Below are 57671 nucleotides of genomic sequence, written 5' to 3'. Positions count from 1 at the left end.
CATGGCGCTGAACAACGCTTTAATTGATATTGTAAGCACGGACGGCTACGTGCACGGTAGTAAGCATCTTCACATTGACGAACAGGAAAAATCTTTTGCATTAAGCGCAAGCTTTCTGACACTGCACCTGCACTAGGAAAAGGGCCAAAGTATTCACCTTTTACCTTTCGGCTACCACGGTGAAACGCAAGTCGGGGATGCTTATGAGACGTTAATAAAATATAGGGATAAGATTTATCATCGCGCAGTAATATATTGTAGCGCGGTTGATATTTTTTTATTAAGTTGTTTTCAAGTAATAACGCTTCGGTTTCAGTATTCGTCAAGGTAATGTCGATACCACAAATATTACTAACTAATACACGTGTTTTACTGTCTGTTACATTACTACGAAAATAGCTACTAACACGCTTTTTAAGGTTTTTAGCCTTACCAACGTAGATAACCTTCTCTTCACTATCAAGCATCCTGTATACACCAGGTTCACTTGATAATGTTTTTAGAAAGTGGGCATGATCAAATTCGGCCATAAAACAGATTTAGTGCGAACTGTCTATGTCGATCATTTTATGGCGAATAGCCAAGTGTGTGAGCTCAACATCACCGCTTACATTAAGCTTTTCAAACATTCTATAGCGATAACTATTCACTGTTTTAGAACTTAAATTAAGGCGCTCAGCAATATCCTGCACTTTTTCACCTTTGGTGATCATTAACATGATTTGTAGTTCACGCTCAGATAAACTTTGGAATGGGTTTTCGTCAGTGCGCCCTGTAACTTGCGCCAACGCAATTTGTTGCGCTATTTCAGGAGCAATATAACGCTGGCCTGCATTTACGGCACGAATGGCATTTACCATTTCATCAGAGCCAGCCCCTTTAGTCAGGTAACCATGTGCACCAATTTGCATTACTTTACTTGGGAATGGATCTTCGCAATGTACCGTTAGCACAATAATTTTAACATCAGGGCAATAGCGGCAAATTTTCTTCGTCGCCTCTAGACCACCAATACCTGGCATGTTCATGTCCATTAAAACAATATCAGGTGAATGCTGGCGGCAAAATTGCACGGCCTCTTCACCTGTTTTTGCTTCACCAACCACTTTGAATCCACGAATATCATCTAATATACGTCTGATCCCTGTGCGTACAAGCTCATGGTCATCAACTAAAAGTACATTAATCAATGGAACACCCTCATATAACCTAACAGCATGTCATAACGACAATTTAATGCGTCACATTAACACATAAAAGATGAAACGATAACTGTATTATCGTTTCACAATACGAATTTAAGATGACGCTTTTTCACTAAAACGGTCAACCCACAAAGCAATTACACCATCACCGGTTACATTACAGGCAGTGCCAAAACTATCTTGTGCTAAGTAAAGTGCAATCATCAGCGCAACAGCACCTTCATTAAAACCAAGCATACTCGTTAATAAACCCAGCGCTGACATTACCGCGCCACCTGGTGCACCAGGCGCTGCAATCATCACGACACCTAACATCATAATAAATGGCAACATACCAAATAAAGACGGCACATCCATACTAGGTGATAAAAACATCACCGCCATCGCACACGTTACAATCGTGATGGTTGAACCCGATAGATGAATGGTGGCGCACAGTGGAACTGTAAAGTTAGCAACATCGTCTTTTACATCATTTGCTTTACTTGCACGCAATGATACAGGAATGGTCGCTGCACTAGACATAGTACCTAGCGCTGTAAAATAAGCAGGAAGCATATTTTTGATTAATTCAACAGGGTTTCTTTTTAATAAAATACCACTACCAATATAAAGAATGCTTAACCACAGCCAATGCATGACTAGCGCTGCAACAAGTACCACACCAAAAGTTTGTAATGTGTCTACAACAGTACCTGCCACTGTCATTTCTGCGAATACACCGGCAATATAAAATGGCAACGCCGGGATGATTACTTTTGCTAGTAAACCATCAATAACATCACGCCCCTGATCAGACACCTTTTTGAGCGTTTCTAGTTCAAGTTGGCTCATACCAATACCAAAAACAAACGCTGTCGCAAGGGCCGTCATTACACCCATTAGAGGAGGGATTTCTAAATCAATAAAACTGGCGACTTCTGTTGCAACTTCAGCTTCAAAACTCAGGCCACCATCAAACAGAGGTATAATAGCACTGACAACTAATACAGCTAACGTGCCCGCTATGACTGTCGAGCCATAAGCAAATCCAACCGTTTTGCCAAGTAAATGCCCTGATCCTTTTGGCAACCCAGCAATACCAGAGGCGATGAAGAATAGAATAATTAATGGGATAGTAAATGAAATCAATTGTCCTATGATTTCTTTAACAGTATAAAGAAGCTCAACACCTGTTAGCGGAACATATAAACCCACTAAAATACCGCCGAGTATACCAGCTATTAATTTTATTATTAACGTCATTATAGTCACTTCATAAATTCTAATATTGAAGTTTTAACATGTTTTTAAATACATGTGTCATAAAACAGCTTAAAAACTGTTTGTTTGCACAAAATATCTTCAGTCCACAACTTCAGTAGGTAAAAGTTACCTAAAATAATCATAAATAAATCTATGTACCTAATAATGGCAGGTGCTTTATTTTTTTGTAACGTAAGGCCAGAGACAAACAATGCGCAAGCTCTTTATTTGGCAATGTTTGGCTGATTTCAAATACCAACGCACGGTTGCCTTGATAGACAAAGGTATCACCATACAACTCTTTAAATGTGTCGATCAGTTTGGTTTTACAGTTAAAGTAAATACAAAATTGCTGCGGTGATTTTTCCTTATAATCAAATCGAATTGCTGAACCACTTTTAGAGATATAACTCGGCTCACCCCATTTGAGTGTTTCTTCAAGCTCACTGCTCCCTTCTTCAGTTGCAACCTTGAGGATTAAGCTCCTCACCTCATTTAATACAACAGCAACGTTTGCTGGGTAAGTGGCGAACTTTTTTCTTACCTGTTCATTCATATAGCATTCCTAAACTATAATAGATTTTTTCTTCAGCTCAAGTATGAGTCCTTTTTCGAGATTATTGCTTTGCTTGTGCTTGAGTAATTTAGCGTTAGTTAAAATAGTTCAACATCTATGTAATAACACTCAGTCCCACAGCAGAATTAAGAATAGCTCACTCTAAATTCTGACCTACTTAAAGCTTAGCAATATATAATCATGGATGCTTATTCTCATCCAGTATCTTTATTAAACGTCTTAACTCTCGTAGCACCAGCATAGGCTCATCATTTTGAATAAAGTGACCGCTTTTTTCGGTTAATACACTGTGCCCTTGAGGGAACTCAGCTGCCCAGCTCTGCCACATCTCCCCCCACATAATTCGGCCCTTGTCTGTATAAAATAAATTACTCGGTTCAGCCACTTTACGCACTGACGCAATAACTGTGACTGGTATATCTTTAATCTGTGGATAGTCTGGTAAAGGCCGTTTACTCCAAAAATCTAAATATTGATTCGACATCCCATTAGCCATATCAGTTAGTTTTATTTGCGCGATTTCTTTATTCCCTTGCTCTAAGTTTATGGCTCGCAGTATATCTATATCGTGTTCAGAAGAGGGGTCTAGCATGAGTAAAGCATTCAGCTGCTGTGGGTATTTTGCGGCAAAATCTCGCGCAATACTGCCGCCATAAGAATGTGCAACAAGTATCACTGGTTTTGAAATCTCCAGCGCCAACAAAAATTCACTAAGATGATCAGCATATTCCATTGACGTAAAATGTCGTTTAATTGCGGTTGAATTACCATTACCAACACGCGAGTATCGAATAACCTTAGTTTGCTCAGCTATGGAACTAAAAACCGAGTTCCAATCATCCAGACCAGCACTACCGCCCGCCTCTAGAACCACAATTTGTTTACCGGCACCTGCAATTTCATATTCCAAGTCAAAGCCATCTGCCTTTACAAATGCGGCTTTAACATTTGCAGCAAACAATAAAGAGAGAGCGAGTAACAAGAAGCTATTAGTATTAACGCCTAGAGATCTTAACTGCATTGTATTTTCCTTTTACATTTACATCTACATTTTAATTTAAGTTTGACTGTTGGAGCTTAAATGCTCACTGAGCATTAGCCTGATTTCAAGCTCGCTTCGCTTGATTTCTTTAGTTATCGATTGTCGGTTCATTTCCATAAACAGCCACAACTTTATTGCAATTTGCATCATTAAACTACTCACAAAACACACTGCCCAAAACAATTGCTGCTCGGAATTAAAAAATTGATACGCTGATAGTATAAAAATAGCTGTAAGTATAAAAGCGAAAAACGTACCTAAAATAGTCCAAATTCGCATTTTTCCCTTATATAAACCAGTTAGCTGTTTAAATAAACTAGGATCACTCTCTAAAAGAGACTCTAAATTGTGTTGCTCTGCTTGCAAACTCTGTTTAATTTTTTCATCAAAACTCATCATCATTCTCTCCAATTACTCATTTAACCCTATTGCCAGTTGCGCTCTTGCTCGGTGTAAGCGTGACTTTACCGTTCCAACCGCTACACCTGTTATTAAAGCAATGTCGCTAATTGACATTTGCTCAAGATAAAACAAATAAACACTGTGTCGTTCACTATCTGGTAGGTTATTTATTAGTTTCAGTAAATCAATCGATTGCTCATTACTGCTCGTCATATCTGTTGCTTGTTCATGCTTATCTGACTGAAAGCTTTCCATGATTTTACTTTTACGCGCTGCATCAATAAATTTGTGATACACCACTCTAAATAACCACGCTTTGAATACGCTTGGCTCTTTTAGTTTACGAATATCTTTTGCCACAACAGTCCACGCTTCTTGCGTAATATCCTTTGCTAAGTCCGTCTGCTTGCACAACTTCATCGCGAAGAGAAAACTGGGTCTATATAAAAAGTTGCATAACAAATTAAATGCAGACTCATCCCCTTGCTGTGCATTAATTACAGTCAGTGTCATTTGCGTCGAGTTCATGCATTTCCCTAATTTCTTTTCTACAAGACGGTTAAGCTAAACAAAAGGTTCGCAATATTTTTATATTTTACAAAAAAGCCCAAGCAGTTGCTTGGGCTCATTGTGAAATTTTCACTTAAAAAAATTAATTACTTTTGCAACTTAATACCATCAAAGTGCATTTGTAAGTCTGTGATTTTTATTTGCTTCGGTAAATCTGCAAATGGCTTATCGGCAAATTTACTGCCCCGTAACTGCACATTTAGGCGTGCTGCTTGTGGGTTTAGCATGGTTTGTTTGTAGTAGTCTTTAATATCCGCAAGGGTTACTTTTTCGACTTCTGCGATTAACTTTTCTTTTGAGTCAAAATCAAAGTTCTCGCGGTACCAATCACCAATTAATGGGCCCATTTCATCACTTAAGTTTTTAGGTTGCTCCTTAAGTGAAACAAGTGTAGCGTTTTTAAGTTGAGCAAATGTTTCTTCACTCATGTTATCAAGCTCTACTGCGTATTGCTTTTTAAACTCATCAAAACGTGCTTGCATATCTTTCGGCCCTTTCACAGGCGTTTGAATAAACAGGCCTATGGCTGAATAGTCTTCAATTGGGCGGGCCAGTGCACCTACCGCATAAGCAAGCTGCTCTTCTGTTCGCATTTTATCAAACGCGATAGTTCTAAAGTGATCTTGCAGTACTTGAGCTTGTGCTTTTTGTTTATAACCAGCCACAGGGTGCACGGTCATATCGATAATCGCCACATCTGCCACATCAATGTCTTTTTGCAAGACAATAGTTTCACCATCTTGTGGTAACCAAGCCTTACTACGCGCAAAGTCAGTAGATTGATGGTTTTGCGGTAATACATCTGTTAGCTCTTTCGCAATAGCTTCAACGTCTTGTTGATTGTAATTACCAAAGGTAAATACACGAAGCTCATTATTGCTAAAAGTGTGTTGCTTTAGTTGCTCAAACTCAGCAAGCGTAATTGATTGGGCGGTTTTAATTAATTCGTCCGTATCAAAGCTACCCGTTCTGATCAGCTTTGAATATTCGTCAAACGCTTGATAGAAAGGAAATTGCTTTTGTTTATTGAGTAAGCCACGTTGGAAGCGGTCTAGCGCTTGCGCTAAACCTTGCTCTGTTGTTTGTACATTAATTGACTCAAGTGCTTGCGCAAGTAATTCGTCTTGTTTATCTGTAAAACCACTTAATGACAAAGTTAAACCATTACTCGCTTCTAAGCCAACACTCATGCCCGCTACAGCGGCTTCAGTACTCAGTTTACTTTGCTGTAAGTTGTATAAATCAGCCCATACTGAATAAAGCACTTTTGCTTTGATGTCGGTTAATGCATCAGGCGTATTTAAATAAACCTCAACTAAGCCTTTTGGTTGCTCTGCAAAATTTTGACTTGCTTGACGCCATACTTTTACGCCATTTTTATCATAAACAAGTTGAGGGTGTTTTTGCTGAGCAAACTCAGTAGTTTTAATAGCAAAGCTTTCTGGTAACAAACGGTTTACCGTAGGAAGTGCAAGCTCAAACTCACTTGGCTTACTCCAGCTTGCAACTTCGGTTTCACTAATATCTTCAATACGGTATTTACCGTCATAAAAATGCAGTTGTGAATCTGTTTCTTCTTGTTTAGAGGTATACCAAATGCGCAATGTGTCAGCATTTAGTTGCTCAAGCACTCGGTTAATTGCATCGGCGTCAAATTTTGCATAATGATACGGTGCATTAATAGCATGATTTACTGGGTATTCTTGCATGCTGCCAGCAAGGTTACTGACATAGCCAAACTCATCACCTTTCTCTAAGAATTGGAATTGATTATTTAACGATGTACGAATTTCATTAAAGTACTTACTATCAACCCCTTCTTTTTTAATAAGATCAATATACTGCATTATTGTTGCAACTATTGTCTCGCGATTCTTCATGCCTTCGTCAGTTAGCTGAATATCAACCGTTAAAGCGCCATAATTACCGTAGTGAGTAGGAGAGCTACTTGCTGAAAGTTGAGAAACCCAGCCCTTATCACGTAGTATTTGTGCTGGGCTGCCCTGCATTTCATTGCTTAATAAGTAAGCCACAAAACGGTTAGGTTTAACAGCAAACTCATCGCTGTTATCGGTGATCGTGAAATCAAGTTGAAGCTGCTTTACATCTTCGTTTGGTGAGTAATGGACACGTTTACCACCAATGTTTTCAAAGTCTAACTTTTTAGTGACCGTTGGTTTTTCGATTTTTTTATCTTCAATATCTGCAAAATACTTCTGTGCTTTTGCTTGCATTTCACTTAATGGCAAGTTCGAAATCATCGCCACTTTCATAATATTAGATGAATAGTATTTATTATAAAAATCAACTGTTTCTTTATGTAATGAACTGCCTTCTTTATCACCTAACGTTTCAAGGTTACCTATTAAAAAGCGATTTGCGGGGTGATCGCCCATCATTTTACGGGCAAGTTTAAATTGACCAAAAAAGTCCATTTCACGGCGCATTGACCACTCAGCATTCACCGCGTTCTTTTCTTTATCCGTGTATTCAGGGTAAAGTTTGGGTGATTTGAAAAAATCAGCAAAGCGGTCAAGTGCTTCATCGTAGGCGTCATTATTCACTTTAAACATATAATTGGTGATATCTAACCATGTATATGCGTTATGTGCGCCGCCATTTTTGGTCATAAAATCAGAGTAGCCCTTTGTATCAGGGTAGCGTTCTGTACCTAAAAACAACATATGCTCTAAATAATGCGCCATCCCCTGTTGACTCATTGGATCATGTAACAAGCCTACGCCTACGCTCAGCGCCGCGGCAGATTTTTCAGCACTCGGGTCTGAGACTAAGATAACTTCAATTTCGTTTGCTAATTTTAACGTTTTATATTCGCGGTTATCATTTGGACTTATTACTAAAGTATCTGATAATAATGAGGTTTGCTGTTGAATTGGTGTAGTGGTTGTGCCACAACCCGTTAATACGGCAAGTGCAATTGCACTTAGGGTTATAATTTTTTTCATGCTCAAGGTTAATCCATCACTTTATGTTATGGTTGAATCATCGGTAAATATCAAAATGCTTGCAATGATTTTCCTATATACTTTGTAACACATTGTAAATTACAAAAACAAACCGATAGTTTATACGCATCTTAGAGACAACCCCTTACAAACCAATAAAGGATACTAAAATGGAAAAATATTTACTGTTAGCTATGTTTGTTCAAGTCTTACTTACTTTTACCGTCATGGTTATAATGGGCCGTCGTCGCTTTGCCGCTGCAAAAAATAAAGCAATAACTATGGGTGACTTTGCAACGATGAAATTAGATAACGCGGGCGATACCGTGCGCGTAGCAGATAGAAATTTTGTTAATCAATTTGAAATTCCAGTGTTATTTTTTGTTGTCAGCCTTGTTGCGATACAAATTAATACTGTAGGTTACTTATTTACTTTAATTGCGTGGGGTTTTGTCGCTTCGCGCATTATTCATACTGTTATCCACATTGGTGCTAATAGTTTAAAACCTCGCTATTACTGCTTTTTAGTCGGCTGTTTATTGGTTTTAGCCATGTGGGTATTAGTTATACTTCGCGTATTTGGGGTTTAAAAACGAATTAGGATCGCTAGTCAGCGTGATAGCGATCCTAAATACTTTATAATTTACCGCGGCGCTTCAGACCTAGTAATATTAAAGGTAACGCAAACCAGCCCACACTACCACTTGAATCAATATCAATAGGTTCTGATGTAGTATCTTCATCAATAAGCGTATTTTCGGTTGGTGATAAATTCACTGACGAATTAGGGTCATCATCTACCACAACCGCACTATTAATAGGGACTAAGTTAGCAACAGTAATCACTGTTTCTGCATCGGCACATTGTTCTGTGGTAATGTTAACAACAGGTGTAGTGCCAAACTTAGTCTCACAATGAACTAGCCCAGCAATCGCATTTAATACCTCATAACTATCTTCTGTTATTTGTCCAAATACAGTAAAGCCCCCATTTTGAACGTCCAAGTTGGCGCTATTGTCTTTTAAGTTAAAAAACCATTGGCTAGTTGCACTGTTTTCATTACTGCCTAGCTTAGCCATCGCAATCGTGCCTTTTACATTAGATAACACGGGCTCATTGGTTACAGCGGACTGTGTCTCTATGGCTTCAAAATCATCGGTGAAAGTAAAGCCACCCCCTTGGATAACAAAATCATCCACGGAGCGATGAATAACGGTCTCATTATATGCATCGTTCACGACGTAGCTTAAAAAGTTCTCAACTGTTTTAGGTGTGTGTTGGTCAAATAAATTGATGGTAATTGTGCCCTGCGAAGTATGCATTTCTACAACGCTAGCATGAGTAGAAAAAGATAGGGCAGCGAGCACACTGCTCAATAATAGTTTTTTCATTAACTTTCTTTCCACGGTTATGTTGTTGTTATGTGAATTTAATGAAAAGAATAAATGACTTGGTTGATAATTACGATAGCTGCAACGTGCTTTACACAAAACATACCGCAATGATTACAATTTGGTTACAACCACTTACATTTAGCGCTTATTCGCTGACGTTATAGAAGTACATTATTTAAAACTAAACGATCTCAATTAGGGATTTGTATTTTGTTACCATGACCACGACAATAAAAACACACAATAGGATTAACCGTCATGGCACATAGCAATGAACATATTTGCGACTTTGGCTTACATCAAGGCCAATCTTATACCCAACTTTCAGCGAGCTTTTTAAATTGGATGGTGGGCAGCAATCATGAAAAATCGGCATTGGCAGAACAAGAATTACAACGCAGACAACTTGCTGCAACGGGTCAATTACCTCAGCAAAATGACATAAAAATAGAATAATTACGTTATTTTGCAATGAAACTAGTTTAAACTATGCGCTTAATAAATAGCACAGTACTGACAACACGGGTCACATTATGCGCATACTATTTTTAATTTTTATTTTACTAAGCATCAGTGCATGTAGTAATAACCAACCTCCTGCTGATACCCTTTCTAACAATCGGGTTCAGTATCTAACCGTTTTACACACCAATGATAATCATGGTCGCTTTTGGCATAATGAAAAAGGCGAGTACGGTATGGCCGCCCGTAAAACCTTAATAGATCAATTTCGCACTGAGGCGACTGAGCAGGGTCATGCGGTACTACTGCTTTCTGGTGGCGATATTAACACAGGGATCCCAGAGTCCGACTTACAATTTGCTGAACCTGATTTCAAAGGGATGTCGTTAATTGGCTATGATGCAATGGCATTAGGTAACCATGAATTCGATAATCCATTAACAGTATTAAGTAAGCAGCAACAATGGGCTAATTTCCCGCTTTTATCCGCTAATATTTTTGATAAAAAAACCGGAAAGAATGCGTTTCAAGAATATAAGATTTTTAACAAACAAGGCCTTAAAATAGCCGTTATCGGTTTAACAACCACAGATACAGCGAAGATTGGTAACCCCCAGTATATTGGTGGTTTAGAGTTTAAAGAGCCCATTGCAGTCACCAATGCATTAGTTACAAAAATAAAAAAACAATACCAACCAGATATTGTCATTGCAGTAACCCACATGGGTCACTATGTTGATGCATCATACGGTATTAATGCCCCAGGCGATGTTACACTTGCTCGCTCACTACCTAAAAATACCTTGGATATGATCATTGGTGGTCATTCTCAAGAGCCAATCTGTATGGCTGGCAACAATAAAAATGATGATGACTTCAAGCCGGGTAAAGCATGTAAACCTGACCAACAAAATGGTACTTGGATCATGCAGGCCCATGAATGGGGAAAATACGTAGGTAAGGCAGAGTTTAAACTCGAAAACGGCGAACTAACTTTACTTAACTACACATTGCTACCTGTCAATCTATACATTGACGCACAGCAAGCTGACGGTACACTCAAGCCCGTCTTAGCAAATGAATATATTAAACCAAACCCTGAACTAAAAGCCTTTTTATCTGAGTATCAAGCAAAAGGAGCTAAACAAATTGAGGGTAAAATCGGGTTTGTGGATGCCAAGCTCGAAGGTGACCGTAATAAAGTTCGCTATCAACAAACAAACTTAGCTCGTGTGATTATTCAGGCGCAGATGGACAGCGTAGGGGCTGATTTTGGCATTATCAGTGGCGGCGGAGTACGTGATAGCATCGCTGCAGGCGAAGTTAGCTACAAAGATATTTTAAAAGTACACCCTTTTAAGAACCGTATTACGTATATGGATTGGCAAGGACAAGAGCTTTGGGATTACCTAGAGGTTGTAACAAGTTTTCCGCCTGATGCAGGAGCCTATTTACAATACCATAAACTGAGCTTTGAACGTGACGATAATAAGCTGATCAGTGTATCAATTAACAATGAGCCATTTGATATAAACCGTACCTACCGAATGAGTATTAATAGTTATAATGCGTCTGGTGGTGATGGCTACCCAGCCCTGATTAATCGTCAAGGCTATGTCAGTACTGAGGATACGGATGCACAAGCGCTTAAGCGATTCTTTGAAGCAAACAGCCCTGTAAAAGCCGTTGAATTTTCACCCAAATAGGTTACACATGTATTGAGGTGATAAATCACCTCAATACTCAACTTTATTTACCAACCACCTCAATATCATCGCTACTTATTTGGCTTAAGCCATAACTATGTAAACGAGACCGAGACCCCTCACCATGTGCTTTTGGTGGGTAGTACACGCCTTTTGATTCAGGGTGCTCTATCAAGACTTCGTCAAGTGCTGCTCTGATCTCACTCAGCGTTTTCTCAAGGCTGTTAGTAAAATTAGGCCGCTTGCGTATAGTGTGCCCGAGCTCTGTAAGTCGGTAGAAATATTTATTCGCTATCTCTAATAGTTCTTCTGGTACGTCTTTATTCTGGTTCAAAAGCACATCAGGGTTATCGATACAAAAATCTATTAAAGCTAAGTAAAAGCAAAGTGGTTTATTAGCTAATACAACACTTTCTCCCGGATTTCTGCTATTAACAACCGTTTTTGTATTTAGATCTATTATTAGTTTTAATGGATCAGGGTCTTTTAATATGGCAGCATCTTTACGCTTTGAATTTTCACCAGATTTCGAGTTGTTTATTTGTTTAGCCCAACATCCAAACCCAATAGCTACCCCTGCTAAAATTATTAGTATAAACACATCATTGCGCTGCCAAAAACGTTGTTCTAGGTGGAATTTTACAACAATATTTTCGTCGCTGGTGAGCAAGTACCTTTCTATATGCTCATACTGAGCCACATCGTCATGTAAAAAAAACACATCACCAATTGCTACAAGCCGCATATTACTTCTAGGTGCGATCGCGTTATTTATACTTTCGATATAATCTTTTACTGCCTCATCATTACCTGAATGCTTTAAAAAAGTATTAGATAAATCAAGCCTTGGTAGATCCAAAGCTATTCGGGTTTTGATTTGTGAAACTAAATGGTTACTTACGTTTTTTTGCTTTACATAAGTAGCAGTTTTAAAAATAACTAAGGAAGCTATAAAGATCAATAAAACAGTTACCTGTATCATTCGCTTACTCATCTTCAGCTCCTAAAAATACAATTTTAGAGTCACTGCACCGCCAATAAGCTTGAACATCATTAAAGTAAATTGATGTTTGCGATTTTGATAAATCGAGTAAACGCGTTTGAATTGCACAGAGTAAATCAGTATTGTCATGATCCATTTTTAAATACCAACGTGTTCCAACAATGTTATTACTAATTGGCGTTATATAGTTTTTCGAGAAGTGATGTTGATCATCGTTTTTCCAGAACGATGCAATAATATCAACCTGCCCATTAGCGAGTAACTCTCTTAATTCGCTATGGGAGCTTGCATATGTGATCTTCAAATTTGCTAAGTTTATATCTAAGTCTTTAAATTTTTGTTTAGGTAATATATGCCCTGACCGGCTCGTAGGATAATCTAACAAGCCAATTCTTTTATCTAAAAAGTATTCTTTAGTTATTTTTGGCTTCTCTTTAGCTGATATAAAAAATGCGGTGTAGCTGGGAAACCCAACAATGGGTTGGTAATTATAAGTTGATTCAGCTTTAAAAGCCGACATGATGTTATCTTTTGCTAAGATCAGATCAGCAATACCTTTTCCAATAAACTCTATGCTATCAGCGGTTCTGTATCCCCAAAACCCCACGACTTCGCCATACTGCTTTGCTACCACAATATCTTTACATAGGCTGTCTATTAAAGCATTTGCAACCTTCTTAGAGCTAGCATAAATAATCAACTGCTCGGCATTTTTATTCGCATTGGTGCTACATCGACTCGATGTGTCAATTATAGGCTTCAGTTCAACCAACTCTTCAGTAAAATGAGCTCTACTCAATGACCACAACAACACAAAAAACAGTAGTAAAACTGTAACAAATGTTGATTCTGATAAGGCTAGCTGTTTAATTTTCAAATCTTCAACAATTAAAAATAGAACACACCTCTATTTGAACAAGATTAATTACTTATTACAATAGGTAATTTTACCTGACAAAATTAAGCATTTGATATTTATGTATTTTAAACAAGTAAACATGAATATTATTGAGTCCTTTCTATTTCTTTACAAAATCAGCACAATTAGCAGCTAAGAATATTGCGCTAAGCAGTGAATTTATTTTTAGGAAAATATTAATGTTCAGTAAACTAATTATCGGACTAAGTTATCTCTTTGCCATTTCCACTCTTTTTACAGCACAAAGTGCTCTAGCTTGGGGCCAAAATGGCCATAGAATCGTAGGTCAAATTGCCGATAATCATATAACTATGCAAACCAGAGAATCACTTGCTGAGCTCCTAGAAGATGAAAGCCTTGCGCAAATATCTACATGGGCTGATGAAATGCGCTCAAATCCAGAACCTTTTTGGCAAAAAAAATCTTCACGCTGGCATTATATTAATGCACCTACCGGTTCTTCATCTTTTACTCATGATCATTCCCACAAGTTAAATAAAGATAATGTTAAAAATATTTTAGATGGTATGTACTTCGCTATAGAAACTTTAAAAGATGAAAAAAGTTCGCTTGATGCTAAACGTTTTAGTCTACGTTTTTTGGTACACCTAGTAGGAGACAGCCATCAACCTTTTCATGCTGGTCGTGCAGCTGACAGAGGTGGAAACCGAATTAAAGTAACTTTCTTTGGTGATGAAACTAATTTGCACTCTTTATGGGATACAAAATTAGTCGAAAATGAAAATTTGTCATTTACAGAATTTGCTCAGTTTATTGATACAAACAATGCAGAAATAATTGCAGATTACCTTGCCAGCAACCCAGAACAATGGCTAACAGAGTCCCATAATTTAGCGACTAAATTATACAACATGGATTCTGATGAAATCAGCTATAGCTATATTTATAACAACACACCAATAATAAAAACTCGCTTACAGCAAGCAGGTATAAGACTCGCAGGATTATTGAATAGTTTATTTGATAATTCAGCAAAACCGTTAGAAAAGGCACTTAAGATGCCAACTAACATTAAGTAACGATAATCCTTAAATAACCTATACACGGGAATCAACAAAATGAACAAGCTTCGTCTTTCGAAATTAACTGGAGCAGTAATATTAGCTTTAGGTGTTTCAACGAGTGCTATGGCAGCAGATACTTCATCAGCAATGCGTGGTAAAATTACCACTCCTTCTGGTAGTGCTGCAGCCAACGTTAAAATTAAAGTTATCCACCAACCTACAGGTACTGTAAGCGAGTTAACAACTAATGAAAGTGGTACTTTCATTGCCAACGGTCTTCGTGTAGGTGGTCCTTACACTGTAGTAGTTGACTCTGAAACTTACAACGATACAACTTTGGATAACATTTATCTTGAGCTAGGCGACACTTACCGCTTATCTTCTCAGCTTGCACCTTTGAACATGGAAAAGATCGAAGTATCTGGCTTTAAAATAGTACAACAGTCAGGTGGCTCAAGTAGTGTTTTTGGTGAAGACACCATTAGCAATATGCCAAGTTTTAACCGCGATATTAAGGATATTGCACGTTTAAACCCATTAGCGAGCATTAATGGTAGCGGCGAATTAACATTTGCTGGTAGCAACCCGCGTTCGAACAGTTTAACGGTTGATGGCATTGGTCAAAATGATGATTTTGGTCTTAACTATGGTGGCTACCCTACAGCCCAACCACCTGTAGCTCTTGACGCGATTGAGCAAATTTCAGTTGATGTTTCACCGTTTTCAGCATCTAAAGGTAACTTTGGTGGTGGTACAATTAATGCCGTGACAAAGTCTGGTACTAATGAGTTTAAGTTCTCAGGCTTTTATGAAATTTCAACGCCCGATATCGCTGGTGACGTAGATAAAATCACAGAGATCTACGCTGATGGTCGTCCTGCTCTTGATGAAGATGGCCATAAAACTTACAGTGTATCGCAAGTTGAACCTATTCAATCTGAAGAACGTTTTGGCTTTAATGTTGGCGGCCCGTTAATTGAAGACAAACTTTTTTACTTTGTTAACTACAATAGCTGGAAGAGTGAACTTGATTTAGATTATGGCTTTCAAGGCTCAGGTGCTACTAACGAGTACAATGTTTCGCAAGAGCAATACAATGCCTTTTTAGCAACGCTAGACTCAGTTTATGGCATGCAAGACTCGCTTGGTGGTGACTCTGAAGACACCAATGAAACGTTACTTGTAAAGCTTAGCTGGAATATGAATGACGATCATCGTTTAGACTTCACTTACCAGTGGCAAGACGACCAAGATGAGCGTAACTTTGGTACTGGTGGCGATACAGTTTCAATGGCCTCGAACCGTTACACCTACGCAACTAAATTCAATAACTTTTCTACTAAGTTATATTCAGACTGGAATGAGAACTTTTCAAGTGAAATTGGTATTGCCTATAAAGACGTTACATCAAATAGCCTAACTAACTCTTCTATTGGTAGTGTAAAAGTTGAAGAATACTTCAAGGGTCCAGCTTATCAGTTTGGTACTGACCGATATCGCCATGCAAACAAATCATCAACTGAAAACTTAACATTGACCTTTGACGGTACTTACTTATTAGATGAGCACGAGCTTGAGTTTGGTGTTAAGTATGAGTCATTAAATCTCTATAACTTATTTGCAGCTAACTCACTCGGTTCATGGGAATTTGATAGCTTAGAAGGGTTTGCAAATCGTGAAGTGGGTAATTACGATGGTGACTACGACTTTACTTACAGTAATGCCTATACAAATAACTCTGCTGACACTGCATATGATGCAACACGTAGCCAGTTAGCAGTTTATATTGAAGATACTTTCTACATTGGTGATGATTTAGAAGTTAATGCAGGTCTTCGTTATGAGCGTTTAGCGTCTGATGACAAACCTACTTACAACGAAAATTTCTATAATACATATCGTTTCAGTAATCAAGAGAACTTAGATGGGTTAGATATAATCCTTCCACGTGTTGGCTTTAAGTACTACGCAACTGAAGCACTGACTATCAGTGGTGGTATTGGTCGCTTCCAAGGTGGCATTCCAAATGTTTGGTATAATAACTCATATCAAAATGACGGTATTACCTATGTTGCAGCGCCTGAAAGCACAATAAACAGCTATTATGCAAATAATCCAGCTGACATCACTCAAATCCCAAGCGAGATACAAAATTCACTAGTTCAAGGTGCCGGTAGCACAAACTACATCGACCCTAACTTTGAGTTACCATCAAGCATTCGTACTCAAGTTGGCTTTGAATATGATTTTGATTCAGAGCTATTAGGTAACGGTTTTAAATGGCAAGCTGAAATCGCTTACCATAAAAAAGAAAACGAGGCAGTCTGGCATAATACCGCTATTAAGCCGCTTGAAACAACTGCTGGCGGTGAGCGTGTGGTCAACCAATCGATATACTCGGGCGACCAAGCAAACAATTACGATATAATGATGACCAATTCATCAGAAGATGGACGCTCTGTTATCCTCTCAACCGCTCTTGCTAAAGAATGGGATAATGGTCTTTATGTTTCTGCAAGTTACGCGCACCAAGATGTTACCGAGGCCTCAACAGGTTCTTCGTCACAAGCTGTGAGTAACTATCGATATGGTGTTGTTCAAAATCGTAATGAAGACCTAGCACACCGTGGTGCATACGAGGTTGAACATAGCTTTAAAGTAAATGTAAGTTATCACACTGAGTTCTTCGCTGGTTATAATACTAAATTTAATGTTTATTTTGAGCGTCGCTCTGGTCGTCCATTTAGCTATACAATGGATATGTACAGAATGGATGATTTAGGTGATTCGAATATATTTTATAGCGACTCAGCTTATCTTCCTTACATTCCTACAGGTGCTGATGATGCCAATGTAAACTGGGAAGAGTCAGGTATGAGTTGGTCTGAACTTGAAACACTCCTTAACCGTGCAGGTATTTCTGAGCGTGGCACTATCTTAAACCGTAACACAGGCACACAACCTTGGGTTACAACAATGGATATAAGTGTTAAACAAGAAATTCCTGGATTTGCTAAAGGTCACAGCGGTGAGGTTTACTTCATGATCGACAACTTTGCTAATCTACTTAATAGTGATTGGGGTGTTGAGAAACGTTTGAGCTATTCAAACCAAGATATTTATGACCTTGGTGGCATTGATGACGATGGAAAATACATCATCAACAATATATATAACGGTGCTGATGTTCGTAACTACAGCCAAATCACAACATCTTCATCTGCTTGGCAAGCTAAAATTGGTATTAGCTATAAGTTCTAGAGTTAATATCATGCAATCTATACTAAAAACCCGTTTTTAAACGGGTTTTTTTATATCTAATTATCGTTGTTTTCATACGTTTGTCATAATTACTCATTAAATTAATACGTAGGATGAGAAGCTCTAGATAAAGCTGTTTTTTGTTCTAAACTATTTTTATTACAAATTTATGCTACATGTAACTTATTTGTAATAAAATAATGCTGTATAATAAAGTGGCCTAAAAATTGGGCTACTTACAACTTAAAAAATCAAAATATACATAATACCTTACACGGGAAATTAATAATGAAAATTCAATTACGCAAAACTGCACTTTCACTCGCTATTGCAGCATGTGTAGGCGCAAGTGGCGCTGCTTTTGCAAATGAAACTGCATCATCTGTAAAAGGTCAAATTACAGGCCCTAATGGTAATCCTGCCGCCGGCACTCAAATTACTATTATCCACGTTCCATCTGGTTCTACAAAAACCACAACAGTTAACGCACAAGGTAATTTCTCTTCAAAAGGCCTGCGCGTTGGCGGACCATACAAAATTATCGTTGACTCTGATACCTACGAAGATGCCCAATTAGACGATATATATCTAACACTAGGTCAATCTTATCCTGTAAGTGTTGCACTTCGTTCACAACAGATGGAACAAATTGTTGTTAGCGGCGCACCGATAAGCGCGCAATCAGGCAGCACAGGCCCAGCTTCTCATTTCACATTAGATGATTTAGAAAACAAACCTGCTATTAATCGTGACCTAAAAGATATTATCCGTGCCGACCCTCGTATTTATATCGATGAAACAAATGCCGGTGCAATTAACTGTGGTGGTGGTAACCCGCGCTTTAACAGCTTAACTGTTGATGGTATGCGTATGAACGATAACTTCGGTTTGAACTCAAGCGGTTACCCAACAGAGAGAATGCCATTCTCTTTTGATTCTATTGCGCAAGTAGCCGTTGAACTAGCGCCTTTTGACGTTCAATACGGTGGCTTTACATCGTGCAACATCAACGCTGTTACAAAGTCTGGAACTAACGAAATCACCGGTGGTTTTTTCTACGATTATACTAATGACTCAATGTCTGGTGATTCAATTGAAGGCGAAAAACAAGACTTAGGTGATTACTCTGAAAAACGTTATGGCTTTAACGTAGGGCTACCCCTTCTTGAAGACAAGCTATTTTTATTCACTTCATACGAAAAACTTGAAGGCGCACAAATTTTTAATTACACGCCTTTTGCAAATGGCCGTATTGACCAAGCAACTATTGATCAAGTAACACAAATTGCTATTGATAAGTACAACTATGATCCTGGTACTATGGTACCAAGCATGCCTGTAGAAGATGAAAAAATCTTAGTGAAATTAGATTGGAACATCAACGAAGATCACCGTGCAAGTTTTGTTTATAATTATAATGATGGCTTTAGTCTTGCTCAATCAGATGCCGATTCAAATGAAATTGCGCTATCAAATCACTTTTATGAGCGTGGTGCTGAACTACAATCTTATGTGGCATCAGTTTATTCAGATTGGACAGATGACTTTTCAACTGAAGTACGTGTCGGTTATTCAAAATTAGATAATCGTCAAAACTCACTTGATGCAGCCTCAGGTTTTGGTGAGTTTAGAGTAGACACGGGTGACATTGATATTTATATGGGCCCAGATGACTCTCGTCAAGCAAACGTTCTAAACTATGATAATTTATCGCTAAAACTCGCAGGTACTTATTACCTAGAAGATCACGAAATTTCATTTGGTTATGAGCGCGAAGAGCTTGATGTTTTTAATCTTTTCGTACAACACAACGAAGGTGAATACCGCTTTTTAGATACAAAAGTTATTATTGATGGAGTAGAAGAAACAGTTACTGGTCTGGAAAATTTTGAAAATGGTTTTGCTAAAGTATACTACGGCAATGCAGCAAGCCACAATCCAGATGACGCTGCTGGCGAGTTTTCTTATGCGTTAAATACATTATATGCTCAAGACAAATATGAGTTAATCGATTACGATATTACAATCACTGCGGGTCTTCGTTATGATTGGTACACAAGTAACGATAAGCCTACTCATAACCAAAACTTTGAAGATCGTTATGGTTATTCAAACAGCCAAAACCTTGATGGCGTAGACTTATTACAACCGCGTTTAGGTGTAAATTGGATTTACAACGATCAATTAGAATTACGCGGTGGTATCGGCTTATATTCAGGCGGTAACCCAAATGTATGGATCTCAAACAGCTACTCAAATGATGGTGTACGTAATATCCAAGAATCAGCTTCTATCCAGATTTTGGGTCCTGATGCAGTTGCATTTAACGGTACTGGACAACCCGGTTACGATATTCCACAAAGCTTATATGATGAAGTAGGCCAAGGCAGCGCTGATGCAAGCGTTAATGTTACAGATCCAAACTTTGAAATCCCTTCGGAGTGGAAGTTCTCTTTAGGTGCAACATACATCACTGAAAGTGATTACGTATTTAACGTTGATTATTTGTATACTGATAAACAAGATTCTGCAATTGTAAGCAATATAGCAAACGTGCAAACAGATACAGCGCCTGATGGACGCCCTGTTTATAATGATACACTACACCCTTACAAGTCTGACTTCTTGCTAACTAATGTCAAAGGTGATGACGCATACTCGCATGTTTTTTCACTTGCAATGAACAAGTCGTTTGATAATGGTATCGATTTAGCTCTTTCATATGCTTACACAGATTCAAACGATGTAAACCCAATGACTAGTTCAGTAGCCTTTTCTAACTATCATTATGTTGCCGTATCTGATTCTGAAGATCCTGGTGTTGCTACTTCAAATTATGAAATACCACACCGTTTCACTATGGCTTTAGCATATAGTCATGAAGTGTTTGATGGCTACGAAACTAAGTTCAATTTATTCGGCCAAGCACAACAAACAAATCCATACTCATATACTTTCGACAGAGGTTCAGATGGTTTAGGTTACAACGATGGCAGCCGTCAATTACTGTATGTACCAACATTAGACGACACACAAGTTATTTATGGCGATGACTTTGACCAAGCTGCATTTAATGAGTGGGTTGATAGCGAAGGCCTAACTCGCGGTGAAATTGTAGACCGTAACAGCATTGATGGTGATTGGTGGGTTACATTTGACTTTAAAGTTGAACAAGAGTTTATGGGCTTTGCCGATGGGCAAAAAGGTTCTGCTTACTTTGTTATTAAAAACATTGGTAACATGCTAAATGATGACTGGGGTGTTCTGAAAAGCGGTAGTGCATTACAAAGTGCCGTTACTACAGAAATCGTTAATGGCCAGTATGTTTATAACAGCTTTAATGACCCTGCAGGTGCAAGTGTTGACGTTAAACCATCACTATGGGAAATGCGTATTGGTGTTAAATACACATTCTAATCTCAGAAGTTTAATAACTTACTAAGTATAATTACAGCCCATCTCTTGATGGGCTTTTACGTTTTAACCTTTAATCACAAAGCTTCTGTGTTAATTTATCTAAGCACTTTAATAGTATTTGATATTCACTTTCATCTAATACAGCTAATAACTGTTGCTCCCATGCTAATGCATCTGGCGCTAGTTTTTGATACAACAGCGTCCCCTGCTCACTCAGTTGCAACAAACTTGCTCGTTTATCTTCGGGATTTACTAAACTCACCACATACTGCTTATCAATCAGTGCTTTAATTGCTCGTGACACTGTGGACTTATCCATCGCTGCTTGCTCGCACAGAGCTTTGGCGTTACTTTGGCCAAATTGGGCTAAATTAAATAAAATGCGCCACTGAGGAATAGTTAAATCACTTTGCTGTTGATACACAGGTGCAAACTCTTCACTCATTTTACTGGCTAAATTCGCTAATCGATAAGGTAAAAAAGTGTCTAGATCGAGTGCCATATAGTTGTTTACCTTCTTAGTTTACAACGTAACATTGCTTGTCCATAAATATGTACAGTGAGTAAAAATGGGATGTTTGAATTAACTCTCACTTGAGAGTATCTTACAGTAAAACATAATGGAGTCGAGTGATGACAAGCGAATTAAAATACATGACCGGGTTTGGCAATGAGTTTGAAACCGAAGCGTTACCCGGTGCCCTACCTATTGCTCAGTTTAGCCCACAAAAAGTAAAATACGATTTATACGCTGAGCAATTTAGTACCACCGCATTTACTGCCCCGCGTGCTGATAACCGTCGTACGTGGATGTATCGTATTCGCCCATCGGTGGTCCAAGGTGATTACAAAGCAATTGATAATGGTTTGATTCGTACAGCGCCCATCACTGAAGTCCCTACTCCACCGACCATGCTGCGCTGGAACCCAATTGATATTCCTTCTAAAGCAACTGATTTTATCGACGGCCTAGTAACCATGGCCGCTAATGGCAGCGCTAATGGCCAGACTGGTATTGGTATCCATGTGTATGTTGCGAACCAATCAATGACAACGCGGTATTTTTATAATGCCGATGGTGAAATGTTATTTGTGCCGCAACAAGGTGAGTTATTACTCAAAACAGAGTGTGGCCATTTAACTATTAAAGCTGGAGAAATTGCAGTCATTCCACGAGGGATTAAATTCCAAGTCGTGCTATTAACTGACACGGTACGTGGTTATATTTGTGAAAACTATGGTCATGCCTATATTTTACCTGAGCGTGGCCCTGTAGGTGCAAATGGCTATGCCAATGATCGTGACTTTCACTACCCAGTCGCCGCCTATGAAGATAAAGAAGGTGACTTTGAGCTAATCGCTAAATTTAACGGCAATATGTTCAGCTGTGATATTGGCCACTCACCGCTTGACGTTGTAGCATGGACAGGTAATAGTGCGCCTTATAAATATGACCTTGCACGCTTTAATGTAATGAATACGGTGAGCTTCGATCACCCTGATCCATCCATATTTACCGTACTTACTTCGCCATCAGCTACTGAGGGCGTTGCTAATATTGACTTTGCAATCTTCCCTCCGCGCTGGATGGTGGCCGAAAACACCTTCCGTCCACCTTACTACCACCGCAATATTATGAGTGAATTTATGGGCTTGATCGAAGGTGTTTACGATGCCAAAGAACATGGTTTTGTTCCCGGCGGTATGAGTTTACATAATTGTATGTCACCTCACGGCCCTGAAGCCGATGTATTTGAAAAAGCATCAAATGCAGAGCTTGAACCACAACGCTATGAGAACACCCTCGCGTTTATGTTTGAATCTCGCTATGTGATTTCTCCAACTAAATATGCCCTTGAAGGCAAAGAACGCCAACCAAACTACACTGATTGCTGGCGTACAATTAAAAAACACTTTAAAGCTTAAAGAGGCTATTTTATGAAACTGTATACTTATTTTCGTTCATCTGCTGCTTATCGTGTGCGTATTGCGCTTAATTTAAAAGAAATTGAGCATGAACTTGTTGCCGTTAATTTATTAAAGTCTGAGCAGCAAAGTGCAGAATATCTCGACAAAAACCCGCAAGGTTTATTACCAGCGCTTGAGACAAATCAAGGCGTCCTCGCACAATCAATGGCTATTTTAGAGTACTTAGAAGAAACCTACCCACAAACACCTTTACTGTTTGGTGATACATGGCAAAAAGCGCAAATTCGTAACTTGTGCTACGCCATTGCTTGCGATATTCACCCGGTGGATAATTTACGAGTGCTAAAGTATTTAAGTACTGAGTTGGGTATTGATGATGAAGCTAAAAATGCCTGGTATCGTTACTGGGTTGAGGTGGGCTTTGAAAAAATAGAGTTATTACTTGATGCAAAATATGAATACTGCGTCGGTGATAAACCGAGCCTGGCTGATGTGTGTTTAGTACCACAAGTGTTTAATGCTCTGCGGTTTAACGTTGATATGACTGCTTATCCTAAAATAGCAGCCATTTATGAGCGCTGTAATAAATTGGCTGCATTTAGTAATGCAGCCCCGCAAAACCAACCCGATGCTACTTAACAGCTCAATGCACTGTGTAGCACACTAATATGCTCAATTAAATCTAAGCCCAGATCAGTTAAATAACCGCCATCTGGGCTATCTATAATTCCTTTATCAAATAAGCGTTGCGCTGCATTGATCAAGTTTTCGTTCGCATCGCTATGTATTTTTATCCCTTGCATTTTACTACTGCGCGGAAACTTAGCGAGCAGTTCAAATTCATCAATCATTAATTGGTTAAATTGCATGTGTTCACCTTGCTTTAAGAAAATTATTATTTTGTTGCTTATTTACCCTAACACGCTTTAAGCTTAGTGTAGTTATTTTTTAATGCAAAGGCTGAGTATGCGATTTTTAAGTATTATAGGTATTTGTTTTCTCTCTCTAATTTACTCAGTAAATAGTTTTAGTAACACGCCAGAAGCGCGGGTATTGTTAACTCCTCAAGATGCATTATCACAACATGCTATTTGTTGGTATGAAGATAAACGTTATAGCGAAGGAGCTATCATTAACATGGCTAATGTTCGCTTAATTTGCACAGTGAAAAATCCAAACCATAATAACAGTCCGCTAAGCTGGTTAATGCTCAATGATAAAAATGAAGTTATTTACCCACCAAGAGCAAAAACTATTCGGGTCAACTAATTGGTATCAATACCTAGTTAGGCTACAATAGCGACGAGTTTTTTAACGTTACAGTGAATTATGAATCAACAAGCAAATAACCCATTACATGGTATTACTTTAGAACAAATTGTAGTCAAACTTGAGCAAACAATTGGCTGGAAAGCGATGGGGGAACAGGTTGATATTCGCTGTTTTAAATCAGATCCAAGTGTAAAATCAAGCCTAAAGTTTTTGCGAAAAACCCCCTGGGCAAGAGCAAAAGTTGAACAGCTCTATTTAGATAACTGCGTCGATACGAAACCGCAAACTAGCGGCTTTGTTTGGCCTAGTATTAAAAAGTAAGGTCATCGACCTTACTCTGTTTCAGCACAAATAACGCCAAGCGAGTTAGGCTCTATTTCAATGACTAACTCATCTGCGGTTTTAATTTCACCATCAAGTACGTACTTTATTTCATTCTCAGCGTTTATCACAACCCGTTTCGCGTTCGTGTGATGTGAATTAATAGCTAAGTGAGCTTGCGTCATACTGCTTACCATTAGCTCTGCAATACTAAATACATTCGTCGTGGCATCTTCATTAGGCGTTAGCCAATTAACATCTAACAAACCATCACTGTGATCAGGCTGCCCACCACCTTGTGCAAGTAGCGTTGTAAATGGTGCTGCATTGGCGACAATTAAACTGTTTGTATTGATAGTACGAGGTTCATTATCGTCTAACTGCACATTAAAATTTTGCGCCTTTTGTTGGCCTAAGGCTTGCCAGAATCCTTGCAAGTACGCTAATTGGCCAACCGCATTTTTACTTTCACGGTCTGCTTTTTCAATCATTTTTTGCTCAAAACCGATTCCAGCCAATAACAACATAAGCTCGCCATTACAGTATGCAGTATCCATCAATTGCGTTTGCCCATCTATAATCAAATCACACGCTGTTTCTACCGGAATTATTTTTGATTTAATGCCCATCAACACGTGTGCAAGCGCATTCGCAGTGCCAAGAGGAATAATCCCTAATTTGCAGTCTGAGTTAACTAATACACTGGCAACCTCAGCAACCGTACCGTCTCCACCACATGCGATTATCAAATTAGGGTTGTTCTGCATCGCTTGCTTAGCAAACACAATACCATTTTGTTCTTTTGAAGTGGTTAAAACGGTTAAATCATAATAAGCAGATAAACGTGCAACAATGAGGTGCTCTTTTTCTTGCCACAACTTAGTGCCAGAAACAGGGTTGGCAATTAAAACCGCTTTATTTTTTATCAGTAACTCGCCGTTACGATGGCGTTTAACCAAGTGACGCAACTGGTGCTTATTTAAATTAGCTGTTTCTCTGGTTTCTTTAATTTGTGCCAGCACTTTATGCACATCAGCTTCTTTATCTTGACTCAATAGATATGCCGCCATCACAAAGACCGAGCGGCCACGTCCTAACGCACAATGCACTACAACACGGCGGTCTTCTTTAACATGATGGTCAATCCAGTTAATTGCTTGATTAAGCTGAGAACGAGTAGGTACTCGATGATCAAGCACAGGAATATTTAAGTAATTAATGTTCTCTTGCGTAGATGACCATTCTAACCCGTCAAATTCGCAGGTAACATCTAAAATAGCGGTTATACCATGCTCTTTCATGGTATCGATATCAGAGGGAAATAATCTGCAAGCTAAAAAAAGATGATCATTTATTTGCTGTAACGGTGGTACTTTATCGTGTTTGCGGCTCCAAGCATTATACACTTGGGCACCCAATAAAAATGGCACAAACGCCCAGCGAATATAAAACGGGATCACACCATTTTCACGTTTACGAAATATCTTTGCGATATTAAATACGTAAGCGCCACCTACAAGTAACAACGATAAAGCAGTCCAATAAAAAAGAAAAGAGAAATAACTTGGACTAACCTGCCAACCCATAATAATAAAAACAATTGCCAACAATATATAACTAACTGCCGCCCACATACATGCTCCTTTGTTATTCATTTTTTGTGGTTATCTGTCTTTAATAAGCAAATGGTACTTAATGACAAAAACCTTTTCTTACAACAAACAACTGCAAAAATCACACCGCCTTTAAAAGGTTATAAATCTATATTATTCAATAAATTAGTTATTTTATTGGTTTTTCTTCTAGGTTGTTTTTACACACAACTGTGACTAACTTACAGTCAAAGGATAGATGACAGGCATAAAAAAACCTAGGATCTAAGCCTAGGTTTTTCAAATGCATGGGCGTTTACAAGTCGATTTTAGTTAACCAGCCATGTGTGTCTTGTGCTTTGCCCCATTGAATATCATTGAGAGCTTGGCGCAATCGGATTGTAGCTGGACCTGGTTTCCCACTGCCTACTTGATATTCTTTATCGTTATGAATAAACGTACCAACTGGCGTTAAAACCGCCGCAGTACCAGAAAGCGCAGCCTCGGTACCAGGTTTTGCAGCACGCTCTAATAACTCAGTAACGGTAAAGTTGCGCTCAGACACCGTCATACCTAAGTCTTTGGCAATTGTTAAAATACTATTGCGAGTTACACCATGTAAAAACGTGCTATCAAGTGCTTTAGTAATAATTTCATCGCCATCGATTAAGATAAAGTTAGCCGCGCCGGTCTCTTGTACATCACCACCTGGGCAAAATAAAATTTGGTCTGCTTGGTACTTATCACGCGCTGCAGAAATAGGCGCTAACGCACTGGCATAGTTACCACCACTTTTAACCATCCCCATGTGCGGTGCACAGCGCATACCATCTTCTTCAAGTAAAACTCTTAGTGCTGTTGCACCACCCGCAAAATAATCACCTACCGGCGATAACAATACGTACAGCAATGAACTTGCTGATGGTACAGCTGCTTTACCGATAGCAGCTTCTGTTCCAATGTGTGTCGGGCGAATATACATAGAACCTGGTGGCAATGGTGTTTCATCGGCATATTCTTTGACGATATCAGTAATCATCTTTTCAAGCTTTGCGCCTTCGAAGCTTGGTAAACTCAATAACTGCGAACTTTGTTGCATACGGGCAATGTTCGCGTCCATTCTAAAAATATATACAGAGCCATCTTCATGACGAAAAGCTTTTAAACCTTCAAAACATGTACTTGAATAGTGAAGAACGTGCGCCCCTGCGTGGAGTTCTATTTTATCAGAAGGAACAATTTCGCTTTCACTCCAAGCATTATCCGTAAAACGAGCTTGGATCATTTGTGGCATAAATACGGTACCAAATGCTGCCATTTTAATCTCTCTTAATGTTGTCTGCTTTTCCTACAGTGTATTACATTCTCACACTGTTTAACCATAGCTAAAATAGGGCTTTTAGCACAGATAACCTGAATTTTTTGCGCCTTAAGCTAATAATCACCATCATTGTTCTTATTTCATACATTAAAAATATAACATGACCATTATTCAAAAGAAGTCAGTAATGTTTTCATCGCTGGACGTAATGCAATTAACAGTGTGTCTTTGTTAACACTGGGGTTCAATGTTTTACGCAATAATAAGCCAGTCATCGCAGCAAACATTATTTCGATTCGGCTATCTATTTCTGTCGATGACGCAGCTTTTAATGGACTACGCTCACCAACTAATAAGCTACGCATTTTCGCTCTAGCTAATGCATCCGAGTCACGAAGTAAGGTGGCTACTTTTTCATTACGTGCCGCCTCTGCCAGCATTTCGAGATCAAGTGAACCTTGATTTATATCTGTATGGCGCTCAACACCATGGTCAAGACCATCTAATAGAACCGTCACTAAATCACCAGGCTGATCCTCAAACTGCTGAAAAATTGAGAACATTTCTTCCATGTCACGTTCAATTATTGATTCTATAATTGCTTCTTTACTGGCAAAATAATTGTAAATATGCCCGGCACTCATACCCGCCGTTTTTGATATTTCAGCCATACCAGCACCGTGATAACCTTTTCGCTTAAAGCAATCAGCAGCAGCTTCTAAAACTTGCTCTCTACGAGCTTGCGCTAAAGCTGGATCGGTCTTTCTTTTGGTTTTCGTATTCATGGTATCCTCGAAAAGCCACGCTTCTCTTTTTTAACCTAGGAAGTTTAAACTAGTTTACACGATCTTAACGACAGGATTCCTGCTATACAACGAAAATCATGTAAACTAGGTTTAAAATAGCTTATTGGGAGTATTGTTCAGGCTCAGGGCGTTGCCAACCACCGCCTACTGCTTTGTATAAGCTAATTTGACTTGCAATATAGGCCTTTTTCCCAGTGATCAGCTTCTGCCCTGCACTCACCCAGTTTCTTTGCGCATCCAGTACTTGCAAGTAGCTGTCGGCACCTTTTTCAAATCGTGCTTGTGATAACGTAAAGGTCACTTGGTTACTGTTATAAAGCTCTTCAAGCGCTGCTAACTGCTGCATATAGCCTGCTCTATCGGCTAATGAGTCAGATACTTCCTTAAATGCTTGCTGAATTGTTTGTTCATAAGTTGTTAAAGCGATTTCTTGCTGTGCTTGAGCAACATCTAAATTGGCTTGGTTTCGGCCCATATTAAAAATAGGTAAGTTTATCGAAGTCACAAAACTCCATGTACCCGAGCCGGACGAAAACAAGTTATTTAAATCCGCTGATGCAGTACCGGCATTAGCGGTTAAACTAATACTTGGAAAAAACGCGGCTTTTGCTATACCTATATTGGCATTTGCTGCGAGTAAACGATATTCAGCTGCTTTAATATCCGGGCGCTGCTCTAACAGTTCAGACGGTAAACCCACGGGAACGGCTGGAAAGTTAAGTACTTCATCTAAACTTTGTTCAGGCAACAACTTGGTTGCAACCACTTTACCCACTAATAAATCTAATGCGTTTTTATCGCGCTTTAATAAACGTTGATAATTAGCAATATCCACTTTCGCTGTAGCCACCGTACTTTGCACTTGAGCAAGACTTAGCTTAGATGCAGCTCCCAGTGCATAGGTTTTTTCCATTAATTCAAGGGACTCTTGTTGACTTGAAAGGGTTTCATTAGCAAGCGCTAGCAGCTCTTTATCGGCTGCATAGTTAAGCCAAGCATGCACAATTTCTGCAATTAAACTAATTTTAACACTGGTTTGTGCTTGCTCTGAGGCATACAAGGTTTGTAATGCTTGATCTGACTGATTGCGTACCTTTCCCCATAAGTCCAATTCGTAAGCCGTCATGCCCACAGTCGCAGAATAACTCTCACTTATATTTGCACTGCCCGTTGACGATAAATCAGCAGGGAGTCGCTGGCGTGTCCCTGAGGCTGAAAAGTCAATCGAAGGATACAAGGCTGAGTCTTCTATTTGATATAACGCTCTAACTTGCTGCACGTTAAGAGCAGCAAGTTTAATATCTTTATTATGGGTCAAGGTTTGTTCAATTAAGGCTTGCAGCTTTTCATTGTTAAAAAACTGCTGCCATTTTAAATCGGCAATATTACCTTGTCCGCTTTCAACCGCGTAGCTATCTGGAACTGGTAGTTTGATATCTTCAAGCTCTGGCGCCATTTGACATGCACTTAATACCAGTGCACTGATACTTGCTAGGCTCAATGTTTTAAACTTCATTTGATTGCTCCTGCGCTACAGCTTTATGTTTACCCGGGAATACCCGTCTAACTAACACAAAAAATAACGGTACAAATATCACCACAATAATTGATGAAGCGAGTGTGCCACCAATCACCGATATACCCAGTGCATTTTGCGCACCTGAGCCTGCACTTGAAGCAATAGCCAGCGGTAATACACCACAAATAAATGCCATGGAAGTCATTAAAATAGGTCTAAGTCTAAGCTTCACCGCAGCAATAGCAGCCTCAACGAGTTCCATCCCTTCGTCCATTTTATGAATAGCAAACTCAACGATTAATATCGCATTTTTAGAAGCAAGACCAATAGTAGTCAGCAGGCCAACTTGTAAGTAAATGTCGTTTGATAATCCCCCCACAAAGGCAGCCATAGCAGCACCAAATACACCCAGTGGCACTATCATCATAACTGCTGCAGGGACAGACCAACTTTCATAAAGTGCCGCTAAACATAAAAAAACAACCAATAATGATAACGCATAAAGCATAGGCGCTTGACCACCACTTAAACGCTCTTCATATGAGATACCCGTCCATTCAAAGGCAATACCCGCAGGCAGTTTCTTGACTAGTTTTTCAATTTCATCCATGGCTTGACCTGTGCTGTATCCCGGCGCAGCAGCACCCTGAATTTCCATCGCTGAAAAACCATTGTAACGCTCTAGACGCGGTGAACCATACGTCCAATAAGACTGAGCAAACGCAGTAAATGGCACCATGTCACCGTTACTATTGCGAACATACCATTTGTCTAAGTCTTCAGGAGCCATACGTGATTCAGCGCTACCTTGTAGATAAACTTTTTTAACCCGTCCACGGTCAATAAAGTCATTCACATAACGACTACCCCATGCCGTTGAAAGCGTACTGTTGATGTCAGCCTGAGTCAGACCGAGCGCTTGAGCTTTTGCTAAATCAATGTCTAGCTCTAGCTCAGGCTTATCTTCTTGCCCATTAGGGCGAACACCGGCTAAAACAGGGCTTTGAGCAGCCATCCCTAACAACATATTACGTGCTTCAAGTAATTTATCGTGGCCTAATCCGACGCGATCTTGTAAAAACAGAGTAAAACCATTTGCTGTACCAAGCTCAACGACCGCAGGCGGTGGAAAAGCAAATACAAACGCTTCTTTAATCGTTGAGAAAAAGCCCATTGCTTTGCCTGCAACCGCACCAACGGCTAAGTCATCACGTTGGCGTTCATCCCAGTGTTTTAAACCAACAAAGCCAATCGCCGCATTTTGTCCAGAGCCTGCAAAACTAAAGCCTGTTACACTAAACACTGAGCGCACAGCTTCAGATTGATCTTCCAAGTAATGCTTTTCCATTTTCTCAACTACTTTAAGCGTTTGCTCAGTTGTTGAACCTGCCGGTAAACTCACCTGGTTAAATAAAATACCTTGGTCTTCATCTGGTAAAAAAGCAGAAGGAAGTTGCGAGAATATAAACACCATACCGCCAACAATTAAGCCGTAGCATAAAAGGTAACGTTTACTGTGTTTGATCATTCGCCCTACAAAGCTTTGTGCACCGCTATTTGTTTTATCAAAACCACGGTTAAAACCAATAAAGAAACGACCAAATAGCGACTTGTTATTATGTACATGGCTTGGCTTTAACATAGTTGCACATAATGCAGGGGTTAATATCAGTGCCACTAAAACAGATAAACTCATCGCTGTTACTAAAGTCACTGAGAACTGACGGTAAATAACCCCAGTAGAGCCCGCAAAGAATGCCATTGGTACAAATACGGCTGACAAAACCATGGCAATACCCACCAGTGCGCCTTTAATTTCATCCATCGATTTACGTGTTGCTTCAAGTGGTGAGAGCTTCTCTTCAGTCATGACCCGTTCTACGTTTTCAACCACCACAATGGCATCATCCACCAGCAAGCCGATAGCCAACACCATAGCAAACATGGTTAATGTATTAATTGAATAACCCAGCACTTGAAGCACAGCAAACGTACCAAGTAATACCACAGGCACAGCGATGGTTGGGATCAAGGTTGCACGGAAATTTTGTAAAAACAGATACATAACCACAAATACAAGCACCACGGCTTCTATTAATGTACTGACTACTTTTTCAATTGATAAGGTAACAAATGGCGTTGTATCGTAAGGAATAACAACCGCCAAACCTTCAGGGAAAAATGGCTCAAGCTCTGCCAAGGCTGCTTTAACACCTTCTGCTGTATCAAGGGCATTTGCACCACTGGCCAACTTAATACCTAAACCAGAGGCTGGCTTACCGTTAAAGCGTGCAACAACGGCGTAGCTTTCACCGCCCAGCTCTACTTTAGCCACATCAGATAAACGTACTACAGAGCCATCATCATTGGTTTTAACAAAAATATTTCTAAATTGTTCAGGGGTTTGTAAGCGGCTTTGTGCTGTCACAGTGGCATTTAATTGCTGTCCTGCAACAGCTGGTAATGCACCTAACTGGCCTGCTGAAACTTGAGCATTTTGCGCACTAATTGAAGCGCTAATATCCGCAGGTGTAAGTTCATACTTTTGCAAAAGATTTGGATCAAGCCAAATACGCATCGCATATTGCGAGCCAAATAACTGTACTTCACCCACACCGTTTACACGTGAAACGATATCTTGCACATTTGACGCAACATAATCTCCAATATCAATGTTATTCATGCTGCCATCTTCAGAGACAAAACCCGCAACCATTAAAAAGTTACGCGCAGACTTTGCAACAGATACACCTTGACGTTGTACTTCTTCAGGTAATAAAGGCGTAGCCAAAGCAAGCTTATTTTGCACTTGAACTTGCGCGATATCAGGGTCGGTATCAGCATCAAAAGTTAGCGTTAAAGTTGCTGAACCATTTGATTCCGATGTAGATGACATATAAAGCAAGCCATCTAAGCCTTTCATTTTTTGCTCAATAACCTGAGTTACTGTGTCTTCAAGTGTTTGTGCAGACGCGCCCGGATAGCTTGCTTGAATACTAATTGCAGGTGGTGCAATTGACGGATATTGAGCAACAGGTAGCCCCCGTACTGCTAATACCCCAGCAAGCATCACTACAATAGCTAACACCCATGCAAAAATGGGTCTATCGATAAAAAATCGTGACATTAAATTGCTCCGTTATTGTGTATTAGCAGTAGATTCAGCGGGAACAGCGCTAACTGGTGCGCCAGGTGCTATTTTTTGTAAACCTTCCACAATGAGTTTATCACCATCGTTTAGGCCTTCTGTGATCAACCAGTTAGAGCCAACTGTACGATCTGTTTTTAAAACGCGAGGCTCCACAGTATTGTCTTTACTGACTACCATTGCTGTTGGTTCACCTTTGGTATTGCGGCTAATACCGCGCTGTGGCGCTAAAATCGCATTCGCTTTTACACCCTCAACAATCACCGCACGTACATACATGCCCGGTAGTAATAGCTTTTCAGGGTTTGGAAACTCTGCGCGAAGCGTGACTGAGCCGGTGCTTGGATCAACCGTTACTTCAGAAAACTTCAACGTTCCTTTATGCGGATAAACTGAGCCATCTTCCATTTTTAATTCAACAGTTGAATGAATCGCAAGATCTTTATTCAGCTCACCATTAGCAATTGCTTTTTTCAACCGAGTCAGCTCACTACTAGATTGGGTTAAATCAACATAAATAGGATCTAGTTGGGTGACAGTCGCAAGCGCTGTTGTTTGATTTGCACTGACTAACGCACCCGCCGTCACATTTGATTTACCAATTTGACCACTGATGGGTGATCTCACTTTACTGTAGTCTAAGTTAATTTGCGCTGTTTTAAGTTGCGCTTGAGCGGTTAATAAATCAGCTTCTGCACCTTTGTAACTGGCATCAGCTTCGTCAAAGTCTTGCTGGCTTACCGCCTTAATTTTTAATAGTTCATCATAGCGTTCAGACTTTGCTTTAGCATTTGCAATGCTCGCTTTCGCTTTAGTAATTGCCGCCTTACTTGTTGCCACTTGCGCTTCGAAGGTTGAAGCATCAATTTGATATAAAGCTTGGCCTTTTTTAACTTCAGCCCCTTGGGTAAATAAACGAGATTGAATAATGCCATTTACTTGCGGGCGAATTTGAGCTACCTGCGATGCAGCAACACGCCCTGGTAACTCTTTGGTTAAGGTTAATGGCTGACTTTTAAGTGTGATCACCCCAACCGGCACTGCTTGTTTGGCCTGTTGGCTTATTTGAGGACTCTGATCGCAACCAGATAAAATAACTGCACTGGCTAAAGCTGACACTGCAAAAAGAACGACGCGAGAACGCTGCATGAAAACTACCCTTAATTTAGAATGAACGATCATTCTAAATTAATTTATTTCGAGATCCAATATTAATTAAGAATTATTTGCATAACTTTACAATGTGGTTTTGAGAAAATGCATGAGAAGTATGTAAAAAAGGAATCTACAACGTAACCCTATATAAAAGAGTACAGGCGATTAATTAAAAAGGAGCTCTGTACTTGAGCTCCTTTGAGTATTTTCGGGGAAGAAAGCTTAATTGATTTCAGAGAACTTGAGCGCTAATTGCTCAATAGCACAGCCGTATCGACTTGCATTAATGCGCTTATATGAGGTTTCATCCGTCGCATTCAAACTCACCAAAAACGCTCCTTGCTGGCCCACTGCGGTTGTATCTTGGCTTAAACACAAGGCCTGCGTTAATGAACGTAATTTATTATCCGTTAATATATTATTGAAGCGCTGCATCGGCAAACTCGGTATCTTTATATTTGGTAGAGCATTCTCAGCACTGCGCTGATTTAAACTAAACCCTTGTTTATTATAGTTAAAAACACTACCTGATGGCCAATAAGAATAACGATATGGTTGCGCCTGCTCTAAGGTTAAACCTATGACACCTCGCTCACCTAATACCGTAAGCACATCGCCTTCATTTGATTTGATCACGACCAAAGAGGTATTAGCGTCAATACCCAGCCCCACATGCTGATTAGTTGTATCAAGGGCTGTTGCTAACAAAGCAAGGCTATTTGTTTCACTAAACTGGCTTTTAATAAATGCGTATTCGACACTTTCAATCCCCGGCTTAGTGTCAACATGTTTGTTTTTTAATACATCAGCTGCACTTTGTGGTTTATTTTCGATGTGTTGTATTGCAACAAACTCGGCATTTTTATTTTCAGCAATTAATACAGGAGCATCGCGAACAGCACTTGTCCATGGGTAAGCCTTACCATCGGGGTTATAAAAGCTTGCACTAAGGTTATGTATATTGCTGTTATTACCCGCCAAAACAATACCAGTACTGTTATTAATTTTCTCTATTAATGACTCAACCCCTTGCTCACAGAGTCTACGTTCAGTATTGACGCGCTTAGGGAACACAGTCTTTCTGTTAAACAGCCCCATGTGTTTATGTCGAAACTGCTCAAGTTGACCACATTGCCCTTGAGTTAACGCCGTTGCTAATGCAGGCGTTAAGGCGAGCCACTCTACTGCCACACCCATTTGCGATAATACAGTCTCATAATAACTTGCCGTAAAGTAAGGGTCTCGACTAGTTGCGCTGATCACTAACAATTTAGGGGTTTTAGCTTTTACTTTTAAACTCGCAGCAATAAATTTATAGCTATCGTCCAGCCAGAGTTGATCTGTTTTACTATTTTTTAAATCGATATTGAGTACGCGCCCTTGTCCATCTGGTTGAGCAACTTGCAACATATCAATCACATAATCAAACTCCAGTTGAGTTAATTCACTCATTTGCTGGCTTGCAATATCACGCCATGCCCACAACAACTCCCTTTTAGAAAGTAATGTTTGGTGAGTTTTTAATAACGTATTTAAATTGGTGACTGTCGCTGTTAGATGGCTTTTATTTACTGTTGGCCAATCTTTTTTTATTAGCTCAATAGAATCTGTAGAAAGCACATATAGTGCACTTTTTTCATCCCTTAACGGCGCATCTAATTTACAAAACTGTGGGCTTAAGGTAGTACAGGTTTCAATTGCACTGCCCATCATAATTAAGGTCTGTTCATTATTCTTGGCAGTTGCACTGTTAAAATTGATGAGTGATAAAAATAGTAGAATATTGGGTGTAATACGAGATACAAGCGAAGACAACGCCATGGTTAACCTTAAAGCAATTAATTAAAACACTGCCTGTATTGTTAACGATCTCGTTATCAACAACAAGCAGGTTTTAAAAAATCTTAAACACATCGATATGTTAGTTAATTTTACTTACTAATAACTGCTCGACTCTAATACCTTCTACATCAACCACTTCAAACTTAAAGCCAGAAAAAGTAATATACTCAGCACGTTTAGGAATGCGTTTCATTGAGTAAATTAAATACCCTGCCACGGTTTCGTAATGCATTTGATCCGGAAATTCATCAATTTCCAGCACCTTAGCCAGCTCAACCACCGGGGTTAAGCCATCCACTAGCCACGAGTTTTCATCTCGCGCAATGATCAGTTCATCACCCGTGTGGGTTATCAAATCGCCCATAAAGCCTTTCATCAAATCTTTAACGGTGACGATACCTACAACCAGTGCGTATTCATTTACCACCACAGCAAAGGGTTTTGCAGCTGCTTTAAATGCATTTAATGCCTCAGATAAACTGAGTGTTTCGGGTAAATAAAAGGTTTCTTTTTCTAATAACTCTTCATTGATGTTTGCCGCCTCACCTTTGAGTACTTGGCGTAATATATCTTTTGATTCAACAGAGCCAATGAGTTTATCTAAATTACCATTACATACTAAAAAGTGGTTATGGGGGTGATCAATAATTTTACTCGCAATGTCAGTACTGGCTTCTTTTATATCAAAATAAACAATTTGGTCCCGTGGCGTCATCACGCTTGATAAAAACCGGGCTTCTAAGTCAAATACATTACCGATTAAGTCATACTCTTGTTGCTGTAAACTGCCATATTCCGCACCCGCATCCATCATCGCAACAATATCTTCAGTGGTGACAATATCTTCACGCTCTGCAGGCACCTTAAATAGCCGTAAAATCATATTTGTCAGGCCATTAAAAAATACCACCAGAGGAGTCAGGGCAAAGGTCACCCATCTCATCAGCGTGACGAGCCTCACAGCGACCGCTTCAGGCATTATCATCGCTAAGCGTTTCGGCATTAAGTCGGCAAATAAAATGAATAATGAGGTGATGATAAGAAACGAAATTAAAAAGCTGACTTGCGCTAATAATGGGCCTTGATAGACCATTACTAATACACGTTCTACATACGGTGACAGAGCTTGCTCACCAACAATGCCCCCTAAAATAGCAATCGCATTAAGCGCGATTTGGATCATGGCGAAGAATGCACCGGGCTGCTCTTGTAATTTTAATACGGCGGCCGCATTTATATTGCCCTCATCGGCCATCACTCTTAATTTAATTTTGCGTGATGCTGCGATGGCAATTTCCGACATAGCAAATAACGCACTGATCAAGATCAATAACCCAATCCCGATTAAATCACCCATTTAACACTCCAACAATAAGCGCTTTTATAAGCAAAAGCAGCTGGATTATAGGCTCTTTTTTAAACACAGCAATTTATATTTTAATTATTAAAAAATACTTTATATAACAGTTTATTAGGATTTAAATTTGTTTATGACGAGCTATAAAGAAGTGAATGCGCGAGTTAGTTCTAGCTTATAAATGCTATCTAATTTTTTATTACAAGCAAAATATAATGAAGGTTGCTTAATATTGAGTGGTAATAGGGGTTGTAGACTATCCTTCGCTACTTGCTTACTCTGTTGAAAGTCAGCCCTTTGCTTTGGCAAAATAACTAAGTCTATACTGTTTTGGCGGCTACGAACTATATTAAATATATTATCAAAACTATCCATCGGTAGAAGGTTTGTTCCGTCTTCAAACCCTTTTGATAGTAAGTACTGATGGCTGTAATTATTTTTTAGTACAGCAACCCGGTATTTTTTCGCTTGTTCAGTGTTTTCTAACTTAATATCTTTTGAGCCAAGTGCATAAAAGTATGCATCTAATTTAGCTAACTCGGCAATCCATAAAAATTTTTCTTCTCTTTCTTGTGACCGTGATACAGAAAAAATACACGTTTGTGGGTCACGCAAAGCAGTGTTAAATGCAGTGTTCCAACTGTTAATGGTGATAGAATAATCAATCGAGGACGCATCCAAGGCTTTACGCACTTTTTCTACCACATGACCAGTCAGTTGCTGGTTATCGTCAAGGTATTGTGCTGGGGGGAAATTTTCGGTCACTATATTGAGCTTAGCTAGGCATTGCTGACTCATAATAACCAAAAATAATAAGCTCCATTTAATCACTTTGTTTCTCGCACATAATAATCGACTCCGCATAAATTGTTATATTGTCGTCTAAATATAGCGCTAATTTACTGATAAGTGAATAAAAAACAGGCCATAACAGCCTGTTTTTGAGATTTTTCTCTAAAAGGTTATCTGTTCATTGCATTGATTAAAAATGCTGAAATTTTTGCACCTTCCCTCAACGTGGTTTCTGAGCTTGATTGACCTACTAAGGAACTGTCGGTAAATGGCGCTATTTCCATCATATCAGCCCCCGTTATTGGAAACTCATCAGCCAATGCCGCTAGGATATCTAACGCGTGCTTTGGCGTTAGACCATTACCTTCGGGAGTACCCGTTGCCGAAGCAAATTCTTCATCTAGAGCGTCAATATCAAAGCTTACATAGAGTTCGTCTACATTATCAGCTTTTAATTGAGCAATCACTTCACTAGCAACTTCTTGCGCGCCACGTTCAATGATTTCATGCGCCCAATGTTGTTTAATACCAAAGGTCGACTCCCAGTGCTCTTTAGGCTTACCACTTGAGCGAATACCAAATTGAATAAGGTGATGCGGCGCAGGTAAGAACTCTAAAATATGCGTGCACCATGAGCCAAAGCATAAATCGATACCTAAACGCTCAACAAGTAAATCGGTATGCGCATCGAAATGAATAATGGCAGTACGTTTACCCTGTTCGCGCTTAGCTTTTAAATACGATTTTGTCAGTGGGTAACTGATAGAGTGGTCGCCACCGATACCAAAAATACCTTTATCGCTAAACGTAGCATAAAAGCTGTCACAAACATCTTCGGTAATTGACAGTGGGCTCACGTAATAATCACTATTAGGATTATCATAGAGCGCCTTTTGACAATTGCTAATCGTTGCATCATTTAAGTATTTATCATGCAGCAAATGTGGGATAACACGTACATCACCTAAGTCAAAAGATTTCGCTTGGGGTTGTTGGTCAATCAAGGTCGAGCGCAAAAATAAAGGTCCCCAGTTAGCACCACGTAAAATACCGCCGCCACAATCAGAGCTGATCCCAAGAGTAACCGCTTTATAAGGACTCTGTGATAAAGTCTCTAACGAGTCACGCCACAAAGGCTCTACGTTATCTTCTTGACCGTACAGCTTGTTACGTAACGCCGCTTTTCGCTCTTTTGCCGTATTAACAGTGAAAACTCCATCACCCGGTGGACATAAACAGTGTTCAACTTTGCTTTTAAATGTTTGCCATTGTGTGCTCATTACGATTCCTTACTCTGTGTTTTTGCGTAGTTATGCAAAAAAGACGCTGTTGAAAATAAATTTAATAAAACCTTCATGGTGGTCATTTCATAAAACATGACAACAAAGTCAATTTTACAAAGGCACGTAGAAAAATAAATTTATCTTTATGTAACATAGCTTTAGCTATAAATTAAAAACAACGCATAGATTCAAATTAAGTATATTAAAGGATAGATATAGTGTCTGTTTAAACAAGTCAACCGTTGTGTAAATTGATTAATTTGCTTCAGTGATTGAATATTCAAAGAGAATGAATAAAGCTGATAATCTAAAGCGGACATCCGTCCTGTACAGGCAATGTCATAATAGTAATGATGTTAGATTGACAATACTCATATGATTTAAAAGGCAACATTATGGAAAAGGTTTTTCATTTAGGACTTACTCGCGACGATTTACAAGGCGCAACGTTAGCAATCGTGCCAGGCGATCCTGATAGAGCTGAGCGCATCTCTAGTTTTTTGGAAAATCCACGTTGTTTAGTACAAACCCGAGAATTTCATGCTTATTTAGGCTTACTTAGCGGCCAACCTGTTGTGATATGTTCAACTGGTATTGGCGGCCCATCAACATCTATTGCAGTAGAAGAGCTAGCTCAATTAGGTGTTGATACATTTTTACGCATTGGTACCACAGGGGCTATTCAGCCACATATTAATGAAGGTGATATTTTAATTAGCCAAGCGTCTGTTCGCTTAGATGGTGCAAGCCAGCACTTTGCGCCACTTAATTACCCTGCCGTATCTGATTTTTTTGCGACCCAAGCCATGGTTAACGCCTGTAATAACTTAAATATTGATTTTCATATCGGTATAACAGCATCAAGCGATACCTTTTACCCTGGTCAAGAACGCTATGATACCTACTCAGGTTACGTGCCAAAAGCGTTCCAAGGTAGCTGCGAAGAATGGCAAAAGCTTGGCGTAATGAATTACGAAATGGAATCGGCTACGTTATTCACCATGTGTGCAGCACTAGGTTTAAAAGCTGCCTGTGTGGCAGGGGTATTAGTAAATAGAACGCGCCAAGAAATACCCAATGTTGACCACGGCGAGATTGAGAAAAAATCAGTTGCCGTGGTACTTGAAGCCGCTAAAGTGCTACTGAGTAAAGCTTAAACTATAGCTTTGTAAAGCTGGTAAGTTATCGTAACTTGCCAGCACAGCTTCACTCACTTGCAGTTGATTTTCTGCACCTTCAGATTGTAATAATTCTACTTTTTCAACCGTTTTATTATCCAAACTTAAACCTGCCAAATAAAGCTGACTAATTGCACTTTGTAATGGGGCAAGACTTGGACTATAGGCTGCATTTTCAGCATAACGTCCATAAAAATTGCCATGGTTAAATGTGGTTATTTTTACCGCACTAAAGTTTTGCGTGTAAGGAACATAAGCTTGCTTTGCCTGCTCAATAAGCACAGGACAAACCCCAGAGTTTGTATCCACATGAGCAGATTGTGGATCCGGATTAAACAAACTATATTTATTACCCAAATCCCTAGGTCCAAACGCAGCCGGCAACAATTCGGTGAGTTTAAATTGTTGAGTTGGCAATAAAATATCGAAAGTTTCCGCATCTGCCAACTCATTCATAAATTGGCGGCAATAACCACAAGGTGCATCACTAATCGCTATTTTAACAATAGACTTAGCACCATTGAGCCAAGCATTATTTATTGCTGATTGCTCAGCGTGAACCACTAAACTCAGCGGCTGATGAGCAAATTCAACATTAGCACCAAAATAAAAACTAGGCTGTTGCTGTGCATCTAAGCCCACCACGATTGCCCCCACTAAAAACTGAGATATAGGCGCCACAGCAAATAAAGAGGCAATAGGTAAACAAGCCCTGAGTAATTGTGCTTGAGTGAGTGAGTGCTCAGCGCAAAGTGCATTAATATCAGCTGTATTTAATCGACCCTGTTGTGATTTAACTTGATTGAACAATGCATTACGCGCAGGTTCAGCAAATTCGAAAGTGTGCCCTGTTATTGAATTGATATGCGAAGAAGATGTTGATGAAGTCATAAACAAATTTTACTTATTTAATGGCTACACAGTGTAAAATGTTCAGCGACTAATTACCAGATTGATTTTCCAACCAACTTTTCGCAGTAGCAAAACACTCAAAGTTTTCTGCTGCTATATTAAACCGCTTGGCTTTTTGCAGAAACAAGTCGTGCATAAAACCATCAAAACTGACTATTCTGGCAATCAGGTAGTCTTTTAGCCAACCCGATATAGTCGGCATAATACTTAAAAGCTCGCTGGCTGGAAAATCGTGACTGAGCTCAGACACGTCGACCAGTAGCTTGTTGCTGCTATACATTTCGCCATACTGCTGGGCAATCTGATAAAAATTAATCACATCCTGTGCACTTGCAGTCCCTTTTAATGTCATCATTATTAATGATGTGGATGCATCAAATGTGATGCAAGTTGAAACATTAGACATACAATAGACTCGGTTAATTGATGAAGTGCCAAAAAGCGGAGTATTGTAATTTTTTATTGGAGCGAGTCAAGAAATACCATCCAAACAGGTCAGACCATGAGTGATTTCCAGATAAAAGTACTATATTTATTGAGCGAAAACGGAATTTTCTGAGCTTAGTTCTTTGCGCTTTTATTTGTAATCGTGACCATATAAAAACATAAATCACTTAGGACTGGGGTAAAATGTGGTGTTTAATGCAGTTAAATACTCCCTTTTTGGCAATATATGCGCCGAGCCTTGTGAACACGGCGCACACTGTGTACTGACATTACCTATTGATGGCCCCAAAGCTGCAAAAGAGCACAATGAAGCCATACATCATAGCCATTAACCTGTATTGCGCATACCTGCTGCAATACCTGTCATGGTGATCATTAATGCATTATCAATATCACCTGATGCGCCTTCTTGCGCTTCACGAGAGCGTTTAAGCAGTTCTACTTGTAGTACATTTAACGGATCGGTATACGGATTACGTAAGCCAATTGACTCTTTGATCCAAGGCTGATCAGCCAACAAGCTTTGCTGCGGGCTCAGTGACTGCACTAATGCAATTGCTTGTTTAAGCTCTTTACGTAGTTCTTCACCTAGTGGCTTATATTGCGGTTCAACAAGCGCATCATCATAGTGAGCACTTAACCAGCAATCAGCCTTACTAAATACCATTTCGAGCATTTCTAAACGCGCTCTAAAGAACGGCCACTGTTGGCTCATTTCGTTTAAAGTCTCAACGCCGTATTGTTCAACTGCGGCTTGTAAGCCTGTTAATGCCCCCAACCATGCAGGTAACATTAAACGGTTTTGGCTCCAGGCAAAAATCCACGGAATAGCACGCAAACTTTCAACGCCGCCATGTGGATTACGCTTTGCAGGGCGCGAGCCCAATGGCAATTTACCCAACTCTTGCTCTGGCGTTGCCATTCTGAAGTACGGCACAAAGTTTTCGTCAAAACGCACCACATTACGATAATGCTCGCATGATTTTTCACTGATCAAGGCCATCACATCACGCCATTGCTCTTTAGGCTCTGGTGGTGGTAATAAGTTACTTTCAAGCACGGCTCCGGCGTAAATATTTAAGCTTTCTAAGGCAACATTTGGTAAGCCAAATTTAAAGCGGATCATTTCACCCTGCTCGGTTACCCGTAAGCCACCTTTTAATGAGCCCGGTGGTTGCGAACGTAACGCTTGTGCGGCAGGCGCGCCACCACGGCCAACTGTACCACCGCGACCATGGAATAAAACAAGTTCAATACCACGCTCTTGGGCAAGGTGTACCAGCTTATCCATTGCCTCATACTGCGCCCAACCAGCGGCCATCATGCCAGCATCTTTGGCAGAGTCAGAATACCCAATCATCACATTTTGTACACCCTCAGCTTGCCCACGATACCAAGTGTTATCAAGTAGTTGAGTAATAACACTGTGACCTGCGTTTAAATCATCAAGGGTTTCAAATAATGGCGCGACAGGAAGCTTAAAGCTACAACCACTTTCTTTTAACAATAACTGCACTGCTAACACATCAGAGGCTGTACGTGCCATTGAAATAATGTATAAACCGAAGGTCGACTCATCTTGCTTTGCGATTACATCAAAGGTGTCGAGTACTTCTTGCACGTCATTACTTGGTTGCCAATGTTTAGGTATTAATGGCCGGCGAGAATTAAGCTCTGCCAGTAAAAATGCTTGTTTATCTTCTTCTTGCCATTGGTTGTAATCCCCTAGCCCTAAATAACGGGTTAATTCAGAAAATACATCCGCGTGGCGTGATGAATCTTGGCGCACATCAAGCTTAGCTAAACGAATACCAAAACTATTGATACGACGCAGAACATCCAGTAATAAACCATTTGCTACCACACTCATATTGGCTTTCAATAATGAGCGATAACATGCCTCAAGTGGCTGTTTTAATTGACTGATATCGGTAACAATATCTTGCGCTTCGGTGCGCTTATTCATTATTTTAGCGCCTAAGTGAGCAACCGTTTCACTCACTTGTGCTTTTAATACTTTTAATACTGCGCGGTAAGGTTCAAAATCTTGCCCAGCCAATTCAACGAGCTCGTCGCTAGCTTGTGACATTGACAGCTCTGTACTTAAAGTATCGATATCACGGCTATACAAATCAAGTGCCATCCAACGACCATGATCCAGCACTTGTTGCGTGACCTGTGAAGTCACAAATGGGTTACCATCACGATCCCCCCCCATCCACGATGTAAACTCAATAGGGCTGTAATCGTTTGGTAGCTCAAGATCTAATTGCTCTTTTACTTCTTTACTAAAGTCTCTTAAAAAGCGCGGCACAGCATGCCAAAGGCTGTTCTCAATAACCGCAAAACCCCATTTAGCTTCATCAATTGGGGTTGGCCGAGAGCGGCGAATATCATCCGTATGCCAAGCTTGACTTATTAATTGAGCAATACGATTAAGAATATTTTCACGCTCATATTCTAAGTTATCAGTACGCTCAAGCGCCGCTAGACAGTCACTTAATTCAACATGCTTATTAATAATTGTACGACGTGTTACTTCTGTCGGGTGTGCGGTTAAAACTAAATTGATATGTAATTTAGACAAGCTATCAGCAATTTCGTTAGGATCTAATTTGCCCTGTTTTGCTTGGCTAGATAATGCTTTTAACGTTTGTGTGAGAGGGCTTAATTGACAAAAGCCAACATCGTTAAAACGAGAAATAGTATGAAATTGTTCCGCTACATTGGCTAAATTTAAAAAATGGTTAAAAGCGCGAGCCACTGGCAATAACTCTTCGTCAGTTAATGCGTGCAGAACATCAATTAGGGCATGGCGGTCTTGCTCGTTACCTGTGCGTGATGATTTTGCTAAAGCGCGAATTTCTTCTACTTTATCTAAAATCGCTTGTCCTTGGGTATCTTTTATTGTTTGGCCTAATAACTGGCCTAATAAATTGACGTTCCCACGCAAGGCGGCATATTGTTCACTCATTCCAAATACTCCATTGTTGATGTTTATACCCAAAGGGTATGAGTAATAAGCGGTGCATGACTTTAAAGCGTGGAGTGAGAGTAGAAACAAAAGCCAACACGCGCTTACCTTTATTGTTCTTAACCTCTATTAATATCATTCATAAAGCCAATTTAATAGATCCAAAGCATATTCTATTTCGTAACAAGTAATAATGTACCTAATAAACAATGACTCGTTATGATTATATTTTATGATGGCAACTGCCCTCTTTGCGCAAAAGAAATGCGCTCATTAAAGCGCGCTGATGCACATAACAAAATTAAACTTGAAGACATTAATAAAGACGACTTCGAAAGCCGTTACAGCTACATTAAACGTAAAGACGCCATGGCTTTTTTACACGGCCAACGAGATAACGGTGAAATGTTGTACGGCCTAGATGTTACCTTTGCTGCTTGGCAAACCGTTGGCCACCATTCATGGTTAAAACTGCTGCAATTACCTATCGTTCGCTTTTGTGCAGATGTAGGTTATTGGCTATTTGCCAAATATCGTAAACAAGTCACGACCTTGTTTTGCACTACCCGATGTGGGATAAAATAATGGCGAAAGTGTATATTCTATTTGGCGCAAATAGTGCCATTGCAAGTGCTTACTTAGCCACAATTGCGGAGCATGACTCCCGTGCGAGCGTTATTTGCGTTAGTAGGCATGCTATTAACCTAAGCGATAATCGCCTCGATATTCAATCGTTCGTTTGCGACTATTCAAAAGCCAGCCTGAATGAATTAACAAACCATATTAAAAAGCACAACATAAAGCCTCATCAGGTCATTATATTCAATGGGCAATTACACTTTGAAGAGGCCATGCCTGAGAAAAAGCTTGAAGATATTAATGAGCAATACTTTAACACCTTATTAAACACAAATGCGTTAACGCCTATTCTATGTTTGCAGGCGATTGCCCCATTATTAGATCACAAAACGCCCTGCACCATAACCTGCCTAAGCGCTCGCGTTGGCAGTATAAGTGACAATAAACTAGGAGGTTGGTACAGCTACAGAGCGTCAAAATCCGCGCTTAATATGCTATTTCAAAGCGCAGCCATTGAGCTCAGTCGTCGGGCTAAGCAAACACGATTAGTGCTGTTTCATCCAGGAACCACGGATACCTTTTTATCAAAGCCATTTCAAAAAAATGTTCCGCAAGGCAAATTATTCAGCCCTCAGTATGTAGCACGCTCACTTTACTCACTTTTACAACGGCCAAATGAGTTAACAGAAATAGGAAATTGCGCCTACATTGACTATCAAGGGAACAAAATTCCTTGGTAATACATTTACTACTTTCCTGAATTTTACCCCTCAAAAAGGATTCACAATGCAGTTAGATAAAATGGCACTCGAGCAGCTTGATTCACGTTATCGCGCTCATTTAATTAATTCACTGTCTGGGTTCAAAAGCGCCAATTTAATTGGTACACAAAGTAAAAATGGGCAAACAAACTTGGCCATTGTTAGCTCGGTATTCCACTTAGGCGCACACCCTCCTCTCGTTGGTATGATCATTCGTCCCCACAGCGTACCACGCCATACCTTTGAAAATATAAAAGAAACAGGCTATTACACCATTAATCAAGTTAATGGTGATATTTACAGCCAAGCTCACCAAACTTCGGCTCGCTATGATAGAGATGAGTCAGAGTTTGATGCAACTGGTTTAAGCCCTGAATATTTAAATGACTTTAATGCCCCGTTTGTTTCACAGAGTCGTTTAAAATACGCCGTAAGGCTTGTAGAGCATCAACACCTTAAAATAAACGGCACTGAGCTTGTGATAGGTGAAATAATAGATTTACACATAGACGGGAATGTTATTAGCGATGATGGCTATATCAACATTGAGGCTCTCAACACAGTGGCGGTAAGTGGCTTAGACAGTTATCACACAACACACTCGATTACACGTTTACCTTATGCCAAAAAGCAGCGAGTTTGATTGTGTAAATAATCCGAAGCCACCAAACTCGCTTCTTAACCATCTTAGCTAAAATGGAAGCTACCAATTAATAAACTCAGCCCAGCGAATAACCATACCAAAGCAAAGTTATGCCAAAGCTGGGCATTGTTGTAAACATTCGTAGGGTTATCTGCATCAACCAAAAGAGTGCATACTTTACCTTGCTTAAAACGAGAAAATAACGTGTCATCATGCCCTACTAATACGCTGTGTAAATGGCCATTAAAGCGAAAGTTAACTAACATTGTTTGCTGCTGGGCTAGCTCTAACGCTGTAATGCGATTACTAACGACCGTCGTAATATTTTCAATTTCACACACTCGCCAATGATGTTTACTCACTTTACATTTTAACCACCGAGCTAAAGGTAAAAAGCCAACACTTATAAAACAAATGCCAAGTGTTAAAAGTACACTGCTCATGGTGTTCTAGCCTTGTAATGATTGATAAACATGATTCGCTGCAATTAAATCGCTCAATGCTGTACCTACTGATTTAAATACAGTTATATCAGTTTCATTAAAGCGTGCATAGCAGTCTTCTTGTGCTAACTGCGCAAGCTCTGCGCACACATCTTGCTCACTAAAAACACCTTCTTTAATCGGGAGCAGTAGCTCTCCAGCTTCACTTAACACATTTTCTCGACTATCAACATACACGCGGCTGCGAGTAATTGTTTTGCTATCACATTCTCTTGCTTCACTATGATGATTACCGATTAAATCAACATGGGTACCCGGCTTTAGCCAGTTTCCGTCAAACAATGGTGCCGCAGAGCCTGTTGCACAGCTAATTATATCAGCACTGTGTATAGTTGACTCATCACTTTTTCCTATTACAACATCAATATTAACGAATGCTGTCTTTAAACGGTTTTGTAATGCCATTACTTTTTCTTGATTGCGCGCAATTAGTGTAACACGAGTAAAGTTTCGCACACTTAGATGCGCTCTTATCATGTACTCAGCGAGGTTTCCACTGCCAAAAAATATAAGATGCTGGCTATTTTCCCGTGATAAATAATAACTGGCTAATGCCGATACTGTTGCCGTACGCCATAATGTAATACGAGTTCCATCTACCAAAGCTAATGGTTCACCATGATCGCGTGAAAACAGCATTATTTTAGAATACAAAGATTCATACCCAACTTGACTGTTTTTAGGAAAATACGTAAACGCCTTTACACCAATCACATGCTCATTCCACGCGGGTAAGACTGCAAACGCATCATGGCTTAAGTTACTTTCATCAAGCTCGTAGACATTGCGTTTTGGCATACCAAATTCTTGTGCAAAGCCTTGGCGCATCGCAGTGAGCAATGTATCAAAATTCAATACATTATCAATTTCGTATTTCTCAATAATCTGCATAATTATAGTTCCAGCTCAAAAGGTTTAGGAGCGTGAGTTAAAATTTCATAACCCGTGTTGGTGATCAAGATGTCCTCCTCTAAACGCACCCCGCCATATTCAGGGATATAAATGCCTGGCTCTATGGTGATCACATTGCCAACTTCTAATATATGCTTAACGTTGCTATTGATAAACGGCTGCTCATGCAAAAATAGTCCAAGCCCATGACCCAAGCCCTGTCCGGCATGATCCCCAAAACCTGAAGCATCTAGTACATGTTGTGATGCATTTTGCAAGTCGGTGCAGTGAACACCAGGCTTAAGTAAATCAATCGCAGCTTGTTGTGCTGTCGCCACGCTATTATAAATAGCCGTTTGCTTTGTTGATGCTTGCCCTAGCACATAGCTGCGTGTCATGTCTGAGCGGTAGCCATTAACAACTGCGCCAAAATCAAGCGTAATAAAATCGCCTTCTTTTAACGTGCACTCACTTGGGCTACCGTGCGGCAGCGAGGTACGCTCTGCGAACATTAAAATCGTTGCAAACGACATGCCCTCAGAGCCTAACTTTTGCATTCTAAACTCTAACTCTAACGCTAAATCTCGTTCACTCACACCCGCTTTAAAGTACGGTAATGTTTGCTTGAGTGCTTCATCAGCAATGGCAGCAGCAGCTTTTATTTGCGCAACTTCCCAGTCACTTTTAACCATCCGTAAACGCTCTACCATACCAGTAACTGGTGTGAGTGTATGGCTCGTTAATTCACTCGATACTTGCTGCCAAAGCGCTACATTAATAAATGCAGCATCAAAACCTAATTGACTATTAGATGCTAAAAAGCGACTTATACATTGGCCTAAAGTTTCATTGTCTCGGTCACGGCAGATAACTTCAAAGCCTGTACATTCCTCTTGCGCGCGGCCAAAGTAACGATAATCAGTGATCAGTACAAACTGCTCTGCGGTTATTAACGCATAAGCGGCGTTACCGCTAAAACCACTTAAATAACGAATATTTTCATGGCCTAGTACCAATAATGCTGATAAGCCTTCAACGGCCATAGCCTGTTTCATCGATTGTTGGCGAGCTATAAATTGCTTGTTCATCTGAAAATAAATCCTTGTTTTAGGGGATCATCTGGATCAATTAGAAATGTATGTTTACCAGTTACAAACGCTTCGCCACTAACCCGTGGCACAACCGCATTAATATCAGCTAATAAACATTGCGCTTTTAGCTCAACAGTGAATACCGAGCCCAAAATACTCTCTATTTTTATTCGCTGACCGATTGCCAGCCTGCCTTTTGCAAACTCTAATGCGGCTCTTGCACTGACGCCCGTCCCCGTAGGGCTGCGGTCTAGTTCGCCTTCGGCAAAAATACACACATGTCGGCTAAAACTTGAATGACTTGTTTGTGAATTAGAATAAAATATAACCCCATATAAAAAGCTCAATGCGTCATCTGTAGGGTGCGTTGGCTGATATTGGCCGTTAATTTTCTGCTTTATCGCTTTGCCTAAACTAATAATTTGCTCATGGTTATTGGGCGCTAAACTTAAATCAATAGTGTCAGCATCTACAAAAGCGTAATAAGCGCCGCCGTATGCGATATCACAACTAACTGCACCAAACATGGGTAACTCAATGTGCATATCAAGCTTTGGAGCATAACTTGCCACGTTATCAAAACACACATTGGTTAATTGTTTATCTTTAAGTGTAATATAAGCCTTAATAAGCCCTGCGGGGGTATCTATGCGTAGCTCATTAACCCCGTCTATAAAGTGGCTGATACTGCAATCTTTTGCTGCTGTAGCAAGCGCAATAATGGCATGGCCACACATGGTGCTATAACCTTCATTATGTAAAAACAGTACGCCAAAATGGCTATCTTTATGTTCAGGCTCAGTGATTACTGCACCGTACATATCAGCATGGCCTCGGGGTTCAAACATCAGCGCTTTGCGTAAGTGATCAAATCTTGCCAAACAATCGGCTCGTTTCTCGAGCATAGTTTGGCCTTGCAAATTACTAAAACCATCAATAATTATACGAAGAGGCTCACCACCGGTATGCATATCGAGCGTATTGATCGCTAGCCAATCATTTTTTGGCTGTTGCCAATGAGAATATAAACAATTAGTCATAGGTAACCTTTAAATTTATACGAAAAATGCCAAGCAGTTTCCTGCTCGGCATCAAGGCTGTGTGGCTCTATATGAGAATGTGCTTAAACATCAAAGCAACATACTAAACTACCCAAGGTAAATGACTTAGCATGCTGCTTTCAAACAGCTGTCTTACCAGGGAATTAAAACTCGATACGTGCGGTTAACGATACATATCGAGCACCTTGACGGCTAGTTACTAAACCATAATCAGGGTTTAACTCTAAGCCGTTATCGCCATACTGAGCGCGCTCTTCGTTAATATTTATCGCGCTATCTCCATCAAATAAGTTATATACAGTGCCTTTTAAGGTCATGTCAGGGCCAAAAAAGTCCGTATAATAAGTCAGTGACATATCCACATTAGTTAACCAAGGTAAGTTACCTTTACTACCACGTGGTGCAGGGTTGCCGTTTTCATCATAGTGCGATGCTTGGTCGTAGTATTTACTCACACATGCATCCCACGGGCTGCCTTGCTCACAGCTATCAACACCTTCAGGATGCACTGAGAAGTAGCTCTTTGGACGACCCGATGTTGTTCTGGCCACTAAACCTACAGTCAGTGAATCGGTAATATTATACGCGCCACTAAATTTGATCGCATGGCGGTGGTCATTAGGTAAATTACCGTAGCCATGATCCATTAAATCACCGTAGTCATATGAGGTAGTCCAACCTGGATCTGCTTGGTTGTTATCCGTTTTAACTAAACCTTCAGTGTTACCATAACTATGTGACCATGTGTATGATGTGTTGATACGTAAATCATCTGTTACATTGCCATCTAAAGTAAATTCAAGAGCCAAGTATCTGCGTTGAGCTTCGGCAAGTGCTAGCTCATCAGCACTCAAATTAACGTTATCAATTTCCCCATCACCATCAAAGTCATACGACATTTGAATCGCTTCACCAGGGTTATTAAGCACATAATATGAACCTTGCCCTACGTTATCGGTGATACCCATTTCAGCAAGCTTTTTAGCAAGCACAGGACCAACATCGGTATCTTCAACACTGCGACCTAGATCACGGTAAATAGCACGTACACCCGCAGACATAGTGTCAAAAACTTCTTGTTGATAACCTATTGTAAACTCATCACTATACATTGGTTTTAAAGAAGACGAGGCAATTAAACCAGGCTCTGTAATACCACGCTGGCGCCAGCGTCTATCACGTAACATGTCACCTCTGCTAGGAGAACCATCTGCTAATAAAGTAGGTGATCCATTGCCCTCTAATTGATCTAAATCGAAATACTCAAACCATTCAATAGATGCGGAACCTTGAGTGATATTCATGTTCGCAGATACTGGCTGAAAATAGCGCCCGTATGTGGCGAATATTTTCGCGCTACCATCACCCGATACATCATAAATAGCTTGTAAACGAGGTGCTATTTGATTATCAATATCAACAAATGCTCTGCCGTCTGTCACCGTATTTTCAAACTGGCTATAACGCAATCCCATATTAAGCACTAAATTATCAGTTGCTTGCCATGAATCATTAATATAAAACGCTAATGAAGTAGCATCTGAATCGACCTCACGGCTACGTATCCGTCTTTCGATAAAGTCACTACCTAGTGCTGCACCAGAGACATCGTTTTCGCCAGCAGTTTTTATAGTCCACCAGCCTTCAGCGTCCCCAATACCATTTTGACCTTCAAAGTAATCAACCTTCACGTTGGTGTAATCAATACCAAACTGGATTGAATGCATATCCAAGTCCCAGTTAAAATCAATTCTGGCTTGGTCTCGAATATATTCTTCTTCCGTTATACCGGAATTTGTATGCTGACTTAACGTTACAAAGCCATCACGTTCATCCCACACACCTGGGTTAGGTGATGCTACAACGTTTTCAACATTTTCTGTAACACGGCCAACAACAGCTGACACTGAAAATGTATCAGTCAGATAGCCATTGTAGTTAATACTGTATACATTGCCGCCATCTTCGCCAGGTGCATCTACACCCTGTTGGTCACCTACCACATTATCTTGCCAGTTATAAGCGAATGTTTTATCGGTCCACGTACGTTTGTTATTCATCGCAGAGAAACCTACTGAATGGTCTTCATTAATGAACCAGTCGACCTTGGTAAACCAGCGGTCTTCATCACGCTCAAAATCAGAGAAAGTGGTTTGTCCCGCACTGTTAGTCTCTTCTCTGCGTGGAGCAAATAAACCATAGAAGAAAAGCGTATCTTCAATAATCGCACCGCTCGCCCATAACTGTACTTCTTTAAAATCGTAACTACTTTGTTGAGTATTAGTATCGATAGTTCCACTATCTTGGAATATTGAATCATGCTGACTACGAAGACTATCAGGATCCCAGCGCACCTCTGCACCAAATTTAAAATCATTATCACCTGATTTAGATACAGCGTTTACAATACCGCCTAATGCACCACCAAATTCAGGGCTTACACCACCGGTTTTAACTTGAGTTTGAGAAATAGCTTCCCACGGTAGACGAATTGAACCCAACCCTGTGCGAATACTTGTTACATTTAAGCCATTAAAATAGTAGCCATTTTCAGCTGCTGATGAGCCACCAAAACTAGAGGCGCCTTTAAAATTAGAACCACCCGGAGCTGCGGTACCTGGTGCAAGTAACGCAATACTCTCAAACCCCGTATTTACTGGCATTGCTTTAAGCTCAGCATCGCTAAACGTTAAACCAGAGGTTGAAGAAGCCATATCAACACGGCGTATTGCTGAGCCGGATACTGCGATACGCTCAATGTCAGTGCCAGCTTTAAAAAGTTGTACATCAAGGGTAATTGACTGACCTATAGTGACATCAACATTTTCTTCAGTCATTGTTTCGTAACCATCTTTTACAATAGTTACGTCATAAGTCCCCACAGGTACGTTACGTAATAAGTAATCACCCTCAGCATTACTTGTTATGGTGTAGACTAAACCTTTACTCTTATGCTTAAGCGTAATTGTTGCACCAATTAAATCACTGCCTGATTGCGCAACAATGTGGCCTTTCACAATACTACTACCATCAACTGCCTGAGCAGCAGGTGTCATCATTAATGCTGCTGTTACTGCCGTTGCCAATAGGGTTTTTACACCCACACCCCGAGTTTGCTTTTTATTATATGTAAACATGTAAATGTTCCTTGATCCTGTTGATTTATTGTCTGTCGTACCTCTGACGTAAAAAATATACACTTATTACATATTGTATACAATATTAAATATCCATTTAATTCGCATAAAATTAAAAACATGAAACAACCACAATCAAGATTAGGCTTTTTTATGTTTATATTCAGTTAATTATATATTTAAATATAAATTTAAAAAGTGAAATAATTAAGGGGATTAATTTCTATATGACAAATAGTGACTACTACAATCAAAATTTTTCGTTCGAAATGGATAAAAAAATTGAGGCCGTCTGCCTATCGCAACGACTTCTGCTGTTAGCCCATGAAATATTTTGACTTTGCCGGATTTTTCGTGAGTGAGTTTTAAAAAAGTGCATGTATTAAGTCTATGCTCGCTTATTCTCTGCACCATAAGCTGGATAACACTACAACTCTATGTAATTACAGAATTCACAAGGTAAGCTTTTGGCATAACTGTAAAACGTAACCGTTTTTACTGTCTATACGCTCTTATCTGTAATTGAACTTTAAGCTGGATTTATAGTTTATTCTTATCCCAGCCTTGCCGAAGTTAATTTTACTGATACAATAAATTTGTATAATGTATACAATATGAAATTAAAAGAGGAAATATGATGGAAACAAATAGTAAAGATTGGCGATATACAGTTATGCCAGCCGTATTTACATGGCTAAAAAAAACAGAGTCTGGGACTGTTGAAATTGACCTTGATGCAACGCAAAAATACGCTGCAGACATTTTAAAAGTGCAAGGAAAAGGAGGCACGCGTATGGGAGGCCTTGTTGGCTCTGGTACTCTGGGTGAGAACAGCTACCTAAGTTCTGAGCAACGCCTTTCTTTACTACAAGCCCTTTCAAGTGTTGCTAAAGAATACAATGTGCCATTGATCAGTGGCGCAGCAGCAGAAACAAAAGAAGAGCTTGCCAAAATCGTTACAGAGCTCGCGACTGTTGGCGTAGATACCGTAATGGTGATGCCACCCAAAACAAAAGAGTCACCTTCTGATGAAGAAATGTATGAGTACTATGCACTTTCTGCAACAGCTGCAAAAGAGGCCGGCATAACAATAATGCCTTATAACAACCCTGACGCCGCTGGCTATCATGCGCTATCAACTGATCTTCTTACTAGACTTGCTGCTTTACCTGAAGTAACAGCGCTTAAAATATCTACTATAGATGTATCAGTTATTGAAACCATGATGCTAGAAAATAAAGACTTAAAAGTACTAGCTGGTGTAGATACCGTAACTGTACATGCAGGCCTTGCTGGCGCATGCGGTGGAATCACAGGTGTTGGTTGTATATTTCCAAAAGCAAGTGTCACTATGCAAGAGCACGTAAATAAGGGCGAATGGGCTGAGGCAAATAAAATATCTCAAGCTATGAACTCTATATCTTACCTTGATGCACAGCCGCTACTTCTAGAGTATCTGAAGTATGCTTTTGGCATTCATCACAGTGATACAACTGGGGGCCTTCGTACCTTTGGTAAAAAACTAACTCAACAGCAGATTGATGATGTTCACACACGCTATATCAAAGCAAAAGAAAGACTTGAGACTCTGGGTTTAATAGACTGATTACTTCAAAAGTTGACAAAAAAGCTCCGTTATTACGGAGTTTTTTGTCTCTAGAGTTTGACAATTTGATACTCGCTCTACTCGTTAATTAACGATGTATGGCTCTTGAACACTTGCACATGTATCAAGTATATATTGCACAATACGAAGAATACTTAAACGAGGTTTATCAGATTTTGTCTCATCAGGGAATCGTGTTTCACCATCATACAACGCATTAATAACCAGTCCTTTTTCATTTAAGCCATCAGCGGCAGCAAAAGCAACCTTTGACGACGGGTACTCTAATACCGTAACAAGACTTCTGTAGCTTGATGTCCATGTTAGAATGCTGGTATTATTTTTACCATATTCTGTATCTGCAAAATTTTGATCTACTCCTTGGCGCTCCAAACCTGCCGGGAATGCATAAAGACTGCTGTTTAACTGCCAATACCAATCCATATTCCTCCCCGTTACAGGGAACTCTTTATTTTGACTGTTAAAAATTCGAAGCGATAAATTGAGGCTATCATACAGTTTAATAACCTCTTCCATATATATGCTATTAGTGACTTATGCAACCTACATGAGCAATTTAAACACGGCGATTGGTGCATGGGGAATGACGTTACCCGTTTTATTTTATTTTTTAAATAGTATACGGCCTGGCTTTATCTTTTCCATCATGTATTTGTTCATATACACTTGGATTTTAGTCGGTGTTTATAATATACAAAGTATAAAACCATTAGCGAACTTTGTTTTAGCGTACCTTATTGTATGGGGGATCGCGCACGTTTATGAAAAAAACCGCCTAAAAAATCAAGCTCAGTTGACTGAGTTAGCTTTAAAAGATCCATTAACCAATGCAAACAACTTACTGGCATTGCGGCATGATTTTGAGCAACGAACGAAAGCTGAAAAAGATGTTGGTTTAGCCATGCTAGACATAGACTTTTTTAAAAAAGTTAATGATACCTACGGGCATGATATTGGGGATGATATATTGATGCAACTGGTAGAGCTTTTTCAGCAAAAAGTATCTGAGAAAGATGTTTATCGTACAGGCGGCGAAGAGTTTGTATTATTATTTGATGCCAGTGAAGATGAAGCGTTAAAAGTGTTAAAAGAAATATGTACAGAAACAGAGCATAAGACATTTAACTGTTCCAATGGAAATAATATAAATGTAACTCTTAGTTGCGGGTTTATTCATTTTTCTGCTACAGCGCTACAAGAACCTAATAGTCTCTCTAAAATGTTAAAAACAGCCGATCAATTGTTATATCACGCAAAAGAGCAAGGGCGAAATCAAATAATCACAAGAGAAAATTAAATAAATGTGCCTGTCCTGTTTCTCATGTTCCTGTTGTAATAATGACTATTGATATTGGGGCAAGAATATAAATATCAAATTACTCGAAAATGACCTTTCGCTATGATGCTTTGCTAAGCGGACTAAAATTCTCCACTAAATCAAACAAGGCAGCCACTTTAATTATTTAAAGTACATTGAACAATTAAGTTTTTGATTGCTAGAATACCAACCTATTTTTTTATCAAGAGATACAATGGCAAATTTCAATACTCATCTAAATACTGCCGTCATCGTCACCGGTTTAGGTTCAGCCGCTTTATTATCTGCAGGCCATGTTGATTTAAGCGGCGCACTTTGGTTATGGTTTTTAGGTTCTATTGGCGGCTTATTACCCGACATAGATTCAGATAACTCCACATCACTCGATACTATTTTTAACTTATTCGCACTCAGCGCTGTATTACTGGTGCTGCATTACATAACAACCGAGCTCATTATTACAATTAGCTTTGTTGAATTAATAGTAGTGCCGTTATTAGTGTACGGATTTATGAAATACATAATTAGACCCATTTTTGAACGGATCACAGTGCATAGAGGTAGTTGCCACTCTTTACTATTTTTAGTGCTATGCGCATTATTAACAACGCAAGTAACATGGAAGCTTAATGACCAATCAACAGCTCAGGCAGCCACTTTTGCCTGGTTAGCGGGCGGTTTTATTTTATTTGGCGGGTTAATTCATTTATTACTGGATGAAGTTTACAGTGTCGATTTAAATAATGTCACCATTAAACGCTCTTTTGGCACTGCGCTAAAAATAGCCGACTTCGATAATAAATTAATTACGTTGGCATCAATAGTTGCCATTGCAGGTTTAATCTATATTGCGCCCCCTACCAAGCAAACAATCATTGCGTTAAGTGACTCAGGGCGCGAGCACACTTTGTTAATGATGTTAACCAAACAACAATTCTTCCCTAAAAGCATCGTCATAACATGCTCTTACGCACTTACTTCTTATTGAACCCTTACTTTTCGTATGCTGTTTTACCA

The 57671-nt window shown here is 39.6% G+C and carries 48 protein-coding genes and 1 pseudogene (1 of these 49 running past the window's edge); 17 read left to right on the top strand and 32 right to left on the bottom strand.

All coding sequences use genetic code 11. From position 1 onward, the window contains the following. The 8 genes from uvrC to QMA12_RS18405 form a co-directional block, all read right to left on the bottom strand. On the bottom strand, nucleotides 1-530 hold the start of the coding sequence (gene uvrC / locus QMA12_RS18440) for an excinuclease ABC subunit UvrC (protein ID WP_290210969.1). Its footprint begins 1294 nt before the window's first position; the window shows 530 of its 1824 coding nt (coding positions 1-530); the start codon lies at nucleotides 528-530; its stop codon lies beyond the left edge, outside the window. A 9-nt stretch (nucleotides 531-539) separates the two neighbouring features. After that, on the bottom strand, nucleotides 540-1190 hold the full coding sequence (uvrY, locus tag QMA12_RS18435; protein WP_087533264.1) for a UvrY/SirA/GacA family response regulator transcription factor: 651 nt from the start codon (nucleotides 1188-1190) through the stop codon (nucleotides 540-542). A 108-nt stretch (nucleotides 1191-1298) separates the two neighbouring features. Continuing rightward, nucleotides 1299-2450, bottom strand: a complete 1152-nt coding sequence (locus QMA12_RS18430; RefSeq protein WP_290210968.1) for a dicarboxylate/amino acid:cation symporter — start codon at nucleotides 2448-2450, stop codon at nucleotides 1299-1301. Between the two features lie 151 nt (nucleotides 2451-2601). Continuing rightward, nucleotides 2602-3006: a DUF1801 domain-containing protein gene (locus tag QMA12_RS18425; RefSeq protein ID WP_290210967.1), complete on the bottom strand. Its 405-nt coding sequence runs from the start codon at nucleotides 3004-3006 to the stop codon at nucleotides 2602-2604. Nucleotides 3007-3205: 199 nt separating this feature from the next. Further along, a complete protein-coding gene (locus tag QMA12_RS18420) occupies nucleotides 3206-4048 on the bottom strand; it encodes an alpha/beta fold hydrolase (RefSeq protein ID WP_290210966.1) in 843 nt (280 codons plus the stop codon). A gap of 36 nt (nucleotides 4049-4084) precedes the next feature. Further along, nucleotides 4085-4471, bottom strand: a complete 387-nt coding sequence (locus tag QMA12_RS18415; protein WP_290210965.1) for a DUF6768 family protein — start codon at nucleotides 4469-4471, stop codon at nucleotides 4085-4087. 9 nt (nucleotides 4472-4480) lie between these two features. After that, a complete protein-coding gene (locus tag QMA12_RS18410) occupies nucleotides 4481-4999 on the bottom strand; it encodes an RNA polymerase sigma factor (RefSeq protein WP_290210964.1) in 519 nt (172 codons plus the stop codon). A gap of 128 nt (nucleotides 5000-5127) precedes the next feature. Continuing rightward, nucleotides 5128-8007, bottom strand: a complete 2880-nt coding sequence (locus QMA12_RS18405) for an insulinase family protein (protein WP_290210963.1) — start codon at nucleotides 8005-8007, stop codon at nucleotides 5128-5130. A 170-nt stretch (nucleotides 8008-8177) separates the two neighbouring features. On the opposite strand from QMA12_RS18405, the gene QMA12_RS18400 reads away from it, so the two are divergent. Further along, nucleotides 8178-8597, top strand: coding sequence for an MAPEG family protein (locus tag QMA12_RS18400; RefSeq protein WP_290210962.1), 420 nt, complete (start codon nucleotides 8178-8180; stop codon nucleotides 8595-8597). 46 nt (nucleotides 8598-8643) lie between these two features. On the opposite strand, the gene QMA12_RS18395 is transcribed toward QMA12_RS18400, so the two are convergent. Further along, nucleotides 8644-9399 carry a peptidylprolyl isomerase gene (locus QMA12_RS18395; protein ID WP_290210961.1) on the bottom strand — a complete coding sequence of 252 codons (756 nt, stop codon included), beginning with the start codon at nucleotides 9397-9399 and terminating at the stop codon, nucleotides 8644-8646. A 261-nt stretch (nucleotides 9400-9660) separates the two neighbouring features. Between QMA12_RS18395 and QMA12_RS18390 the strand changes: the two genes are divergently transcribed. Both QMA12_RS18390 and ushA read left to right on the top strand, forming a co-directional pair. Then, nucleotides 9661-9858 (top strand): hypothetical protein, encoded by a 198-nt coding sequence (locus QMA12_RS18390; RefSeq protein WP_290210960.1) that lies wholly within the window; start codon nucleotides 9661-9663, stop codon nucleotides 9856-9858. Nucleotides 9859-9935: 77 nt separating this feature from the next. After that, nucleotides 9936-11570: a bifunctional UDP-sugar hydrolase/5'-nucleotidase UshA gene (gene ushA, locus QMA12_RS18385; protein WP_290210959.1), complete on the top strand. Its 1635-nt coding sequence runs from the start codon at nucleotides 9936-9938 to the stop codon at nucleotides 11568-11570. Between the two features lie 43 nt (nucleotides 11571-11613). Here the strand turns inward: ushA and QMA12_RS18380 are convergent, their stop codons facing one another. Then, entirely contained in the window at nucleotides 11614-12564 is a 951-nt protein-coding gene (locus QMA12_RS18380) for a hypothetical protein (RefSeq protein ID WP_290210958.1), read from the bottom strand. Continuing rightward, on the bottom strand, nucleotides 12557-13372 hold the full coding sequence (locus QMA12_RS18375; protein ID WP_254911213.1) for a hypothetical protein: 816 nt from the start codon (nucleotides 13370-13372) through the stop codon (nucleotides 12557-12559). Before QMA12_RS18375 ends, QMA12_RS18380 begins: the two co-directional genes overlap by 8 nt. Before the next feature lie 299 nt (nucleotides 13373-13671). Between QMA12_RS18375 and QMA12_RS18370 the strand changes: the two genes are divergently transcribed. The 3 genes from QMA12_RS18370 to QMA12_RS18360 all read left to right on the top strand — a co-directional run bounded on the left by QMA12_RS18370 (nucleotide 13672) and on the right by QMA12_RS18360 (nucleotide 21195). Continuing rightward, nucleotides 13672-14532 (top strand): S1/P1 nuclease, encoded by an 861-nt coding sequence (locus QMA12_RS18370; protein WP_290210973.1) that lies wholly within the window; start codon nucleotides 13672-13674, stop codon nucleotides 14530-14532. A gap of 39 nt (nucleotides 14533-14571) precedes the next feature. Further along, the gene (locus QMA12_RS18365) at nucleotides 14572-17778 is read left to right on the top strand and encodes a TonB-dependent receptor (RefSeq protein ID WP_290210957.1); all 3207 of its coding nucleotides are present in this window, start codon (nucleotides 14572-14574) and stop codon (nucleotides 17776-17778) included. Between the two features lie 288 nt (nucleotides 17779-18066). Continuing rightward, nucleotides 18067-21195 carry a TonB-dependent receptor gene (locus QMA12_RS18360; protein WP_290210956.1) on the top strand — a complete coding sequence of 1043 codons (3129 nt, stop codon included), beginning with the start codon at nucleotides 18067-18069 and terminating at the stop codon, nucleotides 21193-21195. Between the two features lie 70 nt (nucleotides 21196-21265). Here QMA12_RS18360 and QMA12_RS18355 read toward each other — a convergent pair whose 3' ends face one another. Further along, complete coding sequence (locus tag QMA12_RS18355) at nucleotides 21266-21697, bottom strand: MarR family transcriptional regulator (RefSeq protein ID WP_087533251.1); 432 nt, start codon at nucleotides 21695-21697, stop codon at nucleotides 21266-21268. 131 nt (nucleotides 21698-21828) lie between these two features. Between QMA12_RS18355 and hmgA the strand changes: the two genes are divergently transcribed. Together hmgA and maiA are read left to right on the top strand one after the other, a co-directional pair. After that, nucleotides 21829-23121, top strand: a complete 1293-nt coding sequence (gene hmgA, locus QMA12_RS18350) for a homogentisate 1,2-dioxygenase (RefSeq protein ID WP_290210954.1) — start codon at nucleotides 21829-21831, stop codon at nucleotides 23119-23121. 12 nt (nucleotides 23122-23133) lie between these two features. Beyond that, nucleotides 23134-23763, top strand: a complete 630-nt coding sequence (gene maiA / locus QMA12_RS18345) for a maleylacetoacetate isomerase (RefSeq protein ID WP_290210953.1) — start codon at nucleotides 23134-23136, stop codon at nucleotides 23761-23763. On the opposite strand, the gene QMA12_RS18340 is transcribed toward maiA, so the two are convergent. Continuing rightward, entirely contained in the window at nucleotides 23760-23993 is a 234-nt protein-coding gene (locus tag QMA12_RS18340; protein ID WP_290210952.1) for a TIGR02647 family protein, read from the bottom strand. The genes maiA and QMA12_RS18340 overlap by 4 nt on opposite strands. Nucleotides 23994-24090: 97 nt before the next feature. Here QMA12_RS18340 and QMA12_RS18335 point away from each other — a divergent pair, with 97 nt between their 5' ends. Further along, the gene (locus tag QMA12_RS18335) at nucleotides 24091-24393 is read left to right on the top strand and encodes a DUF1496 domain-containing protein (protein WP_087533247.1); all 303 of its coding nucleotides are present in this window, start codon (nucleotides 24091-24093) and stop codon (nucleotides 24391-24393) included. A 60-nt stretch (nucleotides 24394-24453) separates the two neighbouring features. After that, nucleotides 24454-24717, top strand: coding sequence for a VF530 family protein (locus QMA12_RS18330; protein WP_087533246.1), 264 nt, complete (start codon nucleotides 24454-24456; stop codon nucleotides 24715-24717). A gap of 11 nt (nucleotides 24718-24728) precedes the next feature. Here QMA12_RS18330 and QMA12_RS18325 read toward each other — a convergent pair whose 3' ends face one another. The 10 genes from QMA12_RS18325 to QMA12_RS18280 all read right to left on the bottom strand — a co-directional run bounded on the left by QMA12_RS18325 (nucleotide 24729) and on the right by QMA12_RS18280 (nucleotide 39529). Then, complete coding sequence (locus QMA12_RS18325) at nucleotides 24729-26351, bottom strand: diacylglycerol kinase family protein (RefSeq protein ID WP_290210951.1); 1623 nt, start codon at nucleotides 26349-26351, stop codon at nucleotides 24729-24731. Nucleotides 26352-26625: 274 nt separating this feature from the next. Beyond that, nucleotides 26626-27633, bottom strand: coding sequence for a branched-chain amino acid aminotransferase (locus tag QMA12_RS18320; RefSeq protein ID WP_290210972.1), 1008 nt, complete (start codon nucleotides 27631-27633; stop codon nucleotides 26626-26628). Between the two features lie 164 nt (nucleotides 27634-27797). Beyond that, complete coding sequence (locus QMA12_RS18315) at nucleotides 27798-28415, bottom strand: TetR/AcrR family transcriptional regulator (RefSeq protein ID WP_087533243.1); 618 nt, start codon at nucleotides 28413-28415, stop codon at nucleotides 27798-27800. 121 nt (nucleotides 28416-28536) lie between these two features. Continuing rightward, nucleotides 28537-29952: an efflux transporter outer membrane subunit gene (locus QMA12_RS18310; protein ID WP_290210950.1), complete on the bottom strand. Its 1416-nt coding sequence runs from the start codon at nucleotides 29950-29952 to the stop codon at nucleotides 28537-28539. Continuing rightward, nucleotides 29942-33082, bottom strand: a complete 3141-nt coding sequence (locus tag QMA12_RS18305; protein ID WP_087533241.1) for an efflux RND transporter permease subunit — start codon at nucleotides 33080-33082, stop codon at nucleotides 29942-29944. Before QMA12_RS18305 ends, QMA12_RS18310 begins: the two co-directional genes overlap by 11 nt. Nucleotides 33083-33094: 12 nt before the next feature. After that, a complete protein-coding gene (locus tag QMA12_RS18300) occupies nucleotides 33095-34252 on the bottom strand; it encodes an efflux RND transporter periplasmic adaptor subunit (RefSeq protein ID WP_087533240.1) in 1158 nt (385 codons plus the stop codon). Between the two features lie 228 nt (nucleotides 34253-34480). Then, nucleotides 34481-36079, bottom strand: coding sequence for a hypothetical protein (locus tag QMA12_RS18295; protein ID WP_290210949.1), 1599 nt, complete (start codon nucleotides 36077-36079; stop codon nucleotides 34481-34483). A 100-nt stretch (nucleotides 36080-36179) separates the two neighbouring features. Continuing rightward, nucleotides 36180-37457 (bottom strand): hemolysin family protein, encoded by a 1278-nt coding sequence (locus QMA12_RS18290; RefSeq protein ID WP_290210948.1) that lies wholly within the window; start codon nucleotides 37455-37457, stop codon nucleotides 36180-36182. Between the two features lie 141 nt (nucleotides 37458-37598). Continuing rightward, on the bottom strand, nucleotides 37599-38288 hold the full coding sequence (locus QMA12_RS18285) for a transporter substrate-binding domain-containing protein (protein WP_290210947.1): 690 nt from the start codon (nucleotides 38286-38288) through the stop codon (nucleotides 37599-37601). 131 nt (nucleotides 38289-38419) lie between these two features. Next, nucleotides 38420-39529, bottom strand: coding sequence for an arginase family protein (locus QMA12_RS18280; RefSeq protein WP_087533236.1), 1110 nt, complete (start codon nucleotides 39527-39529; stop codon nucleotides 38420-38422). Between the two features lie 398 nt (nucleotides 39530-39927). Here QMA12_RS18280 and udp point away from each other — a divergent pair, with 398 nt between their 5' ends. After that, nucleotides 39928-40689 carry a uridine phosphorylase gene (gene udp / locus QMA12_RS18275; RefSeq protein ID WP_087533235.1) on the top strand — a complete coding sequence of 254 codons (762 nt, stop codon included), beginning with the start codon at nucleotides 39928-39930 and terminating at the stop codon, nucleotides 40687-40689. Here the strand turns inward: udp and cdd are convergent. From cdd to ppc, 3 genes are all read right to left on the bottom strand, one after another. Next, the gene (cdd, locus tag QMA12_RS18270; RefSeq protein WP_290210946.1) at nucleotides 40672-41601 is read right to left on the bottom strand and encodes a cytidine deaminase; all 930 of its coding nucleotides are present in this window, start codon (nucleotides 41599-41601) and stop codon (nucleotides 40672-40674) included. The two genes, udp and cdd, sit on opposite strands and share 18 nt — an antisense overlap. Before the next feature lie 49 nt (nucleotides 41602-41650). Then, on the bottom strand, nucleotides 41651-42028 hold the full coding sequence (locus QMA12_RS18265) for a hypothetical protein (RefSeq protein WP_087533233.1): 378 nt from the start codon (nucleotides 42026-42028) through the stop codon (nucleotides 41651-41653). 369 nt (nucleotides 42029-42397) lie between these two features. Next, nucleotides 42398-45043, bottom strand: coding sequence for a phosphoenolpyruvate carboxylase (gene ppc / locus QMA12_RS18260; RefSeq protein WP_256827847.1), 2646 nt, complete (start codon nucleotides 45041-45043; stop codon nucleotides 42398-42400). A gap of 219 nt (nucleotides 45044-45262) precedes the next feature. Here ppc and QMA12_RS18255 point away from each other — a divergent pair, with 219 nt between their 5' ends. The 3 genes from QMA12_RS18255 to QMA12_RS18245 are packed head-to-tail and all read left to right on the top strand — an operon-like array spanning nucleotide 45263 to nucleotide 47026. Further along, entirely contained in the window at nucleotides 45263-45628 is a 366-nt protein-coding gene (locus QMA12_RS18255) for a DUF393 domain-containing protein (RefSeq protein ID WP_290210945.1), read from the top strand. After that, a complete protein-coding gene (locus tag QMA12_RS18250) occupies nucleotides 45628-46362 on the top strand; it encodes an SDR family NAD(P)-dependent oxidoreductase (RefSeq protein WP_290210944.1) in 735 nt (244 codons plus the stop codon). The genes QMA12_RS18255 and QMA12_RS18250 overlap by 1 nt, the downstream gene beginning before the upstream one ends. Before the next feature lie 46 nt (nucleotides 46363-46408). After that, nucleotides 46409-47026 carry a flavin reductase gene (locus tag QMA12_RS18245; protein ID WP_290210943.1) on the top strand — a complete coding sequence of 206 codons (618 nt, stop codon included), beginning with the start codon at nucleotides 46409-46411 and terminating at the stop codon, nucleotides 47024-47026. A 44-nt stretch (nucleotides 47027-47070) separates the two neighbouring features. Here QMA12_RS18245 and QMA12_RS18240 read toward each other — a convergent pair whose 3' ends face one another. The 5 genes from QMA12_RS18240 to QMA12_RS18220 all read right to left on the bottom strand — a co-directional run bounded on the left by QMA12_RS18240 (nucleotide 47071) and on the right by QMA12_RS18220 (nucleotide 53709). Beyond that, nucleotides 47071-47469: a hypothetical protein gene (locus QMA12_RS18240; protein ID WP_290210942.1), complete on the bottom strand. Its 399-nt coding sequence runs from the start codon at nucleotides 47467-47469 to the stop codon at nucleotides 47071-47073. A 6-nt stretch (nucleotides 47470-47475) separates the two neighbouring features. Beyond that, nucleotides 47476-48420, bottom strand: coding sequence for an ornithine cyclodeaminase family protein (locus QMA12_RS18235; RefSeq protein ID WP_290210941.1), 945 nt, complete (start codon nucleotides 48418-48420; stop codon nucleotides 47476-47478). Nucleotides 48421-48422: 2 nt separating this feature from the next. Next, nucleotides 48423-49508 (bottom strand): Xaa-Pro peptidase family protein, encoded by a 1086-nt coding sequence (locus QMA12_RS18230; protein ID WP_290210940.1) that lies wholly within the window; start codon nucleotides 49506-49508, stop codon nucleotides 48423-48425. Continuing rightward, the gene (locus QMA12_RS18225) at nucleotides 49505-50551 is read right to left on the bottom strand and encodes a proline racemase family protein (RefSeq protein ID WP_290210939.1); all 1047 of its coding nucleotides are present in this window, start codon (nucleotides 50549-50551) and stop codon (nucleotides 49505-49507) included. The genes QMA12_RS18230 and QMA12_RS18225 overlap by 4 nt, the downstream gene beginning before the upstream one ends. Nucleotides 50552-50715: 164 nt before the next feature. Beyond that, entirely contained in the window at nucleotides 50716-53709 is a 2994-nt protein-coding gene (locus tag QMA12_RS18220; protein ID WP_290210938.1) for a TonB-dependent receptor, read from the bottom strand. Between the two features lie 637 nt (nucleotides 53710-54346). Between QMA12_RS18220 and QMA12_RS18215 the strand changes: the two genes are divergently transcribed. Next, nucleotides 54347-55315: a dihydrodipicolinate synthase family protein gene (locus QMA12_RS18215; RefSeq protein ID WP_087533224.1), complete on the top strand. Its 969-nt coding sequence runs from the start codon at nucleotides 54347-54349 to the stop codon at nucleotides 55313-55315. An 84-nt stretch (nucleotides 55316-55399) separates the two neighbouring features. Here QMA12_RS18215 and QMA12_RS18210 read toward each other — a convergent pair whose 3' ends face one another. Continuing rightward, nucleotides 55400-55852 carry a linear amide C-N hydrolase gene (locus QMA12_RS18210; RefSeq protein WP_290210937.1) on the bottom strand — a complete coding sequence of 151 codons (453 nt, stop codon included), beginning with the start codon at nucleotides 55850-55852 and terminating at the stop codon, nucleotides 55400-55402. Nucleotides 55853-55856: 4 nt separating this feature from the next. Here QMA12_RS18210 and QMA12_RS18205 point away from each other — a divergent pair, with 4 nt between their 5' ends. Together QMA12_RS18205 and QMA12_RS18200 are read left to right on the top strand one after the other, a co-directional pair. Continuing rightward, nucleotides 55857-56633, top strand: coding sequence for a GGDEF domain-containing protein (locus tag QMA12_RS18205; protein WP_356948030.1), 777 nt, complete (start codon nucleotides 55857-55859; stop codon nucleotides 56631-56633). 235 nt (nucleotides 56634-56868) lie between these two features. Next, a pseudogene (locus QMA12_RS18200) lies at nucleotides 56869-57543 on the top strand (metal-dependent hydrolase); the annotation flags it as partial. Nucleotides 57544-57671 lie beyond the last annotated feature (128 nt).

Origin of the sequence: Pseudoalteromonas sp. APC 3893, from assembly GCF_030408095.1 — a bacterium.
GTDB lineage: Bacteria > Pseudomonadota > Gammaproteobacteria > Enterobacterales > Alteromonadaceae > Pseudoalteromonas.
The sequence above is the reverse complement of the archived record's forward strand: the minus strand, read 5'-3'. Positions and strand labels throughout refer to the sequence as shown.

Excerpts from the sequence above, each read along its gene's own strand:
- QMA12_RS18430 (WP_290210968.1), bottom strand. The coding sequence starts at position 2,450 with ATGACGTTAATAATAAAATTAATAGCTGGTATACTCGGCGGTATTTTA.
- QMA12_RS18425 (WP_290210967.1), bottom strand. The coding sequence starts at position 3,006 with ATGAATGAACAGGTAAGAAAAAAGTTCGCCACTTACCCAGCAAACGTT.
- QMA12_RS18420 (WP_290210966.1), bottom strand. The coding sequence starts at position 4,048 with ATGCAGTTAAGATCTCTAGGCGTTAATACTAATAGCTTCTTGTTACTC.
- QMA12_RS18415 (WP_290210965.1), bottom strand. The coding sequence starts at position 4,471 with ATGATGATGAGTTTTGATGAAAAAATTAAACAGAGTTTGCAAGCAGAG.
- QMA12_RS18410 (WP_290210964.1), bottom strand. The coding sequence starts at position 4,999 with ATGAACTCGACGCAAATGACACTGACTGTAATTAATGCACAGCAAGGG.
- QMA12_RS18405 (WP_290210963.1), bottom strand. The coding sequence starts at position 8,007 with ATGAAAAAAATTATAACCCTAAGTGCAATTGCACTTGCCGTATTAACG.
- QMA12_RS18400 (WP_290210962.1), top strand. The coding sequence starts at position 8,178 with ATGGAAAAATATTTACTGTTAGCTATGTTTGTTCAAGTCTTACTTACT.
- QMA12_RS18395 (WP_290210961.1), bottom strand. The coding sequence starts at position 9,399 with ATGAAAAAACTATTATTGAGCAGTGTGCTCGCTGCCCTATCTTTTTCT.
- QMA12_RS18390 (WP_290210960.1), top strand. The coding sequence starts at position 9,661 with ATGGCACATAGCAATGAACATATTTGCGACTTTGGCTTACATCAAGGC.
- ushA (WP_290210959.1), top strand. The coding sequence starts at position 9,936 with ATGCGCATACTATTTTTAATTTTTATTTTACTAAGCATCAGTGCATGT.
- QMA12_RS18380 (WP_290210958.1), bottom strand. The coding sequence starts at position 12,564 with ATGAGTAAGCGAATGATACAGGTAACTGTTTTATTGATCTTTATAGCT.
- QMA12_RS18370 (WP_290210973.1), top strand. The coding sequence starts at position 13,672 with ATGTTCAGTAAACTAATTATCGGACTAAGTTATCTCTTTGCCATTTCC.
- QMA12_RS18365 (WP_290210957.1), top strand. The coding sequence starts at position 14,572 with ATGAACAAGCTTCGTCTTTCGAAATTAACTGGAGCAGTAATATTAGCT.
- QMA12_RS18360 (WP_290210956.1), top strand. The coding sequence starts at position 18,067 with ATGAAAATTCAATTACGCAAAACTGCACTTTCACTCGCTATTGCAGCA.
- QMA12_RS18355 (WP_087533251.1), bottom strand. The coding sequence starts at position 21,697 with ATGGCACTCGATCTAGACACTTTTTTACCTTATCGATTAGCGAATTTA.
- hmgA (WP_290210954.1), top strand. The coding sequence starts at position 21,829 with ATGACAAGCGAATTAAAATACATGACCGGGTTTGGCAATGAGTTTGAA.
- maiA (WP_290210953.1), top strand. The coding sequence starts at position 23,134 with ATGAAACTGTATACTTATTTTCGTTCATCTGCTGCTTATCGTGTGCGT.
- QMA12_RS18340 (WP_290210952.1), bottom strand. The coding sequence starts at position 23,993 with ATGCAATTTAACCAATTAATGATTGATGAATTTGAACTGCTCGCTAAG.
- QMA12_RS18335 (WP_087533247.1), top strand. The coding sequence starts at position 24,091 with ATGCGATTTTTAAGTATTATAGGTATTTGTTTTCTCTCTCTAATTTAC.
- QMA12_RS18330 (WP_087533246.1), top strand. The coding sequence starts at position 24,454 with ATGAATCAACAAGCAAATAACCCATTACATGGTATTACTTTAGAACAA.
- QMA12_RS18325 (WP_290210951.1), bottom strand. The coding sequence starts at position 26,351 with ATGTGGGCGGCAGTTAGTTATATATTGTTGGCAATTGTTTTTATTATT.
- QMA12_RS18315 (WP_087533243.1), bottom strand. The coding sequence starts at position 28,415 with ATGAATACGAAAACCAAAAGAAAGACCGATCCAGCTTTAGCGCAAGCT.
- QMA12_RS18310 (WP_290210950.1), bottom strand. The coding sequence starts at position 29,952 with ATGAAGTTTAAAACATTGAGCCTAGCAAGTATCAGTGCACTGGTATTA.
- QMA12_RS18305 (WP_087533241.1), bottom strand. The coding sequence starts at position 33,082 with ATGTCACGATTTTTTATCGATAGACCCATTTTTGCATGGGTGTTAGCT.
- QMA12_RS18300 (WP_087533240.1), bottom strand. The coding sequence starts at position 34,252 with ATGCAGCGTTCTCGCGTCGTTCTTTTTGCAGTGTCAGCTTTAGCCAGT.
- QMA12_RS18295 (WP_290210949.1), bottom strand. The coding sequence starts at position 36,079 with ATGGCGTTGTCTTCGCTTGTATCTCGTATTACACCCAATATTCTACTA.
- QMA12_RS18290 (WP_290210948.1), bottom strand. The coding sequence starts at position 37,457 with ATGGGTGATTTAATCGGGATTGGGTTATTGATCTTGATCAGTGCGTTA.
- QMA12_RS18280 (WP_087533236.1), bottom strand. The coding sequence starts at position 39,529 with ATGAGCACACAATGGCAAACATTTAAAAGCAAAGTTGAACACTGTTTA.
- udp (WP_087533235.1), top strand. The coding sequence starts at position 39,928 with ATGGAAAAGGTTTTTCATTTAGGACTTACTCGCGACGATTTACAAGGC.
- cdd (WP_290210946.1), bottom strand. The coding sequence starts at position 41,601 with ATGACTTCATCAACATCTTCTTCGCATATCAATTCAATAACAGGGCAC.
- QMA12_RS18265 (WP_087533233.1), bottom strand. The coding sequence starts at position 42,028 with ATGTCTAATGTTTCAACTTGCATCACATTTGATGCATCCACATCATTA.
- ppc (WP_256827847.1), bottom strand. The coding sequence starts at position 45,043 with ATGAGTGAACAATATGCCGCCTTGCGTGGGAACGTCAATTTATTAGGC.
- QMA12_RS18255 (WP_290210945.1), top strand. The coding sequence starts at position 45,263 with ATGATTATATTTTATGATGGCAACTGCCCTCTTTGCGCAAAAGAAATG.
- QMA12_RS18250 (WP_290210944.1), top strand. The coding sequence starts at position 45,628 with ATGGCGAAAGTGTATATTCTATTTGGCGCAAATAGTGCCATTGCAAGT.
- QMA12_RS18245 (WP_290210943.1), top strand. The coding sequence starts at position 46,409 with ATGCAGTTAGATAAAATGGCACTCGAGCAGCTTGATTCACGTTATCGC.
- QMA12_RS18240 (WP_290210942.1), bottom strand. The coding sequence starts at position 47,469 with ATGAGCAGTGTACTTTTAACACTTGGCATTTGTTTTATAAGTGTTGGC.
- QMA12_RS18235 (WP_290210941.1), bottom strand. The coding sequence starts at position 48,420 with ATGCAGATTATTGAGAAATACGAAATTGATAATGTATTGAATTTTGAT.
- QMA12_RS18230 (WP_290210940.1), bottom strand. The coding sequence starts at position 49,508 with ATGAACAAGCAATTTATAGCTCGCCAACAATCGATGAAACAGGCTATG.
- QMA12_RS18225 (WP_290210939.1), bottom strand. The coding sequence starts at position 50,551 with ATGACTAATTGTTTATATTCTCATTGGCAACAGCCAAAAAATGATTGG.
- QMA12_RS18220 (WP_290210938.1), bottom strand. The coding sequence starts at position 53,709 with ATGTTTACATATAATAAAAAGCAAACTCGGGGTGTGGGTGTAAAAACC.
- QMA12_RS18215 (WP_087533224.1), top strand. The coding sequence starts at position 54,347 with ATGGAAACAAATAGTAAAGATTGGCGATATACAGTTATGCCAGCCGTA.
- QMA12_RS18210 (WP_290210937.1), bottom strand. The coding sequence starts at position 55,852 with ATGGAAGAGGTTATTAAACTGTATGATAGCCTCAATTTATCGCTTCGA.
- QMA12_RS18205 (WP_356948030.1), top strand. The coding sequence starts at position 55,857 with ATGCTATTAGTGACTTATGCAACCTACATGAGCAATTTAAACACGGCG.